This is a genomic window from Bacillus sp. SRB_8, from assembly GCF_003264205.1.
Lineage (GTDB): Bacteria > Bacillota > Bacilli > Bacillales > Bacillaceae_G > Bacillus_A > Bacillus_A mycoides.
The window spans coordinates 228797-285892 of record NZ_NADT01000018.1 but is presented as its reverse complement, the minus strand read 5'-3'; the positions used below and the strand labels follow the sequence as shown (position 1 = coordinate 285892).

The window sequence follows — 57096 nt, the reverse complement described above, 5'->3', positions numbered from 1 at the left end:
AAGGAGAAGCATTTACTTTTCTATTACGTGCGACACCATTACCAGAAGACTTATCGCGATTTATAGTAAAATGCACAGAGATTACAGAATTAGATGAAATCTATCAAGAGCAAGAAAGATTGGCTATGATAGATTCATTGACAGAAATATATAATCGCTTGAAATTCCAACAAATATTGGAGACAGAGTGGGAGAATGTATTACGTAATGATGAAAAAGTTGCACTTATTTTGTTTGATATAGATAATTTTAAATCAGTAAATGACACATATGGTCATGATTTTGGCGATTTAGCATTAGTACAACTTGCAGATCTTATGAAATCTAAAGTTGAAGATCAACATGTATTTGCAAGATGGGGAGGAGAGGAATTTATAATATTAGTGACAAATACGGTAGAAAAAGAAGCGTTTCAAGTTGCGGAATCATTGCGATTTTTCATTGAAACAAAGCATTTCTCTGGAATTTCGAAATTAACAGCGAGTTTTGGAGTTGCGTTATATGAGCAAGGGATTACAAGAGAAGAGTTAATGCAAAGAGCGGATATTGCGTTATATGAAGCGAAAAAAAATGGGAAAAATCAAGTATGTATATATAGAAAAGAAAAAATGTGATTTTTCGCAACAAATTGTTGCGATTTTTTTTTATTACTTGATAATAGAATATGGGGGACCATTTTAACCGAGAAGCTCCCACTTCAAGTAAGCTCGCAAGAGAGACTAAGTGGTGGGTAGTTCACATGAAGTAATTACGGAGGAACAATATGATAAAAAAAATAACGGTTATGGCTTCACTGTCTGCTGTAGTTTGCGGCGGAGTATACTATTTTCTCTATAGTCCCGATCCAAAGGAACAAGCAGTATTAACAACAAAGGTAACTCCTGCTATTGAGTCAGAGGTACAGGATAATATAGAAGAAGTACAAAAAATTGATTATGCTAGTATATCTCAAAAGTTAGATCAGTATTTAGTAGGAAAGCAATTTAATGGGACAGTTTTGGTGACAGATAAAGAGCATGTTATATTGAATAAAGGATATGGATATGCTGATGTTCAAAATAAAATAGAAAATACGCCTCAAACAAAATATCGTATCGGTTCTATTACGAAAACAGTTGTTGCTACATCCATTCTACAGTTACAAGAACAAGGGAAGTTAAATATCCAAGATAATGTAAATAAATACATTCCTTCATTTCCAGCAGATAAACACATCACGTTATATCACTTATTAACGCATACATCTGGTTTACCGGAAAATGGGGAAGGGAAGGTTAATGTAGCTTCACGTATAAATTTAGTAACTTGGATTGGAAGTCAAAAATTAGAGTTTCCACCAGGAACAGGTTGGAAGTATACGGATTATAATTATATGGTGCTCGCTTATATTATAGAAAATATAACGAAAAAGCCTTTAGGAGACTATGTAAAAGAAAATATATTTACAAAGGCCGAGATGCATGAATCAGGTATGGGAAATATGGTGCCTGGAGATAAAAACTTCACGAAGGGGTATGTGAAGAAAGATCAAGAGCTTGTACTAGCACAAAAATTAGGGATGGACTGGTTATATGGATCGGGTGAGATGTATACGACAGTAGGGGATATGAAAAAATTAGATGAAGCGATTATAAATGGAAAGCTTCTTTCTGAACAAAGTATACAAGCGATGTTTATACCTTCACAAGAAAGAAAATATGCATTTAGCTTTTACATATATCCAGATTATTTCCATAACCATGGTGTACTATCTGGTTGGAACACTTTCAATAATTTTAATAAAGAAAAAGGAACTTTTGTTATTTTATTTTCAAATGTGAAAAATAGTATGGATGATGATTTTAATAAAGAGTTCCGAAAGATGGTAAATGATTTATTAGAACAAAGGGGATGAGAAGATGGAAAATAAAAATTTATCAATAGGTTTCATTGGTATTGGTGTAATGGGAAAAAGTATGGTACATCATTTAATGCAAGGCGGTCATAAAGTATATGTATATAATAGAACGAAAGCGAAGGCAGCTTCTTTAGTGCAAGAGGGTGCGACTTGGTGTGATACACCGAAAGCGTTAGTAAAGCAAGTTGATGTTGTTATGACGATGGTTGGTTATCCTCATGATGTAGAAGAAGTGTACTTTGGGATTGATGGAATTTTAGAACATGCAAATGAAGGTACGATAGCAATTGACTTTACAACATCTACACCAACATTGGCAAAACGTATTAATGAAGTTGCGAAAAGCAAGAATATATATACATTAGATGCACCAGTATCTGGCGGGGACATTGGGGCTAAAGAAGCAAGACTAGCAATTATGGTCGGTGGAGAGAACAGAATATATGATATTTGCTTACCTCTATTTGAAAAACTAGGAACAAATATTCAGTTGCAAGGCCCTGCTGGGAGTGGACAACATACAAAAATGTGCAATCAAATAGCAATTGCTTCTAACATGATAGGAGTATGTGAAGCGGTAGCATATGCGAAAAAGGCTGGACTTAATGCAGATAAAGTATTAGAGAGTATTTCGACAGGAGCAGCAGGTAGCTGGTCATTAAGTAATTTAGCTCCTCGAATGTTAAAAGGAGATTTTGAACCTGGCTTTTATGTAAAGCATTTTATGAAAGATATGAAGATTGCTTTAGATGAAGCTGAAAAATTACAATTACCAGTACCGGGCTTAACCCTAGCGAAGGAATTGTATGAAGAGCTAATCGCAGATGGAAAAGAGAATAGCGGAACACAAGTATTATACAAAAAGTATATAAGGGGGTAAATGGAATGGATCTCCAAAAGTTTGACGAGATGATTGATGCTGTGCAGCGAGCAACTTGTGTACAGATTAATGATAAGCAAAAAGAAGCTTTTAAACAAAAATACGATTTTGGACCAGATTTTGAATATGGAAGAGATGAGAAAGGGCATTATGTTATCCGAAGCTCGAAAAAGATGTTAGAGGAAATGGAGTTTTATTTGGCATTGAAATATGATCGAGATGGAATTGTCCTTTATATGCATGCTGAGATTGAAGGGACATGTCATGTATCCGTTAGCTACAGTGAAGATGCACTTCATTTGCAAGAATTGTTTCAATTTCTAGAAGAAAATAAATAAAAAGTCCTCATTTGAGGACTTTTTATTTATTTAGGCAGGCATAATATTTAAGTTGGATAATTTATCCCGCTATTTGTGGGCAGTAAAACTCCCACTGATTAAAGTTTCACTTTATAGGCTGGAAGCGCGGCGGCATCGTTCAATTGGGAATGGAATAACTTGGGCAATGTGATTAGGGCCGAGCTGTTTCGCGCGAGCATGGCGTAGTATATAAAATGCGCACAGAATAGAAACAGGAATAGCACCATATAAACCGAAAAATAAAGCGCTTACACATGATGCAACAAAACCTAAAACACCAACTTCTAATTCTTCCATAATAGCTCCTAAAATGACAGGAATAGCTCCGCATGTAACTCCTAGTATAAGTGCGATAAGTAAACTCATGATTATCCCCCTCTGTTTGCAATATTCTTTTCCTTCTTATTAGTTGTAGTATATCATACGTAAAACAGAATTTTCAGAAAAATTTCAAAAAAAGTTCAATAAATGTTCAAAAAAAATTCCGAAATATACTTGATAAAGTGGAATTGTGATTCGAGATATTTGATTTAAACAAACGAAAGGGAAAAATCATTTTAGTAAATAAAAAATCAGGCTTACTTCAATGTTATGAAATAAGCCTGGTCCATAGGAGGATGTATATATGTAGAGTGAATAAAAGGTTGGAAAAGGGGTTCCAAGTTCTTTTATTCAACTAGCTACCTTAATAAATTGGAACCCAACCTTCTGTTGTAACAAAAATACGAATAGCTACAACTTGGCGATCATCTTGTAAGGTGAAATAGTGTCTTGCATTTTCAGGCACAGATATAAGATCACCAGGCTCGAGTTCAACGTCAAAGAATCGACCATCTTTTCCTTCAATAGCGAAGATGCCATGACCGCTGACAATAAAGCGAACTTCATCGTCAGTATGATGGTGTTCTTTTTGGAAATTAATTAATAACTCGTCAAGGTTAGGTGTGCTATTTGAAAGTGAAATCACATCATATGCTTTATAACCTCTGCGCTCTGAAACATCAGCAATTTCTTTTGAAAACAACGTTAATATTTCAGCTTTGTTTTCATCTGTTAAGGAGTAATTTTCTTTTAAATGAGTAGGAAGTTTAGAAATATTCCATTTCTCATATAAAACATCTTCTCCTTGTAGAAAGTTTGATACTGCTACTTCATTTTCAATACGAGTATTTTCCTCATGAATACGAATTTGCGCCATTAGAAACGCCTCCTTGAATTGATAATAATTTTATATGAAATTGGAATAAAAACTCATAAGCTTCTAATCTTTTTTTTGCATCAAAGCTATCACGGCCCCATACGGTAATGCCATGGTTTCGAATTAATACTGCTCCTGAATCTCCTTGTATATGCTTTCGGAATTTCTCTCCAAGCGTCGGGATATGAGCATCATTTTCGATAATAGGAATGTTAATCGTTGCACCTTCTTCCCAAATATCAAGAGCTTTAATAATCTCTTGATTTTGAAGGGTGACTGCATCACTATACAAATTTGTGATGACATTGTTATCAGTTGTATGAACATGAAGTACGCACCCGGCGTTCGTATTGTTATAAATATGTGTATGCAATATTGTTTCTGCCGAAGGGCGTAACTCAGTTTCTAAAACGGGAACTCCTTGATGATTTACTAATAAAAAATCATCTGGAGTGGTTTTGGTTTTATCTTTGCCACTTGCTGTAATAAGAAAAGTAAGGGGATCATGACTGACTTTTATAGAAATATTTCCACTCGTTGCTGGAAACCAATTCCGAGTTGTTAATTCTTTTTTAATTTCACTTAAGTCATACCATTGACGAAAAAGTTGTTTCATAATTTCACCTCCAACAAATGTTTTAGTTCAGCTAGAACATCGTGAAATGTTTCAAACGGTGTATAAGCAATACGATTTTCTTCACACTTTGTAATAAGGAAGTCACGGGCGAATACTTTATCTGCTTGTTTTGTTGCTTGTAAATCAGTAATAGAATCTCCAATCACAATACGAAAATCATCTTTAGAGCTTAGTTTACGAATTAATGATGATTTACAGAGACCACAACTATGCTGACATTGCTCGTCACAAGGGTGCGGCCATTTCACTTCAACAAATTCTCCTGAAAAGTCAGTTGCATTACAATAAATTTGTTCTTTAGGGATTATTTCTTGTAAGAGTGGATAGACGAAGAAATCCATTCCACCTGATATAACGTAAAAGGAAATGTTATTTTCATTAATGAATTGTATGAATTCATGAAAACCTGTACGGATTTCAGCAGTTTCTTGTAAAAACTGAATAATATCATCGTGTAGATTAATAGGTATTAATCGAAATAATTGAGAAACACCTTCTTGAATAGAAAGTTCTTGCGATAAAATTTTTTGCTTTATTTCCTCTGCTTCTGGTGGTGCGAATTTCTCCATAATGGACATGATATTATCGTTATTTGTAATCGTACCATCGAAATCACAAAATACTTGAATACTCATAATTTCACCTCATGAGAAGGATTTCCCCATATTTGTAGTGCGCTATGCAAATTTATTTCATCCACTTCATGGAGTGGTTTACCTTGTAAAGTAGCTTCAATTGCAGCACGGAAAGCTTTGCCACCACCTTGAGCTCCATTTGGATGCCCATGAATCCCGCCGCCGGCATTAATAACAACATCCTTACCAAAATCTCGTAAAATAAAGGGAACGAAACCAGGATGAATTCCAGCAGATGGAACAGAAAAACTTTTCTTGAAATAGTGGTCTTCCTCAGTTAATGCTTCTGTAATGAGAAGAGCTTCCTCTTTTTCTAATGCAACGTTGCCGTATGGTGATGGGAATAAAGAGAAATCAGCACCAGCGTAACGTAGTAGTTTTCCAAGTAGTAATGGAGAAGAGAAACCGTATAGTTTCGATGATGAATATGCGCCACTTACAGCAGGGTGTGCCATAATAGGAATTGGAATTTCATCGTCTTCTACAAGTGCCTGCAGTACATCTAATCCATAAGAAAATACATTAAATAAAAGAATGTCTGCTCCAGCTACCACCGCACGTTTCGCGTTTTCTTTTAAATCATAAGTTCGACCTGTTAAATTTACTGCGTATAAAGTTTTATGCCCGTAAGTTTCGTATACAGATTGTAAAACTTCTTTCCCAGATTCAATTCTTTTTATAAGTGGTGTTAATGAGTTTTCGAATAAAATTTCATCATCTTTTACAATATCTACGCCTCCAATTGCCTGATCGCGTAGTTGAGTTTTTAAATATCCAATATTCCGTCCTATCATCCCTTTGAAAATACTCATTAGAAGAGGTCGATCTTGAACTTGTAAAAGGTTTCGGATGCTTTCAATTCCAAATTTTGGTCCAGGGAACTGTTTCTTTAATTCGTCTGAGAATGTTAAATCAATTAGTTTAATTTCTCCATCTAACGAAAGTTTTCCAAATGTTGTTGTCAAAATGGCTGGTAAGTCAGGGCTAAAGTTCAGCGATGGATAATGAATTTTAATGAGTCCACGTGATACTTTTTTGCCAAGGTAAGAGTTAATATGTTCTTGTTCGTCTAACGCTTCAATATGAATGACATTGCCTTTATGTTGTTTTAATTGTTCTTGTAATAAGTGTGGTAAATGAGTCCATGAACCAATTGTTAAACCGATTGCAATTTGTTCTGCTTTCTTTTCTAAGTTGTGAGAATCATCGTGGATTAAATATGTCGCTATAATTCCGCTCATTGTTATACCCTCCTAGTTAAATAAAAAAACCTCTCAGCTAAGGAGAGGTTTTTTTACAACCAGCTCCTTATCTGTCAGCGTAACGCTGCGAGAATTAGCACCGTGTCTACAATTGTAGATCGGTTGCCGGGTTTCGTCGGGCTCGTCCCTCCACCTGCTCTTGATAAGAAGTATTTAGAAATGTTTAAATTTTTAAGATAACTGAATTTTGTCAGATATTTTTTATGTTGTCAATGACTTTTTGAAAAAATTTAATTTATCAATTCGATTAATTGCTTCTCGTAATCTATCTTCTGTATGCAAGAGACCAACACGGACATACCCTTCGCCGTGCTCACCAAATCCAACACCAGGAGCAACTGCAACGTGTGCTTTTTCTAGTAAAATGTCAGAAAATTGCTCAGATGTATATCCTTTTGGAACAGAAAGCCATGCAAAGAATGATCCTGTTGGAATGTTTACTTTCCAACCAATTGAGTGACAAGCTGAAATAAGAGCATTTCTCCGAGATTCATAACTATTAACAAGATCTACCACACAAGACTGCGAGCCTAATAGTGCTTCGCGGGCAGCATCTTGAACTGCACCAAAAATACTAACATACATATGATCTTGCAATAGGTTAATAGTTTCGATGACACTTTCATTTCCTACTGCAAAAGCAATACGCCATCCAGCCATATTGAAAGTTTTCGATAAAGTGTAAATCTCAATACCTGTATCTTTAGCGCCGTCTGCTTGCAAGAAACTAACAGGCTTTTGACCATCGAATCCGATAGCACCGTAAGCAAAATCGTGAACAACTAATATATTATGTTTATTAGCAAAATGAATGGTTGCATCAAAAAAATCTTTTGATGCAGTAGCGCCGGTAGGGTTATTTGGATAGTTTAAAAACATTAACTTTGCTCGCTCCGCAACAGAGTCATCAATTTTTGTATAATCCGGTAAAAAATTATTTTCTGCAATAAGCGGCATTGTTTCAAATTGTGCTTTTGCTAAAGCAACTCCTGATAAATAATCTGGATAGCCTGGATCTGGAACGAGAATAGTATCACCAGGGTTTGTAAAACAAACTGGTAATTCTACTAATCCAGCCTTTCCGCCAAACAAAATAGCAACTTCAGTTTTTGGATTTACTACTACATCATATTCACGTTGATAGAATGTTGCCACGGCTTCTTTTAAGCTTTCGTGTCCGCGAAATGGCGGATATTTATGATGAATGGTCTTTTCAGCAGCATCTTGTAAAGCTTTAACGATATGCTGCGGTGTTGGTTGATCTGGATTACCTTGACCTAGATTAATAACATCGTGACCAGCTGCAACGACTTTGTTAACTTTTGCAACAAGTGAAGCGAAAAATTGTGTTGGCAATGATGTTACTATCTCAGAAGGTTGAAATAATTTCATACTTTCCACCTCTTTTGAAAGTTGTTACAATTCTAGTGACAAATGATATAATCTTTCCAGTATTTTGTAAAGAAAAAAATGAGAATGGGGCTGAAAAAATGAAAGTCGCATGTATTCAAATGGATATTGTCTTTGGAGATGTAGAAAAAAATATTGAGAACGCTAAAAAAAAAATAAGTGAAGCGATGAAAGAAAGACCAGATGTTATCGTCTTACCAGAACTATGGACAACAGGATATGATTTAACGAGACTTTCTGAAATTGCAGATACGGATGGATTAGAAACGAAAGAAAAGTTGAAAGAATGGTCGAAGCAATATGGTGTACATATTGTTGGTGGTTCCATAGCAAAGCAAACAGAGCAAGGGGTTACAAATACAATGTATGTTGTAAACAATGAAGGGAATCTAGTCAATGAATATAGTAAAGTACATTTATTTCAGCTGATGGATGAACATAAATATTTAGTTGCTGGTAATGAGACAGGTGAATTTAAGTTAGATGATGTAGAGTGTGCTGGTACAATTTGTTATGATATTCGTTTTCCAGAGTGGATGCGCGTTCATACTGCTAAAGGTGCAAAAGTTTTATTTGTTGTAGCAGAATGGCCATTAGTACGTTTAGCACATTGGCGTTTGCTTTTACAGGCGAGAGCAGTTGAAAATCAGTGTTATGTTGTTGCGTGCAATAGAGCAGGAAAGGATCCGAATAATGAGTTTGCAGGTCATTCTCTAATTGTGGATCCTTGGGGTGAAGTTGTGGTAGAGGCAAATGAAGAGGAATCAATTTTATTTGGAGAACTTAAATTCGAGAAAATTAAAGAGGTACGTAAAGGAATTCCAGTTTTTGCAGATCGTCGTCCAGAATTATACAAATAAAATGTTGACAAGTGATTTTTATTCTTGGTATAGTCTTCATCATAAAGTTAAAAATTCTAAAAATTATAAAACTCTTATCAAGAGCAGGTGGAGGGATTTGGCCCGATGAAGCCCAGCAACCGACCGTAATACCATTGTGAAATGGGGCGTTTATGACGCCAAAAGGCACGGTGCTAATTCCAGCAGAAAGTAAACTTTCTGGCAGATAAGAGGGGAGAAGATAAACTTCAAACCTCTTTCTTTGTGGAAAGGGGTTTTTCTATTTTAGAAAAACCTCTGAATGAAAAGGAGGAGAAGACGATGGGATATTATTCATTAACTGAAACAACAGCTATACAATATGCGAAAGAACACGGTTATTTTGAAAAGAAAGCAAATGTAGTTTGTCATGAAATTGGAGATGGAAATTTAAATTACGTGTTCAAATTAGATGATGGAGAGAAGTCTATTATAATAAAACAAGCACTGCCATATGCGAAAGTAGTTGGTGAGAGCTGGCCACTGTCTATAAAAAGAGCGACGATTGAAAGTAAAGCATTACAAATTTTTGCGAAGTATGTGCCAGATTATGTTCCGGTAGTGTACAGTCATGATGAAGAGTTAGCAGTTACAGTAATAGAAGACTTATCAAGACTAACAATTACAAGAAAAGGATTAATAGATGGAGAAGGATATCCACTTTTATCCCAGCATATCGGTCGTTTTCTAGCACATGTTTTGTTTTATACTTCAGATTTCGGTTTACAGTCAGAAGAGAAAAGGGTACTAGAAGGTACATTTGTAAATCCAGACCTTAGTAAAATTACAGAAGATTTAGTTTTTACGGATCCATTTGGACATTATGATACGAATGATTATGAGTCAGATTTACAGTCAGTGATTGATGAACTTTGGAGTGACAAAACTTTAAAACTAAAAGTAGCACAATGTAAATATAAGTTTTTAACGAGAAAAGAAGCGCTTATTCATGGTGATTTACATACTGGTAGTATTTTTTCATCACCTTCTGAAACGAAAGTGATCGATCCAGAATTTGCAACGTACGGTCCATTTGGGTTTGATATCGGTCAATTTATTGCAAATCTATTATTAAATGCTTTATCTAGAGAAGAAGAAAAGAGAAGTGTACTATTTTTCCATATAGAAAAGACATGGAGTTATTTTGTAGAAAACTTTACGAAGTTATGGATTGGAGAAGGTGTAGAAGCATATACGAAAGAAAAACAATGGTTACCAATTATTTTGCAAAATATCTTTACTGATGCCGTCGGATTTGCCGGATGTGAACTGATTCGTAGAACAATTGGCTTAGCTCATGTAGCGGATTTAGATGGGATAGCAAATAAAGAAAATAGAATTCAAGCTAAAAAACAAGCGTTATCCTTAGGTAGAGAACTAATAAAATATGAAGCCAAGGGTGCTGATATTCAACTGTTTCGAACATTATTTCAACAGACAGTTGGAGGCGTAAAAGCATGAGTACAATTATTACTATTCCGAGATCTGTAAGTTGGAAAGGCGATGCAATTGCAGTATTAAATCAAACAAAGTTGCCGCATGTCACTGAATTCAAAACATTAACGAATATTGAAGATGTATGGAAAAGTATCATTATGTTAGAAGTACGAGGAGCGCCTGCAATTGGAATTGTAGCTGCGTTTGGTTTGGCGCTTGCGGCAAAGAAATACGATGCTATAAATATCTATGAGTTTCAGAAGAAGTTTAATAGAGATTGTAACTATTTAGGAACATCACGCCCGACAGCAGTCAATTTATTTTGGGCAATCGATCGTATGAGAGAATCTATTCGAGAGATTACTACAATAAAAGAAGCTCAAAAAATATTAGAAGAAGAAGCGCTTCATATTCAGCAAGAGGATGAAATGGTGTGCCGAAGTATTGGAGAACATGCTTTAACATGTTTTAAAGACGGTGATAAAATTTTAACAATTTGTAACGCTGGAAGTATTGCAACTGCTAGATATGGAACAGCATTAGCCCCATTTTATATTGGGAAAGAGAAGGGTGTGCGTTTACATGCGTATACGTGTGAAACGAGGCCGGTTTTACAAGGTGGCCGTTTAACGACATGGGAATTGAAACAAGCAGACATTGATGTAACGCTTATTACGGATAATACTGCAGCACATGCAATTCGAACGAAAGAAATTAATGCGATTATCGTAGGGGCAGATCGAATCGTTGAAAACGGTGATACTGCTAATAAAATAGGAACATTAAATTTAGCTATATTAGCAAAGTATTTCGGTATCCCATTTTACGTTGCAGCACCGTTATCTACATTTGATACTACGAAACAAACAGGTGCTGAAATTGTCATTGAAGAAAGAGATGAAACAGAAGTTACGAAAATTTTTGGGAAACAAGTGGCGCCACTTGGAACGCCTGTATTTAACCCTGCATTTGATGTAACACCGCATGAATTAATTACGGGGATTATTACTGAGAAAGGTATTTTACGTGGAGATTATAAGCAAAAAATTACATCATTATTTGAAAAAATAAGCTAACTGCTCAGTCGCTATATAAAAAAACGGTAGAAAAGCATGTTTTTAAATGGTCGAGAGGGACTGGTTATGTATAGGAGCGGTAAGTGCCTGTTCCTACCACGCGCAACGTTTTAAAACAAAGAAAGGTAGCAAGGTGTAGGACCATTTGTATCTTCATGGTAGCAATCTATATGCTGAAAAATGAAATGTATGGCTGAGTAGTTAAAAAACAAGCTAATAAAAAATAGCTTGTTTTTTATGCCTTAAGTCTTCGTTTCCTCTTATTTATGTAATGAAGGGAGGAGAGAAAGATGGAAGAGTGGATCGGGATGATAGGTAATGTGGGCTTTCCAATTGTTGTAACGCTATATTTACTACATCGCATTGAAAGTAAATTAGACGGAGTGATTGTAGCAATTGAGAAGCTCCCTAAACAATTACTAAAGTAGGAAGATCCTCGCGATAGAAAGTAAAATAAAGTTTGCTCGCGAAGAGCAAACTTTATTTTTTATCCCGCATTAACGGGCAGTAAAAGCCCGATTGGTGAAGGCTAATAATTAGTGGGGATGAACAAAACCCCCACTGATTAAAGTTTCACTTTATTGAGCAGTATAACCACCATCGATAACGACAGCTTGACCAGTTATACCTTTTGCTTTTTCACTCGCTAAAAACATAGCATAATCAGCAATTTCTTGTACTTGTAGCAAACGCTTCTGTGGTACAAGAGGATAAATGACATCTTCTAAAACATTTTCAAGTGGTACATTTCGCGTAGTTGCTAAGTCTTGTAGTTGATTTCGTACAAGAGGGGTATCAACATATCCGGGACAAAGAGCATTTACAGTAATTCCATGAGTTGCTCCCTCTAAAGCAGCAACTTTTGTTAATCCAATTACACCATGTTTCGCACTATTATAGGCAGCTTTTCCAGCGAATCCAACAAGTCCGTTAATCGAAGCAACATTAATAATACGACCATATTTTTGCTTTTTCATAATCGGAAAGGCATGTTTGATGGCGATAAATGGAGCGATTTGCATAATTTTAATAAGAAGCTCGAATTTATCAGTTGGAAAATCTTCAATCGGTGAAACATGTTGCATTCCTGCGTTGTTAATTAATACATCTAATGAACCGAAATGACGAACTGTTTGAGAAAGTGTTGCTGTAATTTCTTCTTCAGATGTAACGTCACATTTTAAACCAATGGCTTGATAGCCTTCTTTTTGCAATTGTTCAGCAGCTTCTTTTGCACGATCTTCAAGGCGATCACTAATGACAACTTTCGCACCTTCTTTTGCGAAAGCACTTCCCATTTCATAACCAATACCGCTCGCAGCACCTGTTAAAAAGACAACTCGATTTGTAACCATGATGAAAAACACTCCTTCATAATAAAAGTTCTCTTATTGCTCTATTTAGAGAGGTGATAATAAAATCCCTGCAAACATTTGGAAAAATATCTTTAGCTATCTTGTTTTGCAAAATAGTCTCTGCTATACTATTTTGTAAAGCAAGGTACTTACGCTTATCTATCTTGTAAAACAAGATAGCAGGAGGATTTCAATTATGTCGACAAGTCAAATGCTGAAAGGGATTTTAGAAGGATGCTTACTTGCTATTATTTCTGAAGGTGAAATATACGGTTATGAAATGAGTGAAAGATTAGCGAAGTATGGTTTTACAATGGCGAGTGAGGGAAGTATTTATCCGTTATTAATACGAATGCACAAGGAAGGGTTAATAACAAGTGTAATGAAGGAATCTCCATCTGGCCCAAAGCGAAAATATTATACATTAACAGAAAAAGGCGAGGAAGCACTGGATGAATTTATGGATCGCTGGGAAGCGATGCAAAGTAGTGTAGAGCGTCTACTTGAAGGGAAGGGGAGAAAAAAATAATGTTATCAAATGAAGCGCGAAATTTTTTATTAGATATGAGATTATTTTTAACTGCAAAGAGTGTGAAAGAAAGCGATATTGAAAGCTTTTTAGAAGATGCAGAGTTGCATTTAATAGAAGGTGAGGGTGAAGGGAAAAGTGTAGAAGATATTTTCGGAAGTTCACCGAAAGAATATGCGAATGAACTTGTAAAAGTGATGGAAAGGGATAGAAAGGAAAATTGGAAGCAAATTGGTTTTACGGTAATGAATATCGTATCGTTTTGGTTTATTGCTTCTATCTTAATAGTGAATAACGGAATTCTACAGATTTCACTTATTCAGTGCATTGGCTATAGCTTTACATTGATCGTAGCTGTAATGGGTCCAAATTTTCTGCTTCGTAAAATGACATTTGTAACAAGTTTTACAAAAACGTGGTTTTCCATGTGGTTTTTAGTCATGATTGCGCCAATGTTTTTATTAGGAGCAGTTCCGATATTAGATATGATATATCCTACAACGATGTTTACGTTGACTCTAGTCCAAAGTTATATATTAGCTGGAGGGATCTTTATCCTCACGGTAGCTATAAATATATATTTTGAAGGATGGTTTAAAAATTTATATTTAATTATTCCGCTTTCTATTATGTTAGTTTTTAAAACGTTCACATCGGAAGATCTCGTGCCAATGTTATTTCAAATTATATGTTTATACGGAAGTTTGTTTATTTTAATCTTCCTTGAAATTATGATGAAGGCGAATAGAAGAGAAACGGTTAAATAAGGGAGGGGGGAATGGGATGCTTTCTCAAGAGTCACGAGATTTTCTGGCAAATACAAGTACTTATTTAACAGCAAAAGGGATAAGTGAAAAAGATATTGAATCCTTTTTAGAAGATGCAGAATTGCATTTAACTGAAGGTGAAAAAAGGGGCAAGAGTGTAGAGGATATATTTGGTGATTCACCAAAGGAATATGCAAATCAACTTGTAAAAGAAATGCAAGTTGATTATAAACGGAATTTAGGATGGCTAGCTACAGCTATTATGAGCATATTATGCTATTGGGCTGTTCCAGATCTTTTATTTCGAAATTTAAATGAGCCTTATACCATTTCTTTAATAGGGTTGATTGGATATCCGATTATCTTAGTGTTAATGATTGTGGGAGGAATTTTATTTTTAAGAGGTGCTAGTTTTCAAAGGAGTATGTTGAAAAAGGGTTTACTGCTATTTGGAGCAGTAATACTTACTTATTTACCAGTATTAATAATGTTTTTAAAAGATTGGTATAGTTTTCCTTCCTATGAAGTCCCTCAATTAGGAAGATATTTAATTGGAGGGGTTATGCTAGTGATAACAACGATTGTGAATGTTCGGTCTCTTGGTTGGAGTGGTTTGTTTGTGTTAGGAATTCCAATTTTTATGATAGTGATGGTTGAACAACTAGTAAGAGTATTTTTCTAATGAGAAGCTCTAGAAATAAAAGAAGAGGATGAGCATATATGTAAATCATACTTATATGTATATTAACTATTATGTTTCTAGGATTAATGACTTTAGGAATTTATACTGCCTTCACCAAAAGAGCATAATGAATATTTTAAACATCACGATATATTTTATTCTTCAGTTTAATAGGAAAGTGGCTGCTCTGGATATACAAAAAATTATTTCCAAAGAAATACTATATTTTGATTTTTAGAAGGATTATGCTTAGGTGTATAGTGTATCCTTTGCAGCCGAAATCTGGTTTGTTTATTTGAATATATTCTTTTAAACAGTAACAATATCGTTACTGTTTTTTTCTTTGTAATAAAGGACTTTGTAAAGAGAGCGCTTTTTGTTCATTTGTTAATAATGAATTGATGTGAACGTTATTAGGGCTAGGGACTATAGGGTACATAAGGTTCGATGGTGAATGGTGATGTTCAGAACCGGTTGGAGAGTGGGGATCTGCGTGCGTAAGTTTTCCATGAATTCGTCTTGTAAATAAAATATGACCAATTTCGTGAGCGAGGGTGTATATATTTTTCATTGGAGCAGCTGAGTTTGTTAAAACGATGTAACCAGTAAGTTGTTGTTGTTGTTGTTGTTGTTGTTGTTGTTTCGCTAGAGAGTAAGCGCAAGCGATTACTGCGGTTTCTTTGAAATAATCACTACCAATATAACAAATATAAAGGTCGCATTCAGGAGCTTCGTTAACACAAGTTTGAAAAAAAGATGATAATTTTTCCTGACTTTGAATGGAGTTTTTATAACTAATTTCCCGATTAGAAAAACGGAAAAGCTCGTTTAGTACAATTACTTCTTTAATTTTAAATGTAATGGGATGCCAAATTGATTCTGCAACTGCTAAATCTTTTGCAATACGGTCGTCAGAAATATCGGCGCCTGGAGTAATGCAAACACATATATTAACGTATGAATTCATAAGGAACACCTCAAATGAAAAAATTCTTTCTATAATATATGTGGGGGAAAGGTCCTATGTATGGATAAACGCCTTGTTTATTACACGAATATATAGACTATAAGTCGAAAAAAATTCATAGTTCTATAACGTAGTATGGTCTGCTTTTTGATATAGTAAAGAAAAGGGGGAGAATATATGTATACATTAAAAATCGTTTCAGACAGAGAAGCTCTGTATCAATTTGCGAGCTATGTAAGAGTTGTGCAAGGGGTTGAAGATGTATATGTGGAGGTGGGAGAACCTTTATATGAACATCCATTAATGAAGTTTTATGTACATATTACAATTGAAGAAACATATGATCAGCATAAAGCATTGCAAGAAATAGCTAGGTTAGTAGAATTAGGGCGTTTTACATATGTCCATTATCATAATGAGGAAATTGAAGAAGCTTTTGAAGTTGTAAAATACGAAAGCTTTAAGAAATAAAGTGAAACTTTAATCAGTGGGGGCTTTGTTCATCGCCCACTGATTATCAGCCCTCACCAATAGGGCTTTTATGGGCAGCCCGATCCCCACCTAACTTCTTTACTTTCGCTGAATTTTGAGGTAGGGGTCTTACCGCCCGCAAATAGCAGGATAACGGTAAAAAAAGGAAGTGGAAGCTTCCTTTTTTATTGAAAATTACAGCAACAAAAGAAAGAGAATTTTGTTATGATAAGGAAGGGTGAGGAAAGGGGAGTTTACATATTGGGGTATATTGAAGAGTTACGCAAAGTAGTTGGTACGAGACCACTTATTTTAGTAGGATCAGCAATTATTATATTAAATGATAATCAAGAAGTATTGCTTCAATATCGTTCAGATACATATGATTGGGGCGTACCTGGTGGGGCAATGGAACTGGGAGAAACGACAGAAGAAACTGCTCGTAGAGAATTATTCGAGGAGACGGGACTAAACGCGAAAATTATGCAATTTCTTGGCGTTCTTTCAGGAAAGGAAGTTTATTTCCGTTATCCAAATGGAGATGAAATTTTTAATGTGATTCATCTGTATCAGGCACATCATGTAAGCGGAGAATTAAAGCTCGATCATGAAGGGTTAGAACTTCAATATTTTCCAGTAGATAAGTTACCAAAATTGAATGAAACGACAGAGAAGATATTACAAAAGTTCTTATACGCATTGACAGAATAGAAGGTTAATTCCTTCTATTTTTATTATATTAAATATTTTGATTTTTTGGTATGTTTATAGTATGATAATTTTAGACATACAACTTATGGAATTTCACCTACAAACTTACTAGGGTACATAAGAGAGGGGCAAGTACAAAATGCATAATGTTGTCATTACAGCTGCAGTTCGTTCACCAATTGGAACTTTCGGAGGAGCACTAAAAAATATAACACCAGTAGAATTAGCTGTTCCTGTACTTCAGGAAGCTGTAAAAAGAGGCGGAGTAGAGCCACATGAAGTTGATGAAGTAATTTTAGGTCATTGTATTCAAAGAACTGATGAAGCAAATACGGCAAGAACAGCTGCATTAGCGGCAGGATTTCCTGACACAGTTACTGGTTATACAATTCAACGTCAATGTTCTTCAGGTATGCAAGCAATTATGTCTGCTGCAATGCAAATCCAATTAGGTGTAAGTGATATTGTTGTTGCAGGTGGAGTAGAAGCAATGAGCTCGAGCCCTTATGCATTAAAACAACACCGCTGGGGACAACGTCTACAGCACGGAGAAATTCGTGATACGGTGTGGGAAGTTTTAGAAGATCCGATTCACCATATTATGATGGGTGAAACAGCGGAAAATTTAGTTGAACAATATGAAATTACAAGAGAGGAACAAGATGAAGTTGCGCTTCGTAGTCATACATTAGCGTTGCAAGCGATGGAGTCTGGATACTTTGACGATCAAATTGTTCCTATTACAATAAAAGAACGTAGAAAAGAAGTTGTATTTGCGAAGGATGAACATCCACGTGCAGATATTACAGCTGAAAAATTAGCAGGATTAAAACCAGCTTTCCGTAAAGACGGATCAGTAACTGCAGGGAATTCATCTGGTCTTAATGACGGAAGTGCAGTTCTAGTATTAATGAGCGAAGAAAAAGCAAAAGAAAAAGGCTTACAACCGTTAGCTCGAATTGTTGGATACTCAGTAGCGGGTGTAGATCCGAAAATTATGGGTATTGGACCAGCACCAGCAATTCGTAAAGGATTAGAAAAAGTAGATTGGTCATTAGAAGATGCAGATTTACTTGAAATTAATGAAGCTTTCGCTGCACAATATTTAGCTGTAGAGAAAGAGTTAGGGTTAGACCGTGAGAAAGTGAATGTAAACGGTAGTGGTGTAGGACTTGGACATCCAATTGGTTGTACAGGAGCTCGTATTACGGTAAGTTTAATTCACGAATTAAAAAGACGTGGATTAGAGAAAGGTATTGCCTCTCTATGCGTTGGAGGCGGTATTGGAGTAGCTTTATTTATAGAAGCATTATAAAAAAGAGGCAGCGATTGCTGCCTCTTTTTTTATGACTCAAATAAGTGATGAAATAATCGATCGCGATTTTCAAAGAAAAGTTTCGTCGTTTGGTAATGCTCCGTTTCTTCTAATGTCGATTCGTGAATCCCTTCTTGAGTTAAAGAGTATATAGTAGATTCAGGATAAGCCATTAAAATGGGAGAATGCGTTGCGATAACAAATTGTGAACCTTGTTCAGCTAGTTCGTGCATGCGAATGAGCATTGAAAGTTGTCTCATTGGGGATAAAGCTGCCTCAGGCTCATCTAAAATGTATAAACCTTGTCCTGAAAAACGATTCATAAATAATGAGAAGAAGGATTCGCCGTGTGATTGTTCGTGAAGTGAAACGCCGCCATAAGATTTTACAGCATCTATTTCATCGATATAAGAAGCAACGTTATAAAATGATTCAGCGCGAAGAAAGAAACCGTCGTTTGGTGTATTGAAACTTTTTGAAATTCGAAGGTATTCATGTAAAGATGAATGTGAATCGTACGTGTTAAAACGGAAGTTCTTCGTTCCACCTTCTGCATTAAAACCTAAAGCAACTGCAATCGCTTCGAGTAATGTTGATTTACCCGTTCCGTTTTCTCCAATAATGAATGTTACATTCGGATGGAAAAGGAGTGATTGTAATGTTCGTATAGCCGGTAAGCAGTATGGATATGCGGAAAAGCTAGGGATATTTTCTTTTTGTAATGAGACGCTTTTTAAAAAGGGTGTTTCAATCAATATATAAACCTCAATTCATAACGGATTTTGTTTCTAAAAAAGCAGCGAATACAAGTGTAATACAACTTGCTAGTAATATTGTATATTAAAGTGCGCCAAAACCGAGCCCTTCCCAGTCGAAAGTCATTCTCTTCCATATGAAAATGAAAAGAACGCTCATAAAGCCAAAGAGAGCAGGCATATATTTTATAATTTTCAAGTGCTTCCATAGAAAGAAGCCAATGTATGTACTTAAAAACAAGGTAGACAGAACAAGAAAAAATACAAGTGTTAACGACACGTGATCCCCCCTTATTTTCTGAATATTTTATGTGAATTATAACATTTAAACTATCATATTCCAATGTGAAAATAAATATTGCATAGAGATTATTCATGTCGTTATGATAGTATGTATTCTATTGGAAATATGAAGAGGAGTATTAATATGCCGTTTACATTCCCACATCCAGCAGCTGTTCTCCCTTTTGCTAAGAAACATTCTAGTTATATTTCGGTGACGGCTCTTATATTGGGTAGTATGGCACCTGATTTTGAATATTTTTTATATTTTAGGCCATACGGTATTATTGGCCATACATGGGTTGGTTTCTTCTATTTGAATTTACCACTCGTTTTTTTATTAGCATATGCATATCATCGTATTTTAAAAGGACCGTTTATAACACATTTACCTAAGCCTTTTGCTAGTTACTATAAATATGTAGTAGATGCGAAGTGGGGGCTGTATACTTGGAAGAATTTTTTTGTATTTTGCTATTCTGCTTTATTCGGTATGGTGACTCATGTCGTTTGGGATGCTTTTACTCATAAGACAGGCTATTTTGTTATGGAAATGCCGCTGTTACAGCAAGAAGTATATAGTATTCCAATTTATAAATTTTTACAGCATGGGAGTACATGTTTTGGTCTACTATTACTAATATATGTACTATGGAAATATAGGAGGGAAACTGATCAAGATACTAGTTTAACTGCGGAAAAAAAGAAATATTGGGCTTCATCTATCGTTGTGGCGGCCATTATATTTATCGTTCACGCGTTATTAGACCCCTATTTTCATATTTTCCAAATAGGAGGTATAATAGTATCTGGACTGACAAGTTCGTTTTGTGGACTTCTTATTGTTTCTATAGTTTACAAATCAAGGGACTAATTTATATTAATGAATGATAGTGTTAGGAGAAATTAAATGATGAAAGCATGGAAAAGTATTTTTGTTTTATGCAGTTTTCTTCTTATGTTAAGTGGTTGCTTCCAGCAAGAAGAAAAGAAGGCAGAACCTAAAAAGAAAGAATCTATTCCAGAAACAAAAGAGTATGGTGGGCGTGAGCTTAAAAAAGTAGGACAAAAAGTGAAAGAAAAAGGGTGGGGGACATTTGAATTAGAACAGATTCATTCTGTGAATCAGACATTTGAAGTAGCCCCAATGAAAATTCACGTACAAGATGTTAAAGTTATCTCATTATCACAAATGAGCAAAGAGGCAAAAAATACATTGAAAGTGTATACTGCATTAACTCCTGAAGAAGTAAAGCGTAGATTGGGAGATAAAGTGAGTCAAGAAGATGCTGAATTATATGCATCGTTAAGTGGAACAGAGATTAGCGATACGATTCGGTATGTTGAAATTACATATAAGGTAGAGAATAGTGGAGATAAGAACATGCAATTTTTCTCTATGAATGGTGTTGCTATAAATGACAAACAACATTTTAATGTAGCGACTCAAAACTTTTTATATGATGAAGATACGCTCGTTGGTACAAAGAGTGTTTCAAGGGAAGATTATAGGCCTGGTGAGACACGAGAAGGAATTATCGGTTTAATACTTGATGATGGAAAAGAAAAAGTAAAGGATATTAAGTTTACGACAGATGATTTAGCAGCAGGAGACACAAATGAAGCTGTTAAAGAACCGCAAACTTTTAATATTTCACTCTCTAAATAAAGTGTCTTTATAATAATTTAAGCAAAAACAGTCAGCATAAAAAGTTATGCTGACTGTTTTTTTAGCTCTTTCACATATGAATCTACACTTTGAAAAGGCACTGTAATTTTAAAAGCATCTTTTTGCTCGTTAAATTGTTTTTCATTATAAGGACCAAATCGTTTATTATGCTTTACATCGATAATCCAATAATGTTCAATTTTTTTATTTGTAATTGCTGCGTCAGGATTGTTTGGATCTGATTTTTCCTCAATTTGCTTTGTGATAATGTATTTATCGTCCCAAGCAATTTCTGTAATTTTTGCAGGGATGTATTGTGTAGCATATACAGCATCCTGCGATGGGAAAAGTTCAAATGCATCTCCAGAAGTATGTATGAGTTCATATTCATCGTTAATTGTATAGGTTAAATGGTTTGTATTGCCTGTGCAACCTGTTAATAAGAGTGCGGCAAATAGGATTATCCATCTTTTCAATATGGGAACCTCCTTTATAATGCTGTTGTAACACATTGTACAAGAAAAGTAAGCGAAACGCCAGTTTACAATGTTTTTTAGAAGTGGTACGATGAAACGGGTAAAGAAGGATATGAAGGAGTCGACACAAAATGAAGTTAAAGATGCATCGTCCAGCGCTTGTAATGAATCGCATAGGTGCTTCCCTTATTGACATGTTTTTAATCTCGGTTACGTACGGTGCAGTAGTAGCTATTATTACAGGAAACTATAGTGCTATTTTTAATCGTTTTAATATAAGTTTAGGTGACTATAGATATGACCTTACACTTGTTTTCGTATTAATGGCTATAAATTTTATTCTGTTACCTTTTCTTTGGAACGGTTCTACACTTGGTAAAAAGGTAACAAGAACAAAAATAATCTCGTTAACAAGTGAAAAACTAACGTTACAAACATTAATAATACGATTTTTGGTAGTATTATTACCAAGCATATTATTACTTGGAGTTCCATTAATATGCAATGTATATATGATGTTATTCCGCAAAGATAATTGTGGCTTCCATGATTTAATTGCAAAGACAAAAGTGATGAGTCTTGTATAATTAATATTTAGAGTATACGTGCTACTAATGAAATAAGACTTTTTATTGTTTGTATATAAAAAGTCTTATTTTTAATTTCATGAAAAATTCCATAAATGGAATTGATATAGGGCGGATATTTCCTATATAATACCCTCCATATTATTGATGGATGTTTAAAGAAGCGGTAGCTAATTCAAACATCCTATTTTCGTTTTAAATAGATTGAAAATTAAGAGAATGTTATAATGGGTATAAATAATATCGTTATATAACAAAGGGGGATTTGGAATGACTGGAGGTAGCTTAATATTTTGGGGAATTCTTATTTTTATTGGTTTAACCTTCGATCAATATAATAGTAAGAAAAAAAAAGAAACAAAAAAGTAATCGCTTACAAGCTGTAGAGTGAACTTTTCCTGCTTGCAGACTAATCTAATAAAGGAGTATACTGAATGACGGTAAGACTTATAGAAGGGGTAATGAAAATGAAGCTTGCAGGAAAGGTTGCCATTGTAACTGGTGGTGGCATCGGTATTGGACGTAGTACAGCTCTTTTGTTGGCTAAGCAAGGCGCAAAAGTAATTGTGACGGACATTGATCAAGAAAGTGGACAAGCAACAGCTGAGGAAATTACGGATTTAGGCGGAGAAGCACTTTTTGTATCCTACGATATGGGGAAACAAGGAGATTGGCAACGTGTTATTAGTTTTGCTATGGAGGCATACAGTCGTATTGATATGCTTTTTCAAAATGCTGGTCTATATAAAATAGATTCTATTTTTTCTCGCCAACAAGAGAACGATTCCAATGTACTTTGTATTAATGACGTTTGGATAGAGATAAAACAATTAACGTCATCTTTTATGAAACAGCAAGAAGAAGTGGTGCTTAGTGATTTACCTGTTTTTGGTATTATTAGCACGAGAGGACAATCATTTCATACAATAGAAGCCCTAGTATAATAATGGAAAACCGCCCCCAGTATATATGTGGACGGTTTTTTTGTATGTTCTATTATAGAACTTTATTTTTTAACGAATACGTTGTTCGGTTTGGCTATCAAAGAAATGTGCTTTATTCATATCAAAAGCAAGTTTAATTTGGTCACCAGGTGAAAAAGTATGTCTTGCATCAACACGTGCTGCAAAATCTTGATTTCCAAGTTTCATATATAAAATGGATTCAGCCCCTAACAACTCTGCAACTTCAATTTTTGTTGTGAAAGTAGTAGATTGTGAAGCTTCTAAAAATAATAGTTCATCATGAATATCTTCTGGACGAATACCTAAAACAATTTCTTTATTTACATAGCCTTGTTCGCGTAATAACTTCATTTTTCCTTCAGATACTTTAAACTTTAGTGAACTGTCTATAACGAAATCGGTTTCAGTTAATTTTCCACGGAAGAAATTCATTGCGGGTGAACCGATAAAACCACCAACGAAAATATTTTCAGGTGTTTCATATACTTCTTTTGGAGTTCCAATTTGTTGGATTTTGCCGTCTTTCATAACAACAAGGCGTGAAGCCATTGTCATTGCCTCAGTTTGATCATGTGTTACATAAATTGTCGTTGTGCCAAGGCGGTGGTGTAATTTAGAAATTTCTGATCGCATTGCAACACGTAGTTTAGCGTCTAAGTTTGATAATGGTTCATCCATTAAGAAGACTTTTGCGTCTCGAACAATTGCTCTACCTAATGCAACACGTTGACGTTGTCCACCTGATAAAGCTTTCGGTTTTCTATCTAAATATTGTTCAAGCCCTAAAATTTGAGCTGCATGTTTCACTCGACGGTCGATTTCATCTTTCGGTATTTTTCGAAGTTTTAATCCAAATGCCATATTATCATACACACTCATATGTGGATAAAGAGCGTAGTTTTGGAAGACCATTGCGATATCTCGATCTTTTGGAGGAACATCGTTCATTAGCTTACCATCAATTGAAAATTCTCCTTTTGAAATATCTTCAAGTCCAGCTACCATTCGTAGTGTTGTAGATTTTCCGCATCCAGAAGGACCAACGAATACGATAAATTCTTTATCTTGAATGTGTAAGTTAAAATCTGTTACGGCTGTTACGTTATTATCATATATTTTATAAATATTTTCTAATTTAAGTTCTGCCATGATATTTCCCCCTAGAAAGTTTATGCAAACGTTTTCTTTGAATTTATTATAAACGAATAGATTCAAAAAAGAAATAAAAACACTATAAAAAAATAAAACGTTTTCATTATCCCTATGAATATATAATAAGTTCCACATGTTTTATTAGAAAAAGAAAATAAATATTGTAAGCGCTATTTTAAATTTGGATAGAATCTGTTATCATTCAGTAATGAAAACGTTTGCGCCTTGAAAAAAAGAAAAAAGAATCAATAGTATAGATGAAATGGGGTAGCATAATGGGAAAACAATGGTGGAAAGAAAGTGTAGTATATCAAATTTATCCTCGTAGTTTTATGGATAGTAATGGTGATGGTATAGGTGATCTTCGTGGTATTCTTGCGAAGCTAGACTACTTAAAAGAATTAGGTATTGATGTAATTTGGTTATCACCAGTCTATGAATCTCCAAACGATGATAATGGTTACGATATAAGTGATTATTGTAAAATTATGAACGAGTTCGGAACAATGGAAGATTGGGATGAACTATTACATGAAATGCATAAACGTAATATGAAACTTATGATGGACTTAGTTGTTAATCATACTTCAGATGAACATAATTGGTTTATTGAATCATGTAAATCGAAAGATAATAAATATAGAGACTATTATATATGGCGCCCTGGAAAAGAAGGGAAAGAGCCGAATAACTGGGGAGCAGCATTTAGTGGATCTGCATGGCAATATGATGAAATGACAGATGAATATTATTTGCATCTGTTTTCTAAAAAACAGCCAGATTTAAACTGGGATAATGAAAAGGTAAGACAAGATGTTTATGACATGATGAAGTTTTGGTTAGAAAAAGGAATTGATGGGTTCCGTATGGATGTTATTAATTTTATTTCTAAAGAAGATGGCTTACCATCTGTTGAAACGGATGAAGAAGGATATGTTTCAGGGCATAAACATTTTATGAACGGTCCGAATACTCATAAGTATTTGCATGAAATGAATGAAGACGTATTGTCTCAGTATGACATTATGACGGTTGGGGAAATGCCTGGTGTAACGACAGAAGAGGCTAAATTGTATACAGGGGAAGCTAGAAAAGAACTGCAAATGGTATTCCAATTTGAACATATGGATTTAGATTCCGGAGAAGGCGGGAAATGGGATGTAAAACCATGCTCACTTCTTACTTTGAAACAAAATTTAACAAAGTGGCAAAAAGCATTAGAACAAACAGGATGGAATAGCCTTTATTGGAATAACCATGACCAGCCTCGCGTTGTATCTCGTTTTGGTAATGATGGAGCTTATCATACTGAATCAGCAAAAATGTTAGCGACAGTACTTCATATGATGAAAGGGACACCATATATTTATCAAGGAGAAGAAATCGGAATGACCAATGTTCGATTTGAATCAATTGATGAATACCGAGATATTGAAACACTAAATATGTATAAAGAAAAAGTTATAGAGCGCGGCGAAGATATAGATAAAGTGATGCAGTCTATATATATAAAGGGCCGAGATAATGCTAGAACTCCGATGCAGTGGGATGATAGAGAACATGCTGGATTCACAACGGGTGAGCCTTGGATTGCGGTAAATCCTAACTACAAAGAGATTAATGTGAAACAGGCAATCCAAGATGAAGAATCAATTTTTTATTACTATAAAAAATTGATTGAATTACGTAAAAACAATGAAATAGTTGTGTATGGAACATATGATTTAATATTAGAAAATAACCCTTCTATTTTTGCTTATGTAAGAACATATGGAGAAGAAAAGCTTCTGGTGATTGCAAACTTTACTGCAGATGAATGTGTATTTGAATTGCCTGAGGACATTATTTATAGTGAAGCAGAGTTATTAATACACAATTATGATGTAGAAAATGTATTGATAGAAAACATTACATTACGACCGTATGAAGCAATGGTATTTAAATTGAAATAAGAAAAGCCTTATGCCACCCTGGCATAAGGCTTTTACTATTACCATTTTAAAATAGAGAATCCATACGGTGGAAGTGTAACTTGTAATACACTTGCTTCCGCTGAAAATTCTTCGTTTGTATAAATGTTAATTATTTTCTTCCTGGTAATATGAAGAGGGAGTGAAGTTGTAACTTCACTGTTAGTAGGATTTAAAACGAAAAAGATAGTTTCATCTTCATATGTTTTTGTATAAGAAATATAATTATGTTCATCATTTGCCTCAATGAATTGAAAAGTACCATTTCCTCCAAATGCTTTATGTTGTTTCCGTAATGAAATTAATGTTTGTATATGTGTAAATAAAAGAGTATCTTGTTCTTTTTCATCCCATATCATACATTTGCGGCAGTCAGGATCCATTCCACCATCCATACCGATTTCATCGCCGTAATAAATACAAGGAGAACCGATGAAAGAAAGGTGAAATACATAGAGTAACTTTAACTTATTTTTATCCCCGTTACATGTTGCTAAAATTCTAGGTGTGTCATGACTGTCTAATAAATGAAATGCCGCTTCATTTACATTCATAGAGTAGGAATGTAGAGAATCGGTAATTTGTTTCATAAATTCACTTGCATGAATGGATTCGTTAGCAAAGTAAGAAAGTAGAGCGTTTGTAACAGGATAGCTCATTACAGCATCAAATTGGTCACCTTGTAGCCATGGGAGTGCATCGTGCCAAATTTCACCTAAAATATATACTTCAGGATTTAATGCTTTTATTTCACTTCGGAATTCTCTCCAAAAACTGTGATCGACTTCATTTGCTACATCAAGGCGCCAACCGTCTATATTGAATTCTCTTACCCAATAACGCCCTACTTCAAGTAAATATTCTTTTACATCTGGGTGTGCTGTATTTAATTTAGGCATATACGGTGTAAATGCGAAAGTATCATAATTGGGAAGTGGCTCGGTTATAATTGGAAATTCATGAATATGGAACCAATCTTTATAGGTGGAATTTTCACCTTGTTCCAGCACGTCTTGAAATTTATCAAAGAAGTACCCGCTATGATTAAAAACAGCGTCGAGCATTACTTTTATACCATGTTTATGACACTCCTGAACGAGTTCTTTGAAAGTTTCTTTCGTCCCAAATTGTGGATCGATTTCCATGTAATCAATTGTGTCATATTTATGATTCGAATGAGCTTTGAAAATAGGAGTGAAATATATTCCGGAAATTCCAAGCTTCACAAGGTAATCAAGGTTTTGAATAATACCAGCAAAATCTCCGCCGAAAAAATTAGTTGGAGTTGGTTCGTTACTTCCCCAAGGGAGGGTGTTTGCTGGATTTAATGTGTTATCCCCGTTAGCGAATCGTTCCGGGAAAATTTGATACCATACTGTGTCTTTAATCCAGGATGGTGCCCTGAAAACGTCTTTTGCATGAACAAATGGAAAGCAGAAAAAGTTACCGACATCGTCATTTGGGATATTAGAAAAAAATCCTCGTTCTGTATAAATAAAAGTTTCTACGTCGTTTTTTAATTCGAATCCATAACGTAAGCGTTTAAATTTTGGTTTGATTGAAACGGACCAATAATCAAATAACTCAGTAGATCCAGTTTTTTTCATCGGTGTACTCGCTGTAATCCATTTCCCGTCCTGCCATTCGTACGGGTCACCGTAGATGAGAGCGGCGTTGTGAACATCATCTCTTTTTGTGTGTATTCGGATGTGAATTGTTTTTTCGTCGTAAGCGTATGCATAATTATCTTTTGGCCTATGATAGATCGCTTCTTTAAGCATATAGAAAATCCCCCTTTAATATCTCTATACATATAGTTCCCTTAAACGAAATAATAAAGATTATGTTGCAAACGATTGCCTTCCACATAACTTTAATATTGCTTATAAGAGTAGTATTCATTTTATGTAAAGTCAATGAATAAAGAGTATGATAAGATTATTTTGAAAATTAATATTTGCAAAATGAATAAAAGGATGTATAATGATAGACAAATAGCGCAAACGTTTTCATAGATTTAGATATTGTTTGCGCTTCTATTAAACAATCAAATGCAAACGTTTTCAATTAAAGAGGTACATAGACAATTTAGGGAGGTTTTTGGGATGAAGAAAGCATTATCACTATTAACGATTTCAGCATTGTCAATTGGCATGTTATCTGCATGTGGACCGAAAGATTCAGGAAAAAAAGAGGAAAGTAAAGCGAAGAAAGACTATGATCTTCTCGTTTGGGAAGATGATAAAAAAGGTGTTGGTTTAGAACCAGCAGTGAAAAGCTTTGAGGAAAAATATAAAGTAAAAGTAAAAGTTGTTGAAATGCAAATGACAGATCAAGTGAAAAAGTTACGTCTTGATGGACCAGCGGGGACGGGACCAGATGTTGTAACATTGCCACACGATCAAATCGGAAATGCAGTAACAGAAGGCTTAATTTCTGAAGTAAAAGCAGATGATGCTGTGAAGAGTAAATTTACTGACTTATCAATAAAGGCACAAACATACAACGGGAAATTATATGGTTTACCAAAAGCAATTGAAACACCAATTTTTATTTACAATAAAAAATTAATGCAAAAAGCTCCAGAAACGATGGACGAGCTATTTAACTTCTCAAAAGACTTTACGAAGGATGGCAAGTACGGATTTTTAACATTAGGAGATAACTTCTACTTTGCTAACGCGTTTATGGCAGGTATGGGCGGATATGTATTTGGTGAGAAAGACGGAAAGCCAAATGCAAGTGATGTTGGATTAAATAATAGCGGAGCAGTACAAGGTGCTGAATATCTTCAAAAATGGTACAAAGAAAAGTTATTCCCGAAAGGTATTATCGGTGAATCTGGTGGACCTGCTGCTGACGGATTATTCAATGAAGGAAAAGCAGCATCTATTATGAATGGACCGTGGGCGTTCCAAGCGATGGAAAAGAACGGAATTGATTATGGTGTTGCTCCAATGCCGAAATTACCAAATGGTCAACCGATGAAAACATTTGTTGGGGTAAAAGGATGGCATGTAACAAGCTTCTCTAAACAAAATGATTTAGCTACAAAGTTCACTGAGTGGGTAACAAATGAAGAAAATGCAAAAATTCGATTTGAGAAGACAAAAGAGATTCCTCCAGTAAAATCAGTAATGGAAGATCCAATTATTAAAGATAATGAAGCTGCAAAAGCAGTTGCAACTCAATCAGAAAATGGAATTCCAATGCCGAATATTCCAGAAATGCAAGAAGTATGGAAACCAGCTGGAGACGCTCTTCAGTTAGTTGTTACAGAAAAAGAGGCACCAAAATCCGCGCTTGATAGTGCAGTGAAACAAATTAAAGGAAATATTGAGGCAAATCATAGTAAGAAAAAATAAGGTGAAATTCGTGCCTCTAATAGGAGAGGCACGAATTCTCTCCCTTCCAAGTAGGAAGAAAAAAGGGGGAAGGAACATGCAAACATCTATGGAACCAATGAAAGATATGAATGGTTCGAAACATAGGAAAATGGCGACCATGTTATCTATTATTCCAGGCATGGGCCAAATATATAATAAACAATTTGTAAAAGGTCTTATTTTTCTAGTATTAACAGGTTCATTTATTGTAGCATTTGCTGATTTGTTAAATATGGGATTATGGGGAATTGTAACGCTCGGTACAGAAGTTCCACGTGACCATTCTGTCTTTCTATTAGTAGAAGGGATTTTGGCACTTATCGTCATAGTGTTTGGACTCGGAATATATGGATTTAACTTATATGATGCATACCAAAATGGGAAGAAACGTGATATAGGAACATCATTAAATTCAGTAAAAGAGCAATACCGTAACTTATTAGATCAAGGTTTTCCATATTTAATGGTTTCACCAGGATTTCTATTACTAATCTTTGTAGTTGTATTTCCAATCATTTTTGTAATCTTAATTGGATTTACGAACTATGACTTATATCACTCTCCTCCAGCTAAATTAGTAGATTGGGTGGGCTTTAAAAACTTTATTGATATTTTCACATTACCAATGTGGAGAGAGACATTTTTAAGTGTATTTTCTTGGACTGTCATTTGGACATTTGTTGCAACAACATTACAAGTTGCACTTGGTATTTTCTTAGCGATTATCGTAAATCAGCCTGGTATTAAAGGTAAGGCAATTATTCGAACAATCTTCATTTTACCGTGGGCTGTTCCAGCATTCGTATCTATTCTTGTCTTCTCGGGTATGTTTAATGAAACATTTGGAGCAATTAATAATCAAGTATTAGCTTTATTCGGGATTGAAAAGATTGCTTGGATGACAGATCCGTTTTGGGCGAAGATTGCTTTAATTATGATCCAAACGTGGCTCGGTTTCCCATTCGTATTTGCAATGACAACAGGTATATTGCAATCGATTCCAGGAGAATTATATGAAGCGGCTACAGTAGATGGAGCAACTGCTTGGCAACAGTTCCGCAAAATTACATTGCCACTTGTTTTATACGCAACAGCACCAATTTTAATTACACAATATACGTTTAACTTTAATAACTTTAGTATCATTTATCTATTTAACGGCGGAGGTCCTGCTGTAGCGGGGCAAGATGCAGGTGGAACGGATATTTTAATTTCATGGATTTATAAGTTAACGATGACTTCAGCGCAGTACGGAAAAGCAGCAGCTCTTACAATGATTTTATCGTTAATCGTTATTACAGTTGCGTTATGGCAATTTAAGAGAACAAAATCATTCCAAGAAGAGGATATGATGTAAATGAATATTAAACGACAAAAGATGTTACGTCTTTCATTAAGTTATTTGGTTATCTTTATAATGTGTGCGATTATTTTCTATCCATTACTATGGATTATTGGTTCATCGTTTAATCCAGGAGATAGTTTGTCTGGTTCTAGCATTATTCCAAAAAATGCTACGTTAGATCATTATCGTAAGCTACTTGATCTTGATTCAAGTAATTACTTACTTTGGTATAAAAATACGTTAAAAGTTAGTGTTATGACGATGATTTTTTCGGTGTTAGCAATTAGCTTTACTGCTTATGCATTTTCGAGATATCGTTTTGTCGGAAGAAAAAATGGTTTATTAACATTTTTAATTCTACAAATGATTCCGAACTTTGCAGCGTTAATCGCACTATATGTATTAGCGCAGTTAACAGGATTAATTGATACACATCTTGCATTAATTTTAATTTATGTAGGTGGAGCAATTCCAATGAATACTTGGCTTATGAAAGGGTATTTTGATACGATTCCGAAAGAGTTGGATGAGTCAGCCCGCATGGATGGAGCAGGACACTTCCGTATTTTTTGGCAAATCATTATGCCGCTTGCAAAGCCAATCGTAGCGGTTGTAGCATTATTCACTTTCATCGGTCCATTTACAGATTTCATTTTAGCAAGTATTATTTTACGCACGCCGGAAAATTACACTTTAGCAGTTGGACTCTATGAAATGGTAGCGAAGAAATTTGGTAATGAATTTACGACGTTTGCGGCTGGTTCCGTATTAATTGCAATCCCGATTTCGATTTTATTCTTATCACTACAAAAATACTTTATTTCTGGTTTAACAGCTGGAGGTACGAAAGGATGAGAAATGGGACATTATGTCCCATTTTTCTTTTCATCTCTCTATAAAAAAATTATAGAGAGATGAAAAGAGATTTGACATCGCATATGAAAAGAAGTGAAATAAATAGTATATTATAGTATAGGAAAAAAGAGCTATATCCCTTACAATACATGGAGAGGGAGAATATGATAAGTTTTGCAAGATAGAATAAATAAATGACAGTTTATGACTTCTCCTATGACTTGCAACGGGTGCAAGATAAAATATATGAAAATGGCAGAGAAGTGAAAGGAGGGGATTTTTATGACAGTTACAATTAAAGATGTGGCGAAGAAGGCGAACGTAGCACCATCAACTGTTTCTCGTGTAATTGCTGATAATCCAAGTATAAGTGAAAAGACAAAGCGCCGTGTTCGAAAAGTAATGAGTGAATTAGGGTATCATCCAAATTTAAATGCAAGAAACCTTGCGAACCAAACGACGAAGACACTTGGTCTTGTTATGCCGAGTTCTGCAAGTAAAGCTTTTCAAAATCCATTTTTCCCAGAAGTTATAAGAGGAATTAGTTCATTTGCACATGTGGAAGGGTATGCGCTTTATATGTCGACTGGTGAAACGGAAGATGAAATTTTTAATGGTGTTGTAAAAATGGTACAAGGGCGTCAAATCGGTGGTATTATTCTTTTATATTCAAGAGAGAACGATCGGATTATTCAATACTTGCATGACCAAAACTTCCCGTTTGTTTTAATTGGAAAACCATATGATCGAAAAGATGAAATTACATATGTAGATAATGACAATTATACAGCTGCAAGAGAAGTAGCGGAATATTTGATTTCATTAGGCCATAAACAAATCGCATTTATCGGCGGTGGATCAGATTTACTTGTAACGAGAGATCGTTTGGCGGGGATGAGTGATGCTTTGAAACTAGCAGATATTCTATTGCCGAAAGAGTATATTTTACACTTTGATTTTTCAAGAGAGAGTGGTCAACAGGCTGTTGAGGAATTAATGGGACTAAAGCAACCACCGACGGCAATTATGGCAACGGATGATTTAATTGGACTTGGCGTGTTAAGTGCGCTTTCTAAAAAAGGATTTGTTGTACCGAAAGATGTTTCGATTGTAAGCTTTAACAATGCTTTATTATCAGAAATTGCTAGTCCACCACTTTCGACAGTTGATGTGAATATTTATCAATTAGGGTATGAAGCGGCAAAAGCTTTAGTTGATAAGGTGGAGCATTCTGAATCTACTTCAAAATGCATTATTATTCCGCATAAATTATTGAAGCGTCAAACTTGTGATCATTATGCAACAAAAAGCTAAGAGTTTAACTCTTAGCTTTTTTCTTTAGAAAGGCTTCTAAACGGTCACAGCCTTCTTTTAAAGTTTCAATACTGTAAGCATAGGAAAGGCGAAGGTAGCCTTCACCGTATTCGGAAAATGCGGTTCCAGGAACAACGGCTAGCCCAGCCTCTTTTACAAGATCAAGTGCAAAATCAAATGATGAAGATGTTAAATGTCCAACATATGGGAATAAATAAAATGCACCTGTTGGCTTCTCAACCGTTAAACCCATTTGAATGAGTCTATTATATACGTAATCACAGCGTTTTTTGTATTGATAGCGCATCATCTTCGGGGCATCTTTAGCAGCTGTTAAAGCTTCGATTGCAGCATACTGAGCGATTGAAGTAGCGCATGTAACATTGTATTGATGAACTTTTAATATGTGTTTTGCTAAATATTCTGGAGCAAATAAAAGTCCGATACGCCAGCCGGTCATAGAATGTGATTTTGATAAGCCGTTAATGACAATCGTCTTATCACGCATTTCTGGGAAATGAGCGATAGATGTGTGTTTTTCTTCATGTACAAGTTCACTATAAATTTCATCAGAAAGAACGAAAATATTTTTATCTTTTAAGACAGATACAATATCTTCTAATTCTTCTTTTGATAAGGTAACACCAGTTGGATTAGAAGGATACGGTAAAACGACGCATCTTGTTCGTTCTGTAATTGCATGTTGCAATGCTTCAGCTGTTAAACGAAATCCAGTTTCGCGAACATCTATAAAAATAGGAGTTGCACCACATAGTCGAATAATCGGCTCGTAACCAGGGTAAATAGGAGCAGGTAAAATTACTTCCGTTCCTGGTTCTAAAATAGTTCGGAATGCAACATCGATCGCTTCACTAGCACCGATTGTAACAATGGTTTCGTTTTCAGGTGAATAATGTAAATTGTAGTTGTCCTTTACAAAGTTACAAGCTGCCTTGCGTAATTCTAGTAAACCAGCGTTATGTGTATAGCTTGTATAATTTTCTGTAATGGCCCGTTTAGCTGCTTCTTTTACTAGAGAAGGTGTAGGGAAATCGGGTTGCCCAATTGTTAAAGAGATAAGATTATCATAGTTTTGAATCATATTAGAGAACTGACGGATTCCAGAAATTTGGATGTCCTTCACTCTAGGATTAATGAATTGTTCCATTGTATCTCCCTTTCTTCCGTTTGAAAATTAAGTTCATTTTATCATATTTTCAACTATTACGCTTTGTTTATAAAATTTCCCCCGCTATTTGTGAAAGATAAGAATCGTATCTTAAAATTCAGTGGAAGTAAGAAATTATGTGAGGGTTCAAATGTCTATAAGAGTATAAGCTGTGTGAGTTAATTAAAGTTTCACTTAAGCATAAACACAAAAAAAGCCGCTGCAAGCGACTTTTTAATAACCGTATTCCCAATCTATTTCATCTTCGTTCCAAAGTACGGAAGATACTTTGCCAAGATGGACAACGGATTCATTTACAGCACATGTACAGTCTTCGTCCCCTGCTTTATGTTGCAATTCTTCGTATACTGATTTTTCAACGTTTTCTAGCACAACCAAATTTTCTTCTTTTAAAACAAGCGTAGTACCCGCCATATTTATCTTCCTCCTACTAAAGTAATGATCACTTATTTGTAAACATAGATAGTATGGATTATATGCTGTATTTTGCGATAGTTGTCCGTCTAGTGAAGTGTTTTTTATTTTCTTTGTAATCCGTATTCATTGTATACTGCACGAAGGAAATTTGGTACAGGGTTTACAATCATTTCAGAAATTTGTAACATTTATTATTAGTTGTTAACAAATAATTAACAAAGATGTTAAGAAAAATCAAAATTTTGAAACAAATAGACTTATAAAATGATATAATCATATCAAAATACATATAGGGGATGAGAGGCTATGGAGCTGATTCGTGATTTAATGATCCAAATTGCCATCATTATTTTACCACTATTTTTATATGAAGCGATTCGTTTAAATCGTTATCAAGGAATGCTTCCGAAGCCTAATCGCTACTTTATTATGTTTTTATCTAGCGTTACACTCGTTCTCTCCATGACATACTCTATTTGTTTTGGTACCGTTTGCGGATACAATTTTCATCCAGTCCCAATTGTTAGTGGTTTTTTATATGGTGGGATTGTTGGGCTCATCCCTGCCATTATTTATGTTGCATATGAATGGATTTTTAAGGGGCTTAGTTGGTTGCCTATGGTAGAAGTTATATTTCTTTCGATAATTCCATTATTTTTGTCAAAGAAATGGTCTCTTTTTTCAAGAGATAAGAAGCTAATATTAGCTTTTATGATTGCATCATTTTATGTTCTTGTTTCATTAGTAGTCGGGATGTTGAATGTCCTTTTAGAAACAGGTTTTACACCGTACATATCTAATCTATATAGTGGGTATATATTTGCATCACTTATTATGGTTATGACAATGGTATTTCAAGTGTATTTGACTGAGTATTTAAACGAAAATGCATTATTGCGTACAGAAATGCAAAAATCAGAAAAACTTAATATTGTAAGTGAGTTAGCTGCAAGTGTTGCACATGAAGTTCGAAACCCTCTCACTGTTGTACGAGGGTTTATTCAATTGCTAGAGAGTACGGAAGACGTAAAAAACAAAGATTATATGCGTCTCGTATTAGCTGAACTGGATCGTGCTGAACAGATTATTTCAGATTATTTAAATTTAGCAAGGCCTCAAATTGAAAAAAAAGAACATATTTGTTTATCAGCACAATTAATTGAAATGACAACTCTTATGTCATCATTTGCAGCGATGCAGGGCGTTTATTTGCAAGTTGAGATTTCTGAGAGCCTTTATACTATCGGCGATAAGACGAAATTGAAGCAAGCTATTATGAATGTTGTTAAAAACGGTATTGAAGCAATTCAAGGAAACAAAGGGTATTTAAAAGTAACAGCTATTCAAAAAGATGAATTGATAATAATAAGAGTTAAAGATAGTGGTGTTGGAATGACAAAAGAACAGTTAGTAAGGCTTGGACAACCGTATTATTCTTTAAAAGAAAAAGGAACAGGATTAGGACTTATGGTAACATTTAGTATTTTACAAGCGCATAATGGCACATTGGAATATAAAAGTGAAAGCGGAAAAGGAACTGAAGCTATTATTATATTGCCAGCTGTACGATATAAGGAATAAAAGTTACCGATAGAAGGTAACTTTTTATTTTATCGTGCATTAGAAAAAGATACAAAATTTCATTCATTTATTTTTTCTTGTTTTGTTCGAACGAATAAACTTTTAAATGATTGAAAGAAGCTTTGCTCTTTTGAGGCGGCGACTAATCTTTTTGTTTCTTGAATTTCGCGAATAACTTGCATAAGTTGTGTATCACGGTTGCTATCTTTATTGTAAATTTGATTGACAAGTTTATTCATTTTTTCTTCTTGTTTGGATTCTCGCTTATACATATGATTCATTAATAAGTCCATCTTTTCTTTTTGGAGTGCATCTGTTTGAGCGGCGTGAACAACTAGATCTTGTAACATTTTTTCTTGTGAGCCTTCTTTTACATAAACTTGTTGCATTAGTTCATCTAATTTCTCGTCTTTTAAACGATTTTGTGTAATGAGAGTAGAGTTTTGATGAATAATTGCTTCATTTAATTGAGCAAGCATTTCAAGTTTTAGCATGAACTCCTCAAAGTTACGCCCATCTTCTTTTGGTTGCACTTCTTGCTTATCTTGAATAACAGGTACAGGTGGGGCCTCTTTTTCTTTTAAAATAATAGGTATTGTTTCTGAAATGTCCTCTTGTAATGTAGCAGCTCTTTCATGTATAGATTTCAATAGTTTTAAATCATCCAATTTATAAATACGAGCATCAGCTGTTTTTGAAATGATATAACCGTGTTCCTCTAAGAGTTGGCTATATTTTCGGACTATATGTTTTGGGATACCTGTTTTATTTGTAACATCTTTCGTTTTATAAATAGCTTCCATGATAGTTCCTCCCCAAAAAGTATCGTATATATCATTTCAACCTTTTATGTGGACTTCCTTTGAAAAAGAATGTCGGAAGGTTATTAGTTTTCTACAGCATTAGTGAAAAGATGAAGAAAAATGAATGTTTTTGGCGGAATGGAGAGGAAGAGCTAAAATAATGTCTGAAAACATACATAGAAGAAGTTTGTTATAATAACTGAGGAAAAGAAATTGGTAGGAACACGGAGGTACACATGAAGCAATTTAAAGGTATTATCATTTCAATTATTGCAATTCTTTCTCTTTTGGTAGCGGTATATGAAGTACTTGTGCCAGAGGAGACAAGTACTAAAAAAACAACTACGTATGATCAAATTCTAGAGTTCCCGAAAGAACGATATCCAGAGACCGGGAAACATATAACGGATGCTATAAAAGAAGGACATTCGGAAATGTGTACAATTGATCGTAATGGTGCAGCGGATAGAAGGAAATTATCGTTAGCGCCATATCCGACGAAGAAAGGTTATGATCGTGATGAATGGCCGATGGCGATGTGTAAGGAAGGCGGAAAAGGAGCTCATATTGAATATATAAGTCCAGCAGATAACCGCGGTGCAGGTTCTTGGGTAGGGAATAAGCTAGACAAATATCCAGATGGTACGCGTGTGAAATTTGAAGTGAAATAGTAATTGGCATACATTTCATAGTGGAGAGAGGGATAGTTATGGAATTAACAATTTCATATTCGCAATTAATGATAATGAACTATGATGGTCAGCAGCCTTATGTAGATTGGACTCCTGAAGATTTTGAAAGAGGCTATGCTGAGGTGGATGGAGCTATTATTTTTGAAGCAATCTCTGACTATACTTGTGAAGTGGAAGTTACTTGTGGAAATCATATTGAGAAAGAAGAAGTGGTTAGAACGATATCAGTTCCTTTCACAGTGAAGAATGAAGAAGTATATATAACAAGTATTCTTTCTAATAAATATCATATTCCTATTCCGAACGGGGAATATATGATAGTCTTGCAGGCAACTCCTCTTGAAGAGCCATCAGACGATGAATTGTATAAAGTACAATACGACTTCTATTTTGAGAGTGTAGAATAAAAAAACGTGTTATCCTTTTTGAAGGATAACACGTTTTTTTATTATGCGTTTGTTTTTAGGAGAGAACGAGCGTCTTTTGCTGCCTGAACCATGTGCTCTAAAGCAGGTATAACTTCCTCAGTTCTTCGTGTTTTTAAACCACAGTCTGGATTAATCCAGAAATATTTAGGGTCACATACTTGTAAAGATTGTTCTACGATTGTGAACATTTCATCTTTACTTGGGACACGTGGGCTATGAATATCATATACCCCTAGACCAATTCCTTTTTCATATGTTGTATGCTTTAATGTATTAATAAATTCTCCATGACTTCTTGATGTTTCGATAGAAATAACATCTGCGTCTAACGCTCGAATTGCATCTACAATATCTTCGAAGTTACTATAACACATATGAGTATGAATTTGTGTTTCATTTTCTACAGAAGATGTTGCTAAAAGGAATGATTGAACTGCCCATGTAATGTATGCATCCCAATCTTTTTCTTTTAACGGCATACCTTCACGAAGTGCAGGTTCATCGACTTGGATTACTCTAATTCCGGAAGATTCAAGTAACTCAATTTCATGACGAAGTGCTAATGCAATTTGATATGAAACTTCTTTTCTTGAAATATCATTTCGAACGAATGACCAATTTAAAATAGTGACAGGTCCAGTTAGCATACCTTTTACTACTTTCTCTGTTAAGCTTTGTGCATATACAGTTTCTTTAATAGTCATTCCACTTATAAAGGCAACATCACCATAAATAACAGGTGGTTTTACGCAACGAGAACCGTATGATTGTACCCATCCGTTTTTAGTAAAGGAGAAACCAGCAAGTCTTTCTCCAAAATATTCCACCATGTCAGTTCTTTCGAATTCACCATGTACTAGTACATCAAGACCAATATCTTCTTGGTAACGAATCCACTTTGCAGTTTCTTTTTCAATGAATTGATTATATTGTTCATTTGTAATATCGCCGTTACGCCACTGTTTACGTGTTTGACGAACTTCAGATGTTTGCGGGAAGCTACCAATAGTTGTTGTTGGTAACAACGGTAATTGTAAAGCTACTTGCTGTAGTTCATATCGTTTTTCAAATGGAAGAGGACGTGAGAAATCATCTTCTTTAAGTGATGTACGTGCCACTTTTACATCTTCACGATTACGTGCAGCTGATGAGCGGATTGCATGATGTGCATTACGATATGTTGTTAAATCGCTACTGATGCTTTCTACACCTTTAGTAAGAGCAGAATGGATAAGGACTAGTTCTTCTAATTTTTGATTAGCAAATGCAAGTGCATCAAATAATTCACTTGTTAAGTGCGTTTCTTCCGTTTTATCAATTGGAGTATGCAATAAGCTACAAGAAGGTTGAACAATTAAACCTTTTGCTGTGATTTGATTTTGTAATGTTGTAAATAAAGAAAGTACATCATCAAGATCAGCTCTCCAAATGTTACGGCCATCTATACAACCGATAGCTAAAATTTTATCAGCTGGGAATCCGTATTTTGAAATAGCATTTACATTACCTTCTTTGCCATGAACAAAGTCTAATCCAATACCAGAAACAGGGAATGCAATAATTTCTTCATAGTTCTCTTCTACACTGTCAAAATATGTTTGTAGAAGAAGATTAGCATTTGGAACCTCTTTATGAATAGCTTCGTAAAGTTCTTTCGCTTGATTAATTTCATCTTTTGTTAAAGAGGCGAAGATTGGTTCGTCAACTTGAATAATTTGTGCTCCAGCTGCGTGTAATTCAGAGAATAATTGTACATAAGGTGCAACTAGCTCTTTTAAAATAGTGGCAAATTGCTCTTCGTTATAACCTTTTGCTAGTTTTAGGAATGTATAAGGGCCTAAAATAACTGGTTTTCCATCAACGCCTAACTCTTTTTTCGCTTCTTCATATAAACGAAGAGGACGATTGTCTTTTAAAGAGATTTGTAATCCTTCTTCATATTCAGGAACAATGTAATGATAGTTTGTGTTAAACCATTTTGTCATTTCAGAAGCAACGTGATCTTTAGAGCCGCGTGCCATTGCAAAATATACATCAAGGTAAGAGGTAAACTCTGAAAAACGTGACGGGATGAATCCTAACATGTAGGCCGTATCCAGAACGTGGTCATAATATGTAAAATCGCCAACTGGAATTAATTCAATTCCCTTTTCTTGCTGTACTTTGACGTGTTGAAGGCGAATTTCTTTCATTGTCGTTAAAAATTGTTCTTCATCAATTTTATTGGACCAAAAAGCTTCCAATGTTTTTTTCCACTCTCGTTGTAGTCCGATACGTGGATAACCTAAGTTACTTGTTTGAATTGCCATTTTAAATTCCTCCCTAATTGAAAGTAAGCATTTCCGTTTACTCGGAAATACCTATAACAAAAAGCATAAAGGCATAGAAAAATAAGCCTTCCTTTTTGTTCTTAACACCTCATCATCATCCGTGAGTCTATCAGTGTTGTTAAAATAGGCAGGTATCCTGACTTATGCTTCATATAATTTCTTTCACCTTCCCGTTTTCACAGTGGCACAAAAAAGAAATCTCAGCATTTACAGTGGCGGGACCGTGTTGGAGTTTCACCAAACTTCCCTTTTAAACACGAAGTGAAATATTCGTGTACCTATTTTCCTTTTGAAAGGAATTTAACAAGCGATATGATATTGAAACAAATTCTAACACAATTTTCGGAATTTTGTCCACTGTTTTAAAATAAGAAAATTCTAAAGTTTTTCATTTCTTTTTATTCGGAAAATTAAGTTTTTTTAATGTTTATTTATTATTAAAATGAGGGTGTTTTGAGTTGCGAGGAATAATTATAGTGTTAAGTTTTTCTAGAAGAGGAGGCACCTCTTTTAGAAAAACTTAATCATTATCTACACCTATTTCTGAAAGACGACCTGCAGTTGCATCTTGTAAGAGCGTGTTTAGCCAACGTAATTCAACATTAATATGCTCAATGACGCTTTGTAGAATATATAGTTGAGCACGAGGAACTAGTTGTTTATTATGATCGTATATCGTTTGCATTGTATGTAAATAGAGCATTGTATCATCTCTCTTTTTTTTCAAAATAGGAACTAGAGCTTGTTCGTCGCTAAAGTGAGCGAAAGAGAGCGCTGAATAAATAGGTTTATATATTTGGTTTTTCGCTTCAAATTGTTTTAATAATAAGGTGTGGAAAAGGGCTTTTCCTTCCTCTGTTATATGGAAGATTGTTTTATCTGGTCTATTCGTATCTCTAACAATATTGGTAATGCTAATCGCACCTTGTTTTTCTAATTGCTCGAAGGCGTAGTATAGCGATCCCTTGGCATATTTAATATAACAATCCATTTGTCTTTCTTTCATTATGTGCTGCACTTCATAGGGATGTTTATCTCCTTCGAGTAACAAGCCGAGAATGACTAACTTCATGCTCATGCTGTCTCAACTCCTGTATATAGAAACTTTATATATATTATAAACGGTATATCCTCTTTCATAAAGGGATATACCGTTTCGTTTTTCTATATTAGCTTACTTGTTTTTGTTTTTGCTTTGTTTTTGGTCCTGTTAAAAGACGTTCATTTCCCATAAGTAAAATACAAATTATACTTAGCGTAGCTGGGATAAGTGCCCAGAAAAATGTATTAGCAATAGATGTTGCAAGAGCCTCTTTAATTCCGCTCAGTACTTCAGGAGGTAGCTTTTCAGTAGCATTTGGTGATAATAAAAAGCTTGTGTCTCCACCTTTAGGAGCCATTTTTTCTAGTTCAGGAGGGAAGACTGCTTTTAATTTATCAGTGAAAACATGATTTTGAATCGTACCGAAAATCGTGACGCCAAGGGTCATTCCAAGTGAACGGAAGAATGAGTTCGTGGATGTAGCAGAACCGCGATCTCTCATTTCTAATTTGTGGATAGATGCCATACTTAAAACTGAGAAGGAGAATCCAACTCCAAGTCCAGCAAGCACCATAAACATTGTTACGAGTGTACGAGGTGTTTCCATAGTTAAAGTACTTAGTAAATAAATACCAAGAACGAAGAAAACTCCAGATACTGTCATGATGTTACGATAACTTGTTCGTGAAGCTAATTGTCCACCAGTTTGACTTCCGATTACAGATCCTACCATCATAGGTGTCAAAATTAACCCAGCATTTGAGGCTGAACCACCGAGAACACCTTGAACGAAGATTGGAATATAAACTGTACAGATGATAAAAGCTGCGCCATAGAAAAAGGCAACACCTTGGCTAGCTGCAAATAAAGGTTTTTTAAATAAATGGAAAGAAATAATAGGTTCGGTTGCGTTTCTTTCTACGAAGAAGAAAATAATAAGCAGAATAACAACAGTTGAAAATAAACCAATAATCACATTAGAGTCCCATGCATATTCTTTACCACCAAGTTCTAAAGCAAACATTAAGCAAACGATACTAATGACAAGCGTAATAGCACCAGCCCAGTCAATTTTTTGTTTTCGATATTCTAGAGACTCGCTATAGTATTTAGTAATGAAGAAGAAGGAAATAAGTCCTAACGGAATATTAATATAGAAGACCCAGTGCCAACTTATATAATCTGTAATGTAAGCACCTAATAAAGGTCCGAAAACACTAGATGTTCCGAAAACAGCACCAAATAGTCCGGTCATTTTTCCTCGTTTTTCAGGCGGGAATATATCATACATAATTGTAAATGCGATAGGCATAAGAGCGCCGCCACCAATTCCTTGAATGGCTCTATAAATACTTAGTTGTTCAATACTTGATGCTGTCCCGCAAAGTGCAGAACCAAATAAGAAGAGAATTAATCCGCCAATAAAAAAGCGTTTCCGTCCGTACATATCAGACAGCTTACCGAAAATAGGCATTCCGGCCATTGTTGCTACCATGTAGGCGGATGTGACCCAAACGAATTTGTCGAACCCTCCTAAGTCTCCGACAATCGTTGCCATCGCAGTTGCGACGATTGTGTTATCCATTGCTGCCATTAGAATACCAAGTAGTAAACCAGCAACAACAAATTTTGTTTTACTTGAATCGTTTTTTGATAGTTGTGCTTCCAAAAGTAGCCCTCCTTTAATAAAAATTAAACTAACTTAAGTTTTTTAGTGCAATGCATAAAAAAACTTTATGTACAGTTTGTATAGTTCCTCTTCATTTTATAAAAAATTGCACTGACATGATATAAAGGATGGAAATCATAAATTATATTATAGTCAAATTTGACTAAAAGGCAAATGTTTTCTACCGCCAAATTATTTTATCCCGCTTTAACTGCCCGTTAAAGCCCGATTGGTAAAAGCTAATAATCAGTGGGGGATGGACAAAACCCCCACTGATTAAAGTTTCACTTTATTATATTGACCAAAAGAGAGTAAGAATTTATTTTGTTATGTAGTCAAGGAAGGAAATTGTAAAAAAATATTTAATAAAGTATAACCTGTGTCAACCTATTAAAAATGGTTTTTTCTTTATATTGTCGAATAGGATAAAAGGAAAAGAAAAATTTAATATGATTTGTAACAAGCTAAATATTTTTTCTAAGTGTAGTTCATTGCATCGAGAGGCAGAATACAGTTGTATAGATGATATATCTGGAATGAGGTGAATATATTATGAAAATATGGAAACGAATTTCGGATCAAGGAAGGTATTCTATACCGTTACAGCCGGTTTTGTGGATTGATGGTTCTAAAAAGGACACGGAAGCATCCGATGTAGCAGTCACATTGCAAATCCGTAGTATGTATAAAGAAAAATTTTCGTATGAGATGATCTATGATGTTAATGACATACTAATTATTCGACTTGAAGTTGAAAATAAAGGCGTTGAAATGATTTCGCGAGTAGTTGTAAGTCATATGATTCGTGATTATTTCGCGTATATCCCAAACTCTTTAAAAGCAGATAAGGGAATAAGTGAGTTTTTATTTCAGCTTGTAAGGTGGCGAATCGATAATTTATCACCGAATGAAAAGGTAGAATTAATTTGTCAAATAAAAGCAAATAAAGATAAAGCTCCTCCCAATTCATTATTTCAGGCTACATATACATTTCAATATAAAGGTGTATCATATGGACCGCTACAAACAAATGAAGTGGTTGTCAGAAAATGATAAGAAGGAACCTGTGCGAAAGGTTCCTTCTTTAATGAAGATTGTGCTTCTTGAGTAATTTCTTTTGTTCCACTCCCTTTTTTCCAATATAGTTATTTTTGTATCCAAAATATAGAATGAATAGAAATGAAATAACATTTACTATAGCGTCAATTTGATCGTTTGTAATGAAGTTTATTCCGAAAGAGTTAAATAGTAATTTTAATGATAACAAAAAGCCAGCTAGTAAGCGCATAATATCTAATAGATTTTCTTTTTGAGGCATATAGGTCACTCCTTCCTAAAAACGATATATAGTATATATATGAAATAAAATAGAAAAGGTATACAAGCTTAAGTAGAAATGTACATTAAATATGTACATTTTTTATTTTATAGAAAAACATTATTGTTATAGAAACATATATTGGTATAAAAGGGGGAGAGTATGAAACATAAAGGGAAAATTAGTGGATTATTACTTGGGAACACAGTTGCGGTTACAGAATGGATTGCACTTCAGGATGTAATTGCTAAGCTAGATTCGAGATCATTTTTAACCGTCTTTATTATTTATATATTGCAAATGATACTAAGCTATTATTTTGGACATTGGTACGATAAAAGAACGAATACGCGTGTAAATATTGAAGTAGGAGGAATGACGAATAACGATTTTGTCGTTGATTTTTTTGGAAAAGTAGCTGCTTTATCAGAAAGAGATTCTCGTAATATTACAGTGTATATTCTTTCCGTAAAAGAATGGGATGTATTAAAAGACACAGTGCAAGAAAAAAAGTTAGATGAGCTAGTCCAAAGAGTAGAACGTACAATTGTAAAGACAATTCGAAAAGGCGATGTAGTTACGAGGTGGGATGAAAATAAATATGTTATCGTAGCTGTTGATAATGGCTATGAAAAGTCAACAATAACAAGTAGATTAATCAAAAATATTCAAAATGAAATAGCGAATGATTTATTAAGTGTCACACTATTATTTGGGGCTGCAAGTTATCCTATAGAAGGGAAAACTTTTGAAGATTTGTTTAGAAAGGCACAAAATCAATTGTATAATTATAGAAACTTGCAAAGTCATGAATGAAACTTTGATTTAAAGAAGTATGATATAAAGATTTTTTGTAACATTTTTTTGTCTTTTGTTACAAGAAAACTTTTTTTTGTAACAAAAGTCTTTAAAAATATATGAAATCAGCATATAATTGTGTGTGGATGTGTCAATGCATTTTGCACAATGTTTTCAGTTTAAAAGTGTAGAGGAAAACATGCTCTACACTTTTCCTTTTTAAGAAATTAAAAGAATCTTTGTAAGAGTTGCGAGGTCCCCTTTGCACTATGTAAAATGGACAAAGAGGTTATTTGATAGAAAGTGAGAAAGGGAATGATAGACGTGAGAGGTCAACGATCATCTTTTATCAGGTGAAACATTATAGTGTTTCTTGCAGTAGGTAAGATTAAGGAAAATACCTTTATGTTTTAAGACATTACATAATTTTAAGTACGAAAATTGTACAAGCAGTATAAATAATTATTGATGATCTTCGTAAAAAGATGCGAGCGTGAAATAGCTAACGAAGTTACATGTTTTTCATGGGATTTTTGGCACGATGGTCGTTTATTAATAGGGGGAAAAGATGTTGAAATATAATAAATTAGCAATTGTAACTGCATTATCAATGACTTTACTAGCTGGTTGTTTTGGCCCAAAACCAGAAGAGGAGCTATATGTTGCATTTGAAAATGCTGCCAAGCAAGAAAAAACAATGTTTGAAGATGCGAAAAAATTAGAGTCATTAGAGAAAGAGGGTCAAGTATTATATAATCAAATTGTCCAAGAAGGAAAAGATAATAATCAGGCTGTTAAGGATAAGCTTGATCAAGCGGTGAAAAATACAGCTGAACGAGAAAAAGTTCTTATTAAAGAAAAAGAGGCGTTAAATAAAGCGCAAGAAGAAGTGAAGTCAGCTGATAAGCATGTGAAGAAAATTGAAGATAATAAATTAAAAGAACAGGCTGATAGAGTAAAGAGTACTTATGAGAAACGACATGATTCATTCCAAAAGATGTACGATAGCTATAATAAATCTTTAAAGCAAGAAAAAGAATTATATACAATGCTACAAGATAAAGGTACAAAATTAAAAGATATTAGCGAGAAAGTAAAGGTAGTAAACCAAGCATATAAAGATATTGAGACAGAAAAAGATAAGTTTAATGAATATACGAAATCATATAATACAGAAAAAGTTGCATTCTATAAACAAGCTAATATTAAAATTAAGGAAGATAAAAAATAAAACAGTTTGGCCTAATATTAGGCCAAACTGTTTTATTTTTTTGTATAGGTACGGCTATACCATGGAACTGGTTCGCTTAATTTTTTTTCCTGTTTTAATGCTTCAGGACCAATATAATCTTGAAGTGTTTTTTTTGCTATTGTTAAAGATAAGGTTGTTTTCGGATTTCGATAGGAGGATTCAAGGTGACCAAGATGCGGTAGGGTGCGAAAATCATCTTTCGTAGGAGGGATATGGAAAAAATAATCACCTAAACGTATAAGAACATCGGATTGTTGTTGACTAAAACGTGGATTTCTAGAAAAATGTAATCCTTCTTTGATAGCCTTTTTTTCAGTAATTAAGCGTTCTAAAGCAGTCTTTTTTAACCAATATAAGTACTTAGGGTTAGTTGCAGCTTTAGCATGACGATTCACAACGAAAATAGATTGAGCTAGTCTATTAATAGAATGTTGATTATGCAATGGAGATTGTGGTTGTGAAGGTTTCATATTGACTCTCCTTTCAATTTTTCCTTATTATAGCATAAATAAAATGGGTTTTTATTATATGCAAAAAGTAATTGTATATATTTTCAATATTAAAGCAATATTGTTACAAAAAACAACTATTTTGTATAATAGTGATAGAATATGTTTCAGAAATTTGATAATGAAAGAGTGAGAAGTTTGAAAGAAATATTAAAATTACAATATGCCATTATAGATATTGGATCTAATACAATGCGTTTAGTTATTTATGAAAAGCAAAATGGAGGTTTTTATAAAGAAATTGAAAATACGAAAGTGGTTGCTCGGTTAAGAAATTATTTAATCGATGGTGTTTTGAATGAAGAAGGTAAAGAAGTATTGTTACAAACATTATTTCAATTTCAAGAAAGTACAAAATTCCATCAGTTGCATCATGTACTTTGTGTTGCAACGGCAACAATTAGACAGGCTGAGAATCAAGAGGAGATTAAAAAACTTGTTGAAGGACAAACAGACTTTACTCTTAGAGTATTATCAGAATATGAGGAAGCACGTTACGGCTATTTAGCAGTTATGAATTCTACTTCGTTTTCGGAAGGAATAACAGTAGATATTGGTGGCGGAAGTACGGAAGTTACATATATTAAAAATAGAGAGATTTTAGAGTACCATAGTTTTCCTTTTGGTGCGCTTTCTTTAAAACATCTATTTATTAAAGGTGATATTCCTACTAAAGATGAATTAGAGGAAATTCGAGAGTATTTAGAGTGTCAATTTCGAACGTTACCATGGTTAATTGATAAGAAATTGCCTCTTATTGCAATTGGTGGTAGTGCGAGAAACTTAGCGAAAATCCACCAAAATTTAACAAACTATCCTATAGCGGGAGTACATTTATACAAAATGAAAGAAGAAGATATTGAAAATGTAAAAGGTGCATTGGAAAAACAATCGTTTATCGAACTTCAGAAAATGGAAGGATTGGCAAAAGATCGAGCTGATACAATTATTCCAGCGGTTGAAGTATTTCATAAACTTGTAAATATTATAGAAGCAACGGCATTTGTATTAAGCAAAAAAGGATTAAGAGAAGGTGTTTTCTATGAAGAGTTGACGAAAGATTTAGGGATTTCATATTATCCGAATGTAGTTGAAGAAAGCTTACATTTGTTATCACACGAATATGAAATGGATATGGAATTTGTCATTCAACTTATTAAACATGGAAGATTGATTTGTAAACAACTCGAAGAAATGGGACTGATTTCTGTTTCAATAAAAGACTGGGAAGCATTCCATCAAGCAGCGAAAGTATTTAATATTGGAAAATATATAGACGAAGAAGCGAGTCGTTTACACACGTTTTATTTATTGGCAAATAAAACAATTGACGGCATGATGCATAAAGATCGAGTGAGGTTAGCGCTTATTGCATCTTATAAATCAAAAATGCTATTTAAACAACATTTATCTCCATTTGAAGGTTGGTTTGATAAAAGCGAACAAAAAAAAATCCGCCTATTAGGCGCTGTTTTACAATTTTCAGCTGCTTTAAATGTAAGACAAAGATCGCTTGTTGATACGATATCCATAACAGAAAATAAAGAAGGATTAACGTTTAGAATTTTATGTGAGCAATCGGCATTAGCAGAAAAAGTACAAGCTGAAAAACAAAAAAAGCAGCTAGAAAGAGTATTGAAAACAAATATTCACTTATCATTCGAATCAAAACGTTAAGTTGTACGGATGTCTTTACAGAAAATTAACACTTTGGAATATTGTAATTTGATAAAATGAAAGTAACTAAATTATAGTGAAAAAGTTTCAAAGGGAAGTGTGAAGAGAATGGAATTGCTAAAGGGGAATTTAGTAAATTTAAATGATACAGCGTATTATAATAATCGTGAATTAAGCTGGCTAGCATTTAATGAACGTGTATTACAAGAAGCGCAAGATGAAAATAATCCACTATTAGAAAGACTAAAGTTTATTAGTATTTTTAGTTCGAATTTAGATGAATTTTTTATGGTGCGCGTAGCAGGTTTGAAAGATCAAGTAAGTGCGGGATTTAATCAGCCAGAAAATAAAGCAGGTTTAACACCAAAGAAACAGTTAAATAAGATTGCGATAAAATCGCATGAGTTAATGACTGTGCAGTATGAAACGTTTAAAAATTATGTATTGCCAGCGCTTGAACTAGAGGGGATTGAGCGTTTAACATTCCATGATTTGACGAAAGAGCAAAGGGAATTTATCGAGGAGTATTTTGATGAACAAATATTTCCGGTTTTAACCCCTGTATCTATTGATGCGTATCGTCCATTTCCAATGTTATTAAATAAAAGTTTGAATTTAGCTACTATTTTATATGATGAGCAACAGGCTGAGGAAGAAAATCGTACGAAGTTAGGAATTGTACAAGTGCCTTCATTACTGGAGCGTTTCATATTTTTACCGAGTGAAGGGCAAAAACATAAATTTATTTTATTAGAAGATGTAATTAGTGGTTTTACTCATAAACTATTCACAGGATATAACGTATCACCTGTTACTCGTTTCCGTATTACACGTAATGCGGATTTAACGATCCATGAAGAAGGTGCACGCGATTTATTAAAAGTAATTGAAAAAGAATTGAAAAAGCGTAAGTGGGGAGCTGCCGTTCGTTTAGAAGTTGGTAAAGAACACATTGATGAAAGAGTGTTAGCGTTATTGTATGATGTGTTAGAAGTAAAAGATGAAGATGTGTACATGATGGATGGACCGTTAGATTTAACATGTTTATTCTCCTTATAAAAAAAATTAGCGCCTTTATATGAACATCTAGTATATCCGGCTCTTATTCCTCAACCTCCTCAAGATTTAGGTGATGAGGAAGATGTATTTGAAAAAGCGATAGAACATGATATTTTATTACACCATCCCTTTGAGTCGTTTCAGCCAGTCGTTGATTTTGTCCGTGATGCGGCAGATGACTCGAATGTACTTGCGATCAAACAAACATTATATCGTGTAAGTGGAGATTCTCCAATAATTCAGGCGCTGAAGGTAGCAGCTGAAAAAGGAAAACAAGTGACGGTATTGGTTGAGTTAAAGGCAAGGTTTGATGAAGAGAATAATGTTCATTGGGCTAAAGAATTGGAACAGGCCGGATGTCACGTTATTTACGGAGTAAGTCACTTGAAAACGCATAGTAAAATTACGTTAGTTGTAAGAAGAAGAAACGGAAAAATTGAAAGGTTTGTACATCTTGGAACCGGAAATTATAATGATGCAACAGCGAAGTTGTATACCGATTTTGGATATATTACATCGCGAAAAGACTTTGGTGTAGATGCAACAAATTTCTTTAATTATTTGAGTGGTTATACAAAAAAACCGCATTTTCATCATTTATCTGTTGCCCCGTTTGATATAAGAGAGCAGTTTATGGAGTTAATAGATGAGGAAATCCGTTATCATAGACAATATGGAAATGGATATATTATCGCTAAAATGAATTCGTTAACAGATAAACCGTTAATAAAAAAAATGTATGAAGCATCACAAGCTGGGGTAAGGGTAGAGCTCATCGTTAGAGGGACATGTTGTTTAAGACCTGGGATTCCGAATGTAAGTGAAAATATTCGTGTAGTTAGTGTTGTTGGAAGATATTTAGAACATAGTCGTATTTATTATTTCCATCATAATGGAGATGAAAAAATATATTTATCTTCAGCTGATTTGATGACGCGGAATATGGAAAAACGAGTAGAAATATCCTTCCCAATTTTAGATATTGAAATGAAAGCGAGAATAAAGGCAATTTTACAGCTGGTTTTAGCTGATAATGTGAAAACACGTGAACAAAATAAAGATGGTGACTATTATTATATAATTAATAGTAGTATAGAAGAAATTGATAGCCAAGTGAATTTATTTAAGATGGCGTATCAAAATACAGACGCTGAATAGTGTGAAAAAAGTAAAAACCTCTTATTGAATTTAAGAGGTTTTTACTTTTTTTCTCTACTCATATATTCTCAAAATGGAAGGATGAGTAGAGAGAATAGTTTTTATTATAGGCGTGTGATGAGTCGGTTCGTTGAGAGAAAAACATTAGAAGAATGGTTGGTTTAAATTAATAATAGTATGGTTGTTGACAAGGCCCTCCGTAACAAGGAAAAGGTGCTGGTGGTGGGAAAGGCGGTGGATAAGGCGGATAAAACGGTCTAGGCCCGAAAGCTAATGCTCCACCGAGCAATCCTCCAGCAATTCCAGCTAGAAATGGAACACCGAAAAATGGAAAGAAGCGTGAGTCGCCTGCTGGGCCAAAAGGTGCTGAACGAACTGGGATCGGTTGATAATATGGATACATGAACAAACCTCCTTTACTGGACTCATTTTTATCATATGGTGGACCAAGCGTGGATGAGCGCGTACAAGGAAGGATATGTAAGGAAATAGGCGAATTGTTACGAATGTTGTAGGATGAAGAGTGTAATTTCAGGTTTTGACATAAAGCGGAATGGGACACGTGTTCTTCCAATACCTCGATTGACATAGAGAGTCAAACCTTGAATGTTATAGAAACCTTCAATATATTCTTTTGCAAGCGACGGGGTAATAATAGCACCTAAAAAAGGAATTTGTACTTGTCCCCCATGGCTATGACCAGAAAGTTGAAGATTGATTGGATATGTAGCGATTTGTGGCGCGATATCTGGTTCGTGAACGAGAACAATTGTATAAATATTTTGTTTTGCATGTTGTAAAGTTTCCGCTATTTTTGGTTTACCCAGTAGCATATCATCGAGTCCGAAAATAGAAATTTCACTATTATCCAGTAAACGAATTCGCTTTTCGCTATTTTGCAAAAGTTCAAATCCAGATTCGCGCATGATGTGATCATAGTATTCAGTTCCATATCCACCATGGTCGTGGTTACCATAAATGGAAAATTTACCAAAGGGTGCCTGTATATTCTTTAAAATGGATGCAACAAAAGAAGCCTCGGTATATGTTTGGTAATCATCAATGAGATCACCAGTAAAAAGGACAATATCTGGCTTTTCAGCATTAATCTTGGAAACGATTTGAGATAAATGTTGGAGAGAGAAATAGTATCCTAGATGTAAATCGCTAAATTGAAGGATCTTCATACCATGAAAACCTTTTGGTATGAGCGGTGATTTAAGTGTGTGTTGCGTAAAAGAAAGCAAATAGGGCTCTATATATTTAGCATAATAATAGCCGATACTTGCGGTTATAAATGAATATAGACAAGTGCGTATTCCAGATTTTAAAAAATTTCTTCTTGTAATTTTCTTCATATACAGGTTACTCGAACCTCCCTTCAGTTTTTTAAAAATATATTTTAAATACTAAAGAAGTAGTATAGATTACGAAAAAAATGAACGAAAAGAAACCTCTTTACGTTAAAATATCAGAAAAATTGAAAAATATAAAGATTTCTATCAAATAAAGTGATAAAATGAATGTGTATTCATTTTTTGGAGGGGATGTATGTGAAAGAGAAGGTAGTTATTATAACAGGTGGATCAAGTGGAATGGGAAAAGGGATGGCGATTCGTTTTGCGAAAGAAGGGGCACGTGTTGTTATTACAGGGCGTACAAAAGAAAAGCTAGAAGAAGCAAAGTTAGAAATTGAACAGTTTCCAGGGCAAGTATTATCTGTACAAATGGATGTACGAAATACTGATGATATTCAAAAAATGATTGAACATATTGATGAGAAGTTTGGACGAATTGATATTTTAATAAATAATGCAGCTGGAAACTTTATTTGTCCAGCAGAGGACTTATCTGTGAATGGCTGGAATTCGGTAATTAATATTGTATTAAATGGTACATTTTATTGTAGTCAGGCTATTGGGAAATATTGGATTGAAAAAGGTGTAAAAGGAAATATTATTAACATGGTGGCAACATATGCATGGGATGCAGGCCCAGGGGTTATCCATTCGGCAGCAGCTAAAGCTGGTGTACTAGCGATGACAAAAACTCTTGCTGTTGAGTGGGGACGTAAATATGGAATACGAGTTAACGCTATCGCACCAGGACCAATTGAGCGTACAGGTGGTGCCGATAAATTATGGATTTCAGAAGAAATGGCTAAGCGTACATTGCAAAGTGTTCCACTTGGTAGAATGGGTACACCAGAAGAAATTGCGGGTCTAGCTTATTATTTATGTTCAGATGAAGCTGCATACATAAATGGAACTTGTATGACAATGGATGGTGGCCAGCATTTGCATCAATATCCATTTTAAAAGGAAAGAAAAATGAATGATTCATTAATTTTTCTTTGGTGAAATGTGACGAAGTTGTGACACGTGAGAGAAATGTGTTTACAAAGGGGAATATATAGGTTATATTTAAGACCTCTTTTTTCTTCATAGTAGAATTGCTAATTCCCCTTAGCATTTTACCCCTCTAATCCCTTCAGGAAAACTGAAGGGATTTTTTATTATTTTTCCGTAAATATCGTGTTATAATTTTTGAAAAGTAAAGGGAGGGAAGCACGTTGATAGATGCATTAGATGTAATGAGTAACTTGGATAAAGTCCTTCCTTATTATCAAGCTATTTTTAGTGCTGATGAGCATACAGTAATTGGATATGAAGTTGTAGGACGTATTCAAACAGAAGAGGGCATACAAAGTTTAGCATCTTTCTTCCATGATGATTCTATTCCGAGTGAGTTCCAACTTGAAGCGGATAACATCATCGTAGAAAAAGCGTTAAATAGGTATTTAGAAACGGATCAAAAATTATTATTATTTATACATCGGAATGCTAATGTATTAATGAATGATGAAGATGAAAGTTTACTTCAACTTTTGCTGATGTATGAAGAACAAGGTTTGAACTTACAACGCATTGTTCTGGAAATAACAGAACATGAATGTAAAGAAGATATAGAACAATTTAATCATTTACTCATGTATTATCGTACATATGGTATTCAAATTTCGATTAATAAAGTCGGAACGGGTACAAGTAATTTAGAGCGTATTAGCGTGTTAGCACCGGATATTTTAAAAGTAGATTTAACAAATTTAAGGCAAACTGCACTTTTACAATCTTATCAAGATATTTTATATTCCTTATCTTTACTTGCTAGAAGAATTGGTGCGACATTGTTATATGAAGAAATTGATGCTTTTTATCAACTACAATATGCTTGGAAAAACGGTGGTAGATATTATCAAGGTAATTATTTGAAAGAATGTTTACCTGATTTTATTGAAACGAATGTTTTAAAAGAGCGACTTGGTAATGAATGTCATCAATTTATTCTGCATGAGAAGAAGAAGTTGCAAAAAATTTATAATTTAACAGAGATGTTACGTGATCGAATTGGTGATGTTCTGTCAAAACAAAAAAAGAATGAAGATATAAATGATTGGTTATTACAATTTAGCCAAAGCATATCACAATATAGTTTTCGGATATTTATTTGTAATGAAGATGGTTTTCAACAATCGGGTAATATTATGAAAAAAGATGGTGGATGGATCATTATGCCAGAGTATTATATGAAGAACTGGAGCTGGCGCCCGTATTTTCTAGAAAATATAATGAAAATGCGTTTTGAGAATAAGGCAAGACTTTCAGATTTATATGCTGATATCGAAACTGGTGAAATGGTACGAACATTTTCATTCCCGATTGATGATGAAAACTTTTTATTTATAGATTTATCGTACGAATATTTATATGAAGAAGATGTTTTATTTTAATGCACGAAGAAATTCGTGTATTTTTTTGTTTGTTTTTATCATAAATTGGTAATAGTGAAAATGATGATGAAAATGCTGTCTATCGTTGTAAAGATTTTACGAACGAAATCATCCCTTTCTTTGCATAATCATTGTTACAATGAATACTACAAAGACAAGCTCTTTTAAAAGGAAGGTGAAAAAATGAAGAAATATGGAATATGGTTTGTTCTATTTATATGTGTTGCCTTTCTAGTTGGCTATAGTGTCACAACTGTTTTAGGAAAAGAAGAAGTGAAAGTGGATCGGAAAGAAGTGTTTACAACGATACAAAAAGGTTATGAGACGCAATTTTCAATCCGCGGGAAGCAAATACCTACGAATAAGATGATAGAGACGTTATCACCATATTTTACAAATAATTTCCTTCAAGTTTTTACAGATGAAAACAGTAGAAATGAAAAACAAAGTGGTGAATATTTACTTCCAGCAAAAGAAGCTCCATTTTCTTTTAATTCAGAAACAAAAATGTCTTATGATGAAGAACATAAAAATTTATATGTCTATGAGCGGACAAAGAGTGGACAATATCAAATTGTGACATTGCAAAAGGATAATGGAAAATGGAAATTAGCAGGGTATCATGAAAGTCAGGAACTGTTGACTGAAATAAAAAGGTTACAACAATTATGAGAATAGGAATAGGTGTCGCCTATTCCTATTCTATACCGAGTAGCTGTTGTAATTTTTCAATTTGAAAACCTGCCACAACTTCTTCGTCAATTACAACTGTTGGAGTTGAATAGGATTCATAGTCATATAAAAGACGATTGCGTGCAGCAGCGTCTTTTTTTATGTCAAATTCTTCATATACAACGTTATTATGTTTTAAAAATTCTTTTACAATGGTACAAGGCGGACAATCAGGTTGTGTATAAACCTCAATTTTTTTCATTGTAATTCCTCCCTTTTTCTGTTGTTTATTATATTCTGCCAGTATAAAAAGCGCAATAAAGAAGTAAAAAGATGCTCTTTCATCTTTTTACTTCTTATTTCGACAAATTTTAGTTGAGTTTCTTGCCAAGAACCTTTATCCTAGATTGTGGAACGTTTTTTCTGTTATGACGGATAGAATGAGTATAGCTGTAAAACCTATTGGTAGGAAGATCAGAGAAAGGAGAGATTTCATGTCTCTACTCCAAGGAATTTTAACTCGACTTGTTAGTCTACAAGAACAAGCTGAAAGCGGTGAAGTAGCACAACGCTATTTTGAAGTGAACGGTGAGCGCAAATGTAGCGTGAAATTTTTCGATAAAAGTGAAATGTATGAGTTAGAAGTGTATCAACAAGGTGAAAAACCTCAAGTGTATCAATTCGATAACATCGATATGGTTGCAATTGAGATTTACGATATCATTTCTTGATACATATAAAAAAGGTACTGCCAAATGGCGGTACCTTTTTTAGTTATATTAATTAATGGGCTATATAGGTAGTAGAAGTTTCAATTTAAGTCGCGATTAAATAAAAGAGTTTTTATAAATGTATATGTATAGGAATTTTTCATTTTTCCTACAATGATAGTAAATATTAATAGGAGGTGCAAAGGATGGAACGCTTACCGATTGTTATTTGTCCTAATTGTCACAGTCATGCTGAAATTAATCACGTATTAACCGCCCAATCTAATCAAAATGTAATATATACATGTAGGTTTTGTAATTATGTAATTCGAAATATTGAAACGAATAAAGGGTAGTAAGTTATAATTTTTGTTTTTGTCCCATACAATGAGAATACGAAAAGTCTGTCTAATTGAAAGGACGTGACTATGTGGACGGTGAGCATACATTTTATAATGTTTCAGAGAGACATTTGAATTTTGATATGGTATTTAACCGTATTTGTAGTTTCATTGAAAAGGATCCGCGAAATTTATATCGATTATCTATTGGGACAGACTCACAAGCGCATCAAAAGGATACGAGGTTTATTACAGCGATACATATTCATCGTGTTGGAAAAGGAGCATGGGGATGTTTGCATCATAAATCAGTGAAAAATAAGCCAGCAACGTTGCGAGAGAAAATATATTTAGAAACACAGTTTAGTCAAGAAATCGCCTATCTATTTACTCCCAATCATATACAAGCGATATGGGATTTATTGCACCCATACGCTCA

Annotated in this window: 60 protein-coding genes, 3 pseudogenes and 3 riboswitches (2 of these 66 only partly in view); of the genes and pseudogenes, 39 read left to right on the top strand and 24 right to left on the bottom strand. The window is 34.4% G+C overall.

Going from position 1 to position 57096, the window contains the following annotated elements; translation table 11 throughout:
• From B5P40_RS11470 to B5P40_RS11455, 4 genes are all read left to right on the top strand, one after another.
• A protein-coding gene (locus B5P40_RS11470) for a GGDEF domain-containing protein (protein ID WP_002128934.1) crosses the window boundary here: on the top strand, window positions 1–614 show its 3' end. The gene continues 679 nt to the left of window position 1, outside the view; 614 of the gene's 1293 nt are visible here — the last part of the coding sequence; its start codon lies off the left edge, out of view; it ends in the stop codon at window positions 612–614.
• Between the two features lie 149 nt (window positions 615–763).
• Window positions 764–1894 carry a serine hydrolase domain-containing protein gene (locus B5P40_RS11465; RefSeq protein ID WP_113709262.1) on the top strand — a complete coding sequence of 377 codons (1131 nt, stop codon included), beginning with the start codon at window positions 764–766 and terminating at the stop codon, window positions 1892–1894.
• Window positions 1895–1898: 4 nt separating this feature from the next.
• Window positions 1899–2777 (top strand): NAD(P)-dependent oxidoreductase, encoded by an 879-nt coding sequence (locus B5P40_RS11460; protein ID WP_002128930.1) that lies wholly within the window; start codon window positions 1899–1901, stop codon window positions 2775–2777.
• Window positions 2778–2782: 5 nt separating this feature from the next.
• A complete protein-coding gene (locus tag B5P40_RS11455) occupies window positions 2783–3115 on the top strand; it encodes a DUF3909 family protein (RefSeq protein ID WP_002014892.1) in 333 nt (110 codons plus the stop codon).
• Between the two features lie 111 nt (window positions 3116–3226).
• On the opposite strand, the gene B5P40_RS11450 is transcribed toward B5P40_RS11455, so the two are convergent.
• From B5P40_RS11450 to B5P40_RS11425, 6 genes are all read right to left on the bottom strand, one after another.
• Window positions 3227–3502: a hypothetical protein gene (locus tag B5P40_RS11450; protein ID WP_002014891.1), complete on the bottom strand. Its 276-nt coding sequence runs from the start codon at window positions 3500–3502 to the stop codon at window positions 3227–3229.
• Window positions 3503–3821: 319 nt separating this feature from the next.
• Window positions 3822–4334 (bottom strand): 1,2-dihydroxy-3-keto-5-methylthiopentene dioxygenase, encoded by a 513-nt coding sequence (locus B5P40_RS11445; RefSeq protein ID WP_002128927.1) that lies wholly within the window; start codon window positions 4332–4334, stop codon window positions 3822–3824.
• Window positions 4312–4950 (bottom strand): methylthioribulose 1-phosphate dehydratase, encoded by a 639-nt coding sequence (locus B5P40_RS11440; protein ID WP_002128926.1) that lies wholly within the window; start codon window positions 4948–4950, stop codon window positions 4312–4314. Before B5P40_RS11440 ends, B5P40_RS11445 begins: the two co-directional genes overlap by 23 nt.
• Window positions 4947–5606, bottom strand: a complete 660-nt coding sequence (locus B5P40_RS11435; protein WP_113709261.1) for a 2-hydroxy-3-keto-5-methylthiopentenyl-1-phosphate phosphatase — start codon at window positions 5604–5606, stop codon at window positions 4947–4949. Before B5P40_RS11435 ends, B5P40_RS11440 begins: the two co-directional genes overlap by 4 nt.
• Complete coding sequence (mtnW, locus tag B5P40_RS11430; RefSeq protein ID WP_113709260.1) at window positions 5603–6847, bottom strand: 2,3-diketo-5-methylthiopentyl-1-phosphate enolase; 1245 nt, start codon at window positions 6845–6847, stop codon at window positions 5603–5605. The genes B5P40_RS11435 and mtnW overlap by 4 nt, the downstream gene beginning before the upstream one ends.
• Window positions 6848–6911: 64 nt before the next feature.
• Window positions 6912–7017: riboswitch (SAM riboswitch) on the bottom strand.
• 52 nt (window positions 7018–7069) lie between these two features.
• Entirely contained in the window at window positions 7070–8260 is a 1191-nt protein-coding gene (locus B5P40_RS11425; protein ID WP_113709259.1) for a pyridoxal phosphate-dependent aminotransferase, read from the bottom strand.
• Between the two features lie 14 nt (window positions 8261–8274).
• Here B5P40_RS11425 and B5P40_RS11420 point away from each other — a divergent pair, with 14 nt between their 5' ends.
• From B5P40_RS11420 to B5P40_RS11405, 4 genes are all read left to right on the top strand, one after another.
• The gene (locus tag B5P40_RS11420) at window positions 8275–9138 is read left to right on the top strand and encodes a carbon-nitrogen family hydrolase (RefSeq protein WP_002131202.1); all 864 of its coding nucleotides are present in this window, start codon (window positions 8275–8277) and stop codon (window positions 9136–9138) included.
• Window positions 9139–9209: 71 nt separating this feature from the next.
• A riboswitch (SAM riboswitch) is annotated at window positions 9210–9350 on the top strand.
• An 88-nt stretch (window positions 9351–9438) separates the two neighbouring features.
• Complete coding sequence (mtnK, locus tag B5P40_RS11415) at window positions 9439–10617, top strand: S-methyl-5-thioribose kinase (RefSeq protein WP_113709402.1); 1179 nt, start codon at window positions 9439–9441, stop codon at window positions 10615–10617.
• Entirely contained in the window at window positions 10614–11669 is a 1056-nt protein-coding gene (mtnA, locus tag B5P40_RS11410) for an S-methyl-5-thioribose-1-phosphate isomerase (protein ID WP_113709258.1), read from the top strand. The genes mtnK and mtnA overlap by 4 nt, the downstream gene beginning before the upstream one ends.
• Window positions 11670–11959: 290 nt before the next feature.
• Window positions 11960–12097 (top strand): YvrJ family protein, encoded by a 138-nt coding sequence (locus B5P40_RS11405; protein ID WP_002014881.1) that lies wholly within the window; start codon window positions 11960–11962, stop codon window positions 12095–12097.
• A 150-nt stretch (window positions 12098–12247) separates the two neighbouring features.
• Here the strand turns inward: B5P40_RS11405 and B5P40_RS11400 are convergent, their stop codons facing one another.
• Window positions 12248–13024, bottom strand: a complete 777-nt coding sequence (locus B5P40_RS11400) for a 3-hydroxybutyrate dehydrogenase (protein ID WP_078177787.1) — start codon at window positions 13022–13024, stop codon at window positions 12248–12250.
• 196 nt (window positions 13025–13220) lie between these two features.
• On the opposite strand from B5P40_RS11400, the gene B5P40_RS11395 reads away from it, so the two are divergent.
• From B5P40_RS11395 to B5P40_RS33420, 4 genes and pseudogenes are all read left to right on the top strand, one after another.
• Entirely contained in the window at window positions 13221–13553 is a 333-nt protein-coding gene (locus B5P40_RS11395) for a PadR family transcriptional regulator (protein ID WP_113709257.1), read from the top strand.
• A complete protein-coding gene (locus B5P40_RS11390) occupies window positions 13553–14320 on the top strand; it encodes a DUF1129 domain-containing protein (RefSeq protein ID WP_113709256.1) in 768 nt (255 codons plus the stop codon). Before B5P40_RS11395 ends, B5P40_RS11390 begins: the two co-directional genes overlap by 1 nt.
• Window positions 14321–14336: 16 nt before the next feature.
• The gene (locus tag B5P40_RS11385; RefSeq protein WP_003191228.1) at window positions 14337–15002 is read left to right on the top strand and encodes a DUF1129 domain-containing protein; all 666 of its coding nucleotides are present in this window, start codon (window positions 14337–14339) and stop codon (window positions 15000–15002) included.
• Between the two features lie 71 nt (window positions 15003–15073).
• A pseudogene (locus tag B5P40_RS33420) lies at window positions 15074–15315 on the top strand (DNA-binding protein).
• 15 nt (window positions 15316–15330) lie between these two features.
• On the opposite strand, the gene B5P40_RS11375 reads toward B5P40_RS33420, so the two are convergent.
• A complete protein-coding gene (locus B5P40_RS11375; RefSeq protein WP_113709255.1) occupies window positions 15331–15969 on the bottom strand; it encodes an ImmA/IrrE family metallo-endopeptidase in 639 nt (212 codons plus the stop codon).
• A gap of 177 nt (window positions 15970–16146) precedes the next feature.
• Here B5P40_RS11375 and B5P40_RS11370 point away from each other — a divergent pair, with 177 nt between their 5' ends.
• From B5P40_RS11370 to B5P40_RS11360, 3 genes are all read left to right on the top strand, one after another.
• Complete coding sequence (locus B5P40_RS11370) at window positions 16147–16440, top strand: DUF3928 family protein (protein WP_002088390.1); 294 nt, start codon at window positions 16147–16149, stop codon at window positions 16438–16440.
• Window positions 16441–16701: 261 nt separating this feature from the next.
• Window positions 16702–17151, top strand: a complete 450-nt coding sequence (locus B5P40_RS11365) for an NUDIX hydrolase (RefSeq protein ID WP_012261633.1) — start codon at window positions 16702–16704, stop codon at window positions 17149–17151.
• A gap of 139 nt (window positions 17152–17290) precedes the next feature.
• Complete coding sequence (locus B5P40_RS11360) at window positions 17291–18466, top strand: acetyl-CoA C-acetyltransferase (protein ID WP_002128911.1); 1176 nt, start codon at window positions 17291–17293, stop codon at window positions 18464–18466.
• Window positions 18467–18495: 29 nt separating this feature from the next.
• Here the strand turns inward: B5P40_RS11360 and B5P40_RS11355 are convergent, their stop codons facing one another.
• Both B5P40_RS11355 and B5P40_RS11350 read right to left on the bottom strand, forming a co-directional pair.
• Window positions 18496–19221: an AAA family ATPase gene (locus tag B5P40_RS11355; protein WP_113709254.1), complete on the bottom strand. Its 726-nt coding sequence runs from the start codon at window positions 19219–19221 to the stop codon at window positions 18496–18498.
• 10 nt (window positions 19222–19231) lie between these two features.
• Window positions 19232–19501: pseudogene (locus tag B5P40_RS11350) on the bottom strand (hypothetical protein).
• Between the two features lie 147 nt (window positions 19502–19648).
• On the opposite strand from B5P40_RS11350, the gene B5P40_RS11345 reads away from it, so the two are divergent.
• Both B5P40_RS11345 and B5P40_RS11340 read left to right on the top strand, forming a co-directional pair.
• Complete coding sequence (locus B5P40_RS11345) at window positions 19649–20377, top strand: DUF4184 family protein (protein ID WP_113709252.1); 729 nt, start codon at window positions 19649–19651, stop codon at window positions 20375–20377.
• Window positions 20378–20413: 36 nt separating this feature from the next.
• A complete protein-coding gene (locus B5P40_RS11340) occupies window positions 20414–21172 on the top strand; it encodes a hypothetical protein (RefSeq protein WP_002128908.1) in 759 nt (252 codons plus the stop codon).
• Window positions 21173–21216: 44 nt separating this feature from the next.
• Here the strand turns inward: B5P40_RS11340 and B5P40_RS11335 are convergent, their stop codons facing one another.
• Window positions 21217–21648, bottom strand: coding sequence for a DUF3997 domain-containing protein (locus tag B5P40_RS11335; RefSeq protein WP_002128907.1), 432 nt, complete (start codon window positions 21646–21648; stop codon window positions 21217–21219).
• Between the two features lie 131 nt (window positions 21649–21779).
• Here B5P40_RS11335 and B5P40_RS11330 point away from each other — a divergent pair, with 131 nt between their 5' ends.
• From B5P40_RS11330 to B5P40_RS11320, 3 genes are all read left to right on the top strand, one after another.
• Window positions 21780–22235: an RDD family protein gene (locus B5P40_RS11330; protein ID WP_002128906.1), complete on the top strand. Its 456-nt coding sequence runs from the start codon at window positions 21780–21782 to the stop codon at window positions 22233–22235.
• 270 nt (window positions 22236–22505) lie between these two features.
• Window positions 22506–22604, top strand: coding sequence for a hypothetical protein (locus B5P40_RS11325; RefSeq protein ID WP_002128904.1), 99 nt, complete (start codon window positions 22506–22508; stop codon window positions 22602–22604).
• 65 nt (window positions 22605–22669) lie between these two features.
• Entirely contained in the window at window positions 22670–23179 is a 510-nt protein-coding gene (locus B5P40_RS11320) for an SDR family NAD(P)-dependent oxidoreductase (RefSeq protein ID WP_002066937.1), read from the top strand.
• Window positions 23180–23248: 69 nt separating this feature from the next.
• On the opposite strand, the gene B5P40_RS11315 is transcribed toward B5P40_RS11320, so the two are convergent.
• Window positions 23249–24349: an ABC transporter ATP-binding protein gene (locus B5P40_RS11315; protein ID WP_002128903.1), complete on the bottom strand. Its 1101-nt coding sequence runs from the start codon at window positions 24347–24349 to the stop codon at window positions 23249–23251.
• Window positions 24350–24627: 278 nt separating this feature from the next.
• Between B5P40_RS11315 and B5P40_RS11310 the strand changes: the two genes are divergently transcribed.
• Window positions 24628–26304, top strand: a complete 1677-nt coding sequence (locus B5P40_RS11310; protein ID WP_142936360.1) for a glycoside hydrolase family 13 protein — start codon at window positions 24628–24630, stop codon at window positions 26302–26304.
• Window positions 26305–26342: 38 nt separating this feature from the next.
• Here B5P40_RS11310 and B5P40_RS11305 read toward each other — a convergent pair whose 3' ends face one another.
• Window positions 26343–28103, bottom strand: coding sequence for an alpha-glycosidase (locus tag B5P40_RS11305; RefSeq protein WP_113709250.1), 1761 nt, complete (start codon window positions 28101–28103; stop codon window positions 26343–26345).
• Between the two features lie 324 nt (window positions 28104–28427).
• On the opposite strand from B5P40_RS11305, the gene B5P40_RS11300 reads away from it, so the two are divergent.
• The 4 genes from B5P40_RS11300 (at window position 28428) to malR (ending at window position 33222) form a co-directional block, all read left to right on the top strand.
• Complete coding sequence (locus B5P40_RS11300; protein WP_002128900.1) at window positions 28428–29687, top strand: extracellular solute-binding protein; 1260 nt, start codon at window positions 28428–28430, stop codon at window positions 29685–29687.
• A gap of 76 nt (window positions 29688–29763) precedes the next feature.
• On the top strand, window positions 29764–31065 hold the full coding sequence (gene malC, locus B5P40_RS11295; RefSeq protein ID WP_113709249.1) for a maltosaccharide ABC transporter permease MalC: 1302 nt from the start codon (window positions 29764–29766) through the stop codon (window positions 31063–31065).
• On the top strand, window positions 31066–31908 hold the full coding sequence (gene malD, locus B5P40_RS11290; RefSeq protein ID WP_002088365.1) for a maltosaccharide ABC transporter permease MalD: 843 nt from the start codon (window positions 31066–31068) through the stop codon (window positions 31906–31908).
• 282 nt (window positions 31909–32190) lie between these two features.
• A complete protein-coding gene (gene malR, locus B5P40_RS11285; protein ID WP_002014809.1) occupies window positions 32191–33222 on the top strand; it encodes a maltose operon transcriptional repressor MalR in 1032 nt (343 codons plus the stop codon).
• A 4-nt stretch (window positions 33223–33226) separates the two neighbouring features.
• On the opposite strand, the gene B5P40_RS11280 is transcribed toward malR, so the two are convergent.
• Window positions 33227–34390 (bottom strand): aminotransferase A, encoded by a 1164-nt coding sequence (locus B5P40_RS11280; RefSeq protein ID WP_113709248.1) that lies wholly within the window; start codon window positions 34388–34390, stop codon window positions 33227–33229.
• A 234-nt stretch (window positions 34391–34624) separates the two neighbouring features.
• Complete coding sequence (locus B5P40_RS11275; RefSeq protein ID WP_000929276.1) at window positions 34625–34825, bottom strand: hypothetical protein; 201 nt, start codon at window positions 34823–34825, stop codon at window positions 34625–34627.
• Window positions 34826–35134: 309 nt separating this feature from the next.
• Between B5P40_RS11275 and B5P40_RS11270 the strand changes: the two genes are divergently transcribed.
• Window positions 35135–36409, top strand: coding sequence for a sensor histidine kinase (locus B5P40_RS11270; RefSeq protein WP_002014814.1), 1275 nt, complete (start codon window positions 35135–35137; stop codon window positions 36407–36409).
• Between the two features lie 59 nt (window positions 36410–36468).
• Here the strand turns inward: B5P40_RS11270 and B5P40_RS11265 are convergent, their stop codons facing one another.
• Window positions 36469–37212: a DUF3967 domain-containing protein gene (locus tag B5P40_RS11265; protein WP_002014816.1), complete on the bottom strand. Its 744-nt coding sequence runs from the start codon at window positions 37210–37212 to the stop codon at window positions 36469–36471.
• 236 nt (window positions 37213–37448) lie between these two features.
• Here B5P40_RS11265 and nucA point away from each other — a divergent pair, with 236 nt between their 5' ends.
• Both nucA and comJ read left to right on the top strand, forming a co-directional pair.
• Window positions 37449–37883, top strand: coding sequence for a DNA-entry nuclease (nucA, locus tag B5P40_RS11260; protein ID WP_002014817.1), 435 nt, complete (start codon window positions 37449–37451; stop codon window positions 37881–37883).
• A 38-nt stretch (window positions 37884–37921) separates the two neighbouring features.
• Window positions 37922–38311: a competence protein ComJ gene (gene comJ / locus B5P40_RS11255; RefSeq protein WP_002088359.1), complete on the top strand. Its 390-nt coding sequence runs from the start codon at window positions 37922–37924 to the stop codon at window positions 38309–38311.
• A 41-nt stretch (window positions 38312–38352) separates the two neighbouring features.
• On the opposite strand, the gene metE is transcribed toward comJ, so the two are convergent.
• The 3 genes from metE to B5P40_RS11240 all read right to left on the bottom strand — a co-directional run bounded on the left by metE (window position 38353) and on the right by B5P40_RS11240 (window position 43373).
• Window positions 38353–40641, bottom strand: coding sequence for a 5-methyltetrahydropteroyltriglutamate--homocysteine S-methyltransferase (gene metE / locus B5P40_RS11250; protein ID WP_002014819.1), 2289 nt, complete (start codon window positions 40639–40641; stop codon window positions 38353–38355).
• 130 nt (window positions 40642–40771) lie between these two features.
• Window positions 40772–40959: riboswitch (cobalamin riboswitch) on the bottom strand.
• 223 nt (window positions 40960–41182) lie between these two features.
• The gene (locus tag B5P40_RS11245; RefSeq protein ID WP_002128898.1) at window positions 41183–41740 is read right to left on the bottom strand and encodes a PadR family transcriptional regulator; all 558 of its coding nucleotides are present in this window, start codon (window positions 41738–41740) and stop codon (window positions 41183–41185) included.
• Between the two features lie 91 nt (window positions 41741–41831).
• Window positions 41832–43373 carry an MDR family MFS transporter gene (locus tag B5P40_RS11240; RefSeq protein WP_002014821.1) on the bottom strand — a complete coding sequence of 514 codons (1542 nt, stop codon included), beginning with the start codon at window positions 43371–43373 and terminating at the stop codon, window positions 41832–41834.
• 552 nt (window positions 43374–43925) lie between these two features.
• Here B5P40_RS11240 and B5P40_RS11235 point away from each other — a divergent pair.
• Window positions 43926–44426 carry a hypothetical protein gene (locus tag B5P40_RS11235; protein WP_002033821.1) on the top strand — a complete coding sequence of 167 codons (501 nt, stop codon included), beginning with the start codon at window positions 43926–43928 and terminating at the stop codon, window positions 44424–44426.
• A 31-nt stretch (window positions 44427–44457) separates the two neighbouring features.
• Here B5P40_RS11235 and B5P40_RS11230 read toward each other — a convergent pair whose 3' ends face one another.
• Window positions 44458–44691, bottom strand: coding sequence for a phage holin (locus B5P40_RS11230; protein WP_002014824.1), 234 nt, complete (start codon window positions 44689–44691; stop codon window positions 44458–44460).
• Between the two features lie 162 nt (window positions 44692–44853).
• Here B5P40_RS11230 and B5P40_RS11225 point away from each other — a divergent pair, with 162 nt between their 5' ends.
• Together B5P40_RS11225 and B5P40_RS11220 are read left to right on the top strand one after the other, a co-directional pair.
• Window positions 44854–45507 carry a diguanylate cyclase domain-containing protein gene (locus tag B5P40_RS11225; protein ID WP_113709247.1) on the top strand — a complete coding sequence of 218 codons (654 nt, stop codon included), beginning with the start codon at window positions 44854–44856 and terminating at the stop codon, window positions 45505–45507.
• 550 nt (window positions 45508–46057) lie between these two features.
• Window positions 46058–46720: a YkyA family protein gene (locus B5P40_RS11220; RefSeq protein ID WP_012261627.1), complete on the top strand. Its 663-nt coding sequence runs from the start codon at window positions 46058–46060 to the stop codon at window positions 46718–46720.
• 32 nt (window positions 46721–46752) lie between these two features.
• On the opposite strand, the gene B5P40_RS11215 is transcribed toward B5P40_RS11220, so the two are convergent.
• Window positions 46753–47211 (bottom strand): YkyB family protein, encoded by a 459-nt coding sequence (locus B5P40_RS11215; RefSeq protein ID WP_002014827.1) that lies wholly within the window; start codon window positions 47209–47211, stop codon window positions 46753–46755.
• Between the two features lie 141 nt (window positions 47212–47352).
• On the opposite strand from B5P40_RS11215, the gene B5P40_RS11210 reads away from it, so the two are divergent.
• Window positions 47353–48927 (top strand): Ppx/GppA family phosphatase, encoded by a 1575-nt coding sequence (locus B5P40_RS11210; protein ID WP_044442827.1) that lies wholly within the window; start codon window positions 47353–47355, stop codon window positions 48925–48927.
• A gap of 108 nt (window positions 48928–49035) precedes the next feature.
• A pseudogene (locus B5P40_RS11205) lies at window positions 49036–51144 on the top strand (polyphosphate kinase).
• A 166-nt stretch (window positions 51145–51310) separates the two neighbouring features.
• Here B5P40_RS11205 and B5P40_RS11200 read toward each other — a convergent pair.
• Both B5P40_RS11200 and B5P40_RS11195 read right to left on the bottom strand, forming a co-directional pair.
• The gene (locus tag B5P40_RS11200) at window positions 51311–51547 is read right to left on the bottom strand and encodes a hypothetical protein (RefSeq protein WP_002014830.1); all 237 of its coding nucleotides are present in this window, start codon (window positions 51545–51547) and stop codon (window positions 51311–51313) included.
• Between the two features lie 97 nt (window positions 51548–51644).
• The gene (locus B5P40_RS11195) at window positions 51645–52502 is read right to left on the bottom strand and encodes a metallophosphoesterase (protein ID WP_002014831.1); all 858 of its coding nucleotides are present in this window, start codon (window positions 52500–52502) and stop codon (window positions 51645–51647) included.
• A gap of 195 nt (window positions 52503–52697) precedes the next feature.
• On the opposite strand from B5P40_RS11195, the gene fadH reads away from it, so the two are divergent.
• The 3 genes from fadH (at window position 52698) to B5P40_RS11180 (ending at window position 55606) form a co-directional block, all read left to right on the top strand.
• A complete protein-coding gene (fadH, locus tag B5P40_RS11190) occupies window positions 52698–53462 on the top strand; it encodes a 2,4-dienoyl-CoA reductase (RefSeq protein WP_002165138.1) in 765 nt (254 codons plus the stop codon).
• A gap of 254 nt (window positions 53463–53716) precedes the next feature.
• Window positions 53717–54934 carry an EAL domain-containing protein gene (locus B5P40_RS11185; protein WP_002128891.1) on the top strand — a complete coding sequence of 406 codons (1218 nt, stop codon included), beginning with the start codon at window positions 53717–53719 and terminating at the stop codon, window positions 54932–54934.
• 183 nt (window positions 54935–55117) lie between these two features.
• Window positions 55118–55606: a DUF3993 domain-containing protein gene (locus tag B5P40_RS11180; RefSeq protein WP_002128890.1), complete on the top strand. Its 489-nt coding sequence runs from the start codon at window positions 55118–55120 to the stop codon at window positions 55604–55606.
• Between the two features lie 25 nt (window positions 55607–55631).
• Here the strand turns inward: B5P40_RS11180 and B5P40_RS11175 are convergent, their stop codons facing one another.
• The gene (locus B5P40_RS11175; protein ID WP_002014835.1) at window positions 55632–55868 is read right to left on the bottom strand and encodes a glutaredoxin domain-containing protein; all 237 of its coding nucleotides are present in this window, start codon (window positions 55866–55868) and stop codon (window positions 55632–55634) included.
• A gap of 232 nt (window positions 55869–56100) precedes the next feature.
• Between B5P40_RS11175 and B5P40_RS11170 the strand changes: the two genes are divergently transcribed.
• The 3 genes from B5P40_RS11170 to B5P40_RS11160 form a co-directional block, all read left to right on the top strand.
• Window positions 56101–56337 carry a YkuJ family protein gene (locus tag B5P40_RS11170; RefSeq protein WP_000055151.1) on the top strand — a complete coding sequence of 79 codons (237 nt, stop codon included), beginning with the start codon at window positions 56101–56103 and terminating at the stop codon, window positions 56335–56337.
• A 185-nt stretch (window positions 56338–56522) separates the two neighbouring features.
• Window positions 56523–56672 (top strand): hypothetical protein, encoded by a 150-nt coding sequence (locus B5P40_RS11165; RefSeq protein ID WP_002033828.1) that lies wholly within the window; start codon window positions 56523–56525, stop codon window positions 56670–56672.
• 74 nt (window positions 56673–56746) lie between these two features.
• Window positions 56747–57096: the 5' portion of a ribonuclease H-like YkuK family protein gene (locus tag B5P40_RS11160; RefSeq protein ID WP_002033829.1), read on the top strand. 169 nt of this gene lie beyond the right edge of the window; the window shows 350 of its 519 coding nt (coding positions 1–350); its start codon is at window positions 56747–56749; its stop codon lies off the right edge, out of view.

Excerpts from the sequence above, each read along its gene's own strand:
- B5P40_RS11465 (WP_113709262.1), top strand. The coding sequence starts at position 764 with ATGATAAAAAAAATAACGGTTATGGCTTCACTGTCTGCTGTAGTTTGC.
- B5P40_RS11460 (WP_002128930.1), top strand. The coding sequence starts at position 1,899 with ATGGAAAATAAAAATTTATCAATAGGTTTCATTGGTATTGGTGTAATG.
- B5P40_RS11455 (WP_002014892.1), top strand. The coding sequence starts at position 2,783 with ATGGATCTCCAAAAGTTTGACGAGATGATTGATGCTGTGCAGCGAGCA.
- B5P40_RS11450 (WP_002014891.1), bottom strand. The coding sequence starts at position 3,502 with ATGAGTTTACTTATCGCACTTATACTAGGAGTTACATGCGGAGCTATT.
- B5P40_RS11445 (WP_002128927.1), bottom strand. The coding sequence starts at position 4,334 with ATGGCGCAAATTCGTATTCATGAGGAAAATACTCGTATTGAAAATGAA.
- B5P40_RS11440 (WP_002128926.1), bottom strand. The coding sequence starts at position 4,950 with ATGAAACAACTTTTTCGTCAATGGTATGACTTAAGTGAAATTAAAAAA.
- B5P40_RS11435 (WP_113709261.1), bottom strand. The coding sequence starts at position 5,606 with ATGAGTATTCAAGTATTTTGTGATTTCGATGGTACGATTACAAATAAC.
- mtnW (WP_113709260.1), bottom strand. The coding sequence starts at position 6,847 with ATGAGCGGAATTATAGCGACATATTTAATCCACGATGATTCTCACAAC.
- B5P40_RS11425 (WP_113709259.1), bottom strand. The coding sequence starts at position 8,260 with ATGAAATTATTTCAACCTTCTGAGATAGTAACATCATTGCCAACACAA.
- mtnK (WP_113709402.1), top strand. The coding sequence starts at position 9,439 with ATGGGATATTATTCATTAACTGAAACAACAGCTATACAATATGCGAAA.
- mtnA (WP_113709258.1), top strand. The coding sequence starts at position 10,614 with ATGAGTACAATTATTACTATTCCGAGATCTGTAAGTTGGAAAGGCGAT.
- B5P40_RS11405 (WP_002014881.1), top strand. The coding sequence starts at position 11,960 with ATGGAAGAGTGGATCGGGATGATAGGTAATGTGGGCTTTCCAATTGTT.
- B5P40_RS11400 (WP_078177787.1), bottom strand. The coding sequence starts at position 13,024 with ATGGTTACAAATCGAGTTGTCTTTTTAACAGGTGCTGCGAGCGGTATT.
- B5P40_RS11395 (WP_113709257.1), top strand. The coding sequence starts at position 13,221 with ATGTCGACAAGTCAAATGCTGAAAGGGATTTTAGAAGGATGCTTACTT.
- B5P40_RS11390 (WP_113709256.1), top strand. The coding sequence starts at position 13,553 with ATGTTATCAAATGAAGCGCGAAATTTTTTATTAGATATGAGATTATTT.
- B5P40_RS11385 (WP_003191228.1), top strand. The coding sequence starts at position 14,337 with ATGCTTTCTCAAGAGTCACGAGATTTTCTGGCAAATACAAGTACTTAT.
- B5P40_RS11375 (WP_113709255.1), bottom strand. The coding sequence starts at position 15,969 with ATGAATTCATACGTTAATATATGTGTTTGCATTACTCCAGGCGCCGAT.
- B5P40_RS11370 (WP_002088390.1), top strand. The coding sequence starts at position 16,147 with ATGTATACATTAAAAATCGTTTCAGACAGAGAAGCTCTGTATCAATTT.
- B5P40_RS11360 (WP_002128911.1), top strand. The coding sequence starts at position 17,291 with ATGCATAATGTTGTCATTACAGCTGCAGTTCGTTCACCAATTGGAACT.
- B5P40_RS11345 (WP_113709252.1), top strand. The coding sequence starts at position 19,649 with ATGCCGTTTACATTCCCACATCCAGCAGCTGTTCTCCCTTTTGCTAAG.
- B5P40_RS11340 (WP_002128908.1), top strand. The coding sequence starts at position 20,414 with ATGATGAAAGCATGGAAAAGTATTTTTGTTTTATGCAGTTTTCTTCTT.
- B5P40_RS11330 (WP_002128906.1), top strand. The coding sequence starts at position 21,780 with ATGAAGTTAAAGATGCATCGTCCAGCGCTTGTAATGAATCGCATAGGT.
- B5P40_RS11325 (WP_002128904.1), top strand. The coding sequence starts at position 22,506 with ATGACTGGAGGTAGCTTAATATTTTGGGGAATTCTTATTTTTATTGGT.
- B5P40_RS11320 (WP_002066937.1), top strand. The coding sequence starts at position 22,670 with ATGACGGTAAGACTTATAGAAGGGGTAATGAAAATGAAGCTTGCAGGA.
- B5P40_RS11315 (WP_002128903.1), bottom strand. The coding sequence starts at position 24,349 with ATGGCAGAACTTAAATTAGAAAATATTTATAAAATATATGATAATAAC.
- B5P40_RS11310 (WP_142936360.1), top strand. The coding sequence starts at position 24,628 with ATGGGAAAACAATGGTGGAAAGAAAGTGTAGTATATCAAATTTATCCT.
- B5P40_RS11305 (WP_113709250.1), bottom strand. The coding sequence starts at position 28,103 with ATGCTTAAAGAAGCGATCTATCATAGGCCAAAAGATAATTATGCATAC.
- B5P40_RS11300 (WP_002128900.1), top strand. The coding sequence starts at position 28,428 with ATGAAGAAAGCATTATCACTATTAACGATTTCAGCATTGTCAATTGGC.
- malC (WP_113709249.1), top strand. The coding sequence starts at position 29,764 with ATGCAAACATCTATGGAACCAATGAAAGATATGAATGGTTCGAAACAT.
- malD (WP_002088365.1), top strand. The coding sequence starts at position 31,066 with ATGAATATTAAACGACAAAAGATGTTACGTCTTTCATTAAGTTATTTG.
- malR (WP_002014809.1), top strand. The coding sequence starts at position 32,191 with ATGACAGTTACAATTAAAGATGTGGCGAAGAAGGCGAACGTAGCACCA.
- B5P40_RS11280 (WP_113709248.1), bottom strand. The coding sequence starts at position 34,390 with ATGGAACAATTCATTAATCCTAGAGTGAAGGACATCCAAATTTCTGGA.
- B5P40_RS11275 (WP_000929276.1), bottom strand. The coding sequence starts at position 34,825 with ATGGCGGGTACTACGCTTGTTTTAAAAGAAGAAAATTTGGTTGTGCTA.
- B5P40_RS11270 (WP_002014814.1), top strand. The coding sequence starts at position 35,135 with ATGGAGCTGATTCGTGATTTAATGATCCAAATTGCCATCATTATTTTA.
- B5P40_RS11265 (WP_002014816.1), bottom strand. The coding sequence starts at position 37,212 with ATGGAAGCTATTTATAAAACGAAAGATGTTACAAATAAAACAGGTATC.
- nucA (WP_002014817.1), top strand. The coding sequence starts at position 37,449 with ATGAAGCAATTTAAAGGTATTATCATTTCAATTATTGCAATTCTTTCT.
- comJ (WP_002088359.1), top strand. The coding sequence starts at position 37,922 with ATGGAATTAACAATTTCATATTCGCAATTAATGATAATGAACTATGAT.
- metE (WP_002014819.1), bottom strand. The coding sequence starts at position 40,641 with ATGGCAATTCAAACAAGTAACTTAGGTTATCCACGTATCGGACTACAA.
- B5P40_RS11245 (WP_002128898.1), bottom strand. The coding sequence starts at position 41,740 with ATGAGCATGAAGTTAGTCATTCTCGGCTTGTTACTCGAAGGAGATAAA.
- B5P40_RS11235 (WP_002033821.1), top strand. The coding sequence starts at position 43,926 with ATGAAAATATGGAAACGAATTTCGGATCAAGGAAGGTATTCTATACCG.
- B5P40_RS11230 (WP_002014824.1), bottom strand. The coding sequence starts at position 44,691 with ATGCCTCAAAAAGAAAATCTATTAGATATTATGCGCTTACTAGCTGGC.
- B5P40_RS11225 (WP_113709247.1), top strand. The coding sequence starts at position 44,854 with ATGAAACATAAAGGGAAAATTAGTGGATTATTACTTGGGAACACAGTT.
- B5P40_RS11220 (WP_012261627.1), top strand. The coding sequence starts at position 46,058 with ATGTTGAAATATAATAAATTAGCAATTGTAACTGCATTATCAATGACT.
- B5P40_RS11215 (WP_002014827.1), bottom strand. The coding sequence starts at position 47,211 with ATGAAACCTTCACAACCACAATCTCCATTGCATAATCAACATTCTATT.
- B5P40_RS11210 (WP_044442827.1), top strand. The coding sequence starts at position 47,353 with ATGTTTCAGAAATTTGATAATGAAAGAGTGAGAAGTTTGAAAGAAATA.
- B5P40_RS11200 (WP_002014830.1), bottom strand. The coding sequence starts at position 51,547 with ATGTATCCATATTATCAACCGATCCCAGTTCGTTCAGCACCTTTTGGC.
- B5P40_RS11195 (WP_002014831.1), bottom strand. The coding sequence starts at position 52,502 with ATGAAGAAAATTACAAGAAGAAATTTTTTAAAATCTGGAATACGCACT.
- B5P40_RS11180 (WP_002128890.1), top strand. The coding sequence starts at position 55,118 with ATGAAGAAATATGGAATATGGTTTGTTCTATTTATATGTGTTGCCTTT.
- B5P40_RS11175 (WP_002014835.1), bottom strand. The coding sequence starts at position 55,868 with ATGAAAAAAATTGAGGTTTATACACAACCTGATTGTCCGCCTTGTACC.
- B5P40_RS11170 (WP_000055151.1), top strand. The coding sequence starts at position 56,101 with ATGTCTCTACTCCAAGGAATTTTAACTCGACTTGTTAGTCTACAAGAA.
- B5P40_RS11165 (WP_002033828.1), top strand. The coding sequence starts at position 56,523 with ATGGAACGCTTACCGATTGTTATTTGTCCTAATTGTCACAGTCATGCT.